Here is a 55,005-nt window from a genome sequence, read left to right as displayed (position 1 = left end):
TCGTTTTGGGTTAATTCGATCTGCATGATATAGTTTGGTATCTTTTCTAAAAGATCGCTCTTTTTTTTGTTAAGGCTGGCTAAATTTGAGTTATCAGCCTTTGAGTTATTTGCATCTTTTTGCTGCGCTTTTAAAATTTTTATCTGGCTGTTTAGGGTTTGAATTTGATTTGTTATGCTTATTATGTCTTCTTCTTGAGTTTTGTTGCTCTCAGCCGCAAAAGCAAAGGTGAAGCAAAACAGGATGATGGTTAGAAATTTACGCATTTTCGCCCTTTCTGTCCGCTAAAAGTTTAAATGTGCCTTCTTTTAAATCGTAGCTAAAAATTTCGCCAGTTTCTATGATGTAGTGCCAGCCATAAATTTGAAGCTTGCCGCTTTCATACTCTTCTTTTACATTTGGATAGGTCATTATATTTTCTATCGAATTTATCACGTTTAGCCTCTCGGTTAGCCACGCCATTTTGGCTGGATCATCGCTTGTAAATTTAAGCACTTCTCGCTTGATAGGCTCTATTAGCCTGATCCAGTTTCTAACATTTGGAGTGTTTTTTAGCTTCTTTTCATCAACATAAAGTGCCGCGCATCCGCCACAATCAGAGTGTCCGCAAATGATGATGTTTTTGATGTTTAAAACTTCAAGCGCGTATTCGATCGCCGAGGTGGTCGCCAAAAACTCTTCGCTCACCCTATAAGGTGGCACGATGTTTGCGATATTTCGCACCATAAAAAGCTCACCTGGCAGGCAGTTTGTTATCAAATTTGGCACGACCCTTGAATCCACGCAAGATATGAAAAGCGTGTGAGGATCTTGTTTGTGCTGCAAGCTTTTAAAGAGCTCTTCATGCTCTAAAAAGCCATCTTCCATAAATTTTACTGCACCCTCAAGTATTGAATCATCCATAAAATTTATCTCCCTTTTTTGTATTTTAATGCGATTATAGCAACTTTATATTTAATCAAAAAAAATGCCCTTTAAAACGGACTTTAAACTAATATTTTTTATTAAACTTTTTTTTATATATTGTTTAATTATTTTAGGCTAAACTCACCACAAAAATTCATAAGGAGAAAAAATGAGTTTGTATGATAGAAACTACGCTAAGCAAAATCAAGAAGAGCTTGCGTATTCTCAAAGCTCACTAAGCACTTTTATAAAACAAACTTATCAACTTTTTGCAGCATCACTACTTTCAGCTACTGCTGGCGCTTATGTAGGCATTAGTATCGCTGGCGTTTTTGCGGCAAATAGATTTTTGTTTTGGGGACTTGTGATACTTGGGTTTGTTCTACTTTTTGGGCTAATGGCGGCTAAACGCAAAGAGGGATTAAATTTAATACTTCTTTTCGCATTTACATTTGTAAGCGGTCTTACGCTAACTCCGCTACTTTCAGCGATCCTTGCTATGCCAAGTGGCGCTAGTATCGTGGCTCAAGCATTTGGCTTGACGACAGTTGCTTTTGGTGCGCTAAGCGTCTTTGCGATGAATACAAAACGTGACTTTACAACGATGGGTAAGATGCTATTTATAACTTTGATAGTTATCATTGTAGCAGCGATCATCAATATTTTCGTTAAAAGCACGATGTTTCAACTTGTAATCGCAAGTATTTCATCGATCTTATTTAGTGCCTATATACTTTATGACACACAAAATATTGTTCGTGGAAACTACGAGACACCAGTTGAGGGAGCGGTTGCTTTGTATCTTGATTTTGTAAATTTATTTACATCATTACTACAAATTTTAGGCATTTTTAACAGAAATGACTAATGACGAGCGCATCTACCGAGTGATAGATGCGAATTTAAATAGGCTAAAAGAAGGGCTTCGCGTCGTTGAAGATATAAAAAGATATGTCTTTGATGACGCTAAGCTCGCCTATAAGATAAAGTCCCTCCGCCACAAGGCAAAGATCCCACAAAAAGAATTTTTAAAATTTAGAAATTCACAAAATGATGTCTTAAAAACCAGCACAAAAAGTGAGCAAGAAAGATCAAATTTAGACGAGATCATCACTGCAAATTTCAAGCGTGCCCAGGAGAGCGCAAGAGTGCTTGAGGAGTGCTTTAAGCTTGTAAATTTAGAGCGAGCCGAGCTTTTTAAAAGCATAAGATACGAGCTTTATGAGCTTGAAAAAGAACTTTAACTAAAAATTTAAATCTTTTCTTGTATAATCGCAAACTATTATTTTTAAAAAATTTAAAGGAAATTTCGTGAGTTTAATATTTTTAATCTTGCAATTTGTTCTAGCTGTTGTTATCACGATCGCAGTTTTACTCCAAAAGAGCTCATCTATCGGTCTTGGAGCATACAGTGGAAGCAACGAGAGCCTTTTTGGAGCAAAAGGACCAGCTGGGTTTTTAGCTAAATTTACCTTTGTGGTAGGCGTTTTGTTTATCCTAAACACACTTGCACTTGGATATTTTTACAACAAAGATCTAAAACGCTCTATCGTTGATAGTGTCGATAGCAAATCTCTAGTCATACCAAAATCAAACGACGTGCCAGCAGCTCCTAGCGCACCGCAAAATCCAGTAAAATAACAATGATAAAAACGTTTTTAGCGTCACTTTTGACGCTAACGTTTGCTTTGGCAGACGCTCACATCTTAGTTTATCACCGCTTTGACGATCCAAGGCACGTTAGCACGGATATTTCTATTCAAAATTTAAGAGCTCAGTTTGAATACTTTAAAAACAATGGCTTCGAAGTTGTCAAGCTATCAAGACTTGTCGATGCTGTAAATGCTGGCGAACCGATCCCTGATAACTGGATCGTTATCACCGTTGATGATGGATACAAAAGCTTTTACAATAACGCTCTTGAGCTTTTTAAAGAGTATAACTACCCTTTTGCTTTGATGGTCTATGTAGAGGCAAGCGCGAACAAATATGGTGATTATCTAGACTTTGATCAGATCAAAGAGCTAGAAGCTTACGGAGAGATCGGCTATCACTCATACGCTCATCCAAGGATGACTAGACTTAGCGATGAGGCTTTAAGAGAGGACTTTGTAAAGGGTGTTGAGACCTTTGAAAAACATATGGGCTATAAGCCAAAATACTTTGCAGTGCCTTACGGTGAGATCGATAGTAGAGTTGTCTCTTTGGCAAAAGAATTTGGCTTTTTAGCACTTTTAAATCAAAACTCTGGCGCAGTTTCAGATAAAAGTGACGTTTATGATCTTTACAGAACGCCAGTGATGAATGGCACAAAGATAGCACTAACTTTTAATAGCAAATTTTTAAATGCCCAGTGGATATTTCCAGAGGGTTATCCGCAAAATAACGCTATCGATAAACTCATTATCAAGACCGATACAAACGCTAGCGAAGGCAATTTTTTTATGACTGGCTTTGACGGCTTTAGAAAAGTACCTATGACAAATGGCGTTTTTGAGTGTAAATTTAACCCACCACTTGATAAACGCAAAGTGTTAATGTCGTTAAAAGTAGATCATCACAGAAGCACAAAACTTCTAATAAAGGACACCAATGCTAAATAAAATTTATGATACCCAAAAAGAGGGCTGCGAAAAGGCGATCGCTTCTTTAAAACGCGATTTTACAACGCTTAGAACTGGCAAGGTAAATATCAACATCCTAGATAACGTCATGGTTGATTACTATGGCTCGCCGACTCCGCTTAATCAAGTAGCCACCGTGCTTACAAGTGACGCTTCAACTATCGCTATCACACCTTGGGAAAAGAGCATGATAAAAGCGATCTCATCAGCTATTCAAGCTGCAAACATCGGCGTCAATCCAAACAGCGATGGTGAGAGCGTTAAGCTATTTTTTCCACCGATGACCGTCGAGCAACGCCAAGAAAATGCAAAACACGCAAAAGCTATGGGCGAAAAGGCTAAAGTTAGCATAAGAAACGTGAGAAAAGACGCAAACGACGAGGTCAAAAAGCTTGAAAAAGATAAAGCTATAACCGAAGACGAGAGCAAAAAGGGACAAGATGAGGTTCAAAAGATAACCGACACCTACACCGCAAAGATCGACACTCTCGTAAAAGAGAAAGAAGCCGAGCTTTTAAAAATCTAAATTTAATTTAGAAATTTGCCCCTTTTGCAAATTTCTAAACCTCCATTTTAGCCATGCAAGTGGCTAAATTTTCACCCTTTAAAGGACGATCTTGCAAATTATTGCCGAGCTAAAAACTGCATTTGCTGATAAAAAAATTTTGCTTCTTACCATTTTGGCGTTTAGTCTGCCTACTATTTTTCTTAGTTCAAGCCAGATCATTGAGGATTACAGAGGATTTTGGCTGCTCGAGCCGCTACTTTTGGTCGCTATCTATCTAAACAAAAGGCAAATTTTACTCCCTTTATACTTTTTGATATTTGGCGCAACACTTTATTTTTTTGGCCTTAAGCTAAGCGGTCATGCCAGCGATCTTGTGGCACTTTATCTCATAGCTTTTGTGCTTTTATTTTCTTTAAATTTTGCCAAAGATAATGAGAAATTTATAAGCCAGAGCCTGGCAAGACTTTTAAATTTACTCATCTCATTTGCCATTTTTCACCTATTTTTTCTTGGCATTGTGGCTGTTTGTGCAGGGCTTAACTACCTTTTTGATTTAGAGCTTCTAACCAGTCACAGGACGCAAAGGCTCTACTTGACACTGGCCTCTTTTGGTCTGCCTTGTCTATTTATTTTTTTTGAGAACAAATTTAGCGAGTACAGGCTCTTAAATTTCATCAAGATCGCCATAAATTTCATCCTAAATCCCGTGCTTATCATCTACGTAGCGCTTTTAAATTTATACTGCATTTATAGGCTTGTTTTGCTTGAGCTGCCTCGCGGCGGTGTCGCATATATCGTGCTTGCCTGCTTGATCGCTGGCTTTGTTTTAAGAGGGCTAAATTTACTCATCAAAAGCAAAATTTATGATCAAATTTTCAGGCTCTTGCCTCTTTTTGTCATCTTACCTAGCGTTTTGCTTTGGTGGGGCGTCATGCACAGGGTCGGCGAGTACGGCCTAAGCGAGCCTAGGATCTATCTCATCGCCTGCGTGATATTTGCAAATTTGAGCTATTTTGTGATGATATTTCTTAGAAATTTCCCTTATAAATTTCTAGCGTTTTTTATGATATTTGGCATATTTTTCACACATTTTGTCCTTGATACAAAGCTGCTTACCATAAATTCTCAAAAAGAGCTTTTACTAAGAGAGCTAAGGTCGCTAAATTTGCTTGGTAGCGATGGCACGCTAAGTGGCGATGTGAGCAAGATCGGCGAAGAGAAGCTTTATTTTTTGCAAGATAAATTTGACTTTTTAGTAGAAAACGGCGATAAATTTGCACTAGAAAATAAAAAATTTATAGCGGGTCTTGAGGCTGCTGAGCAGAAAAAGTGGCAGATATTTAGCATTAACTCAGGTAATATCGGCATAAACGTCAAAGAGGCGACCATAAAAAGCGTAGTCACAAGCAGCGTAAATGGCGATGAGCTGGTTATGCAACTTGATGATGAGAGTGTAAGTATAAATTTACAAAAACACCTAGAAAAGGCGCTTGCGAGTTTAAATTTAAAGCCAGACGGCGACTTTGGCGCTGAGGTATTTGAGCGGTTAAAAGAGCAGCTTTTGTTCTTTGAAGTTGGCAAGCGAGCCTTTGTTTTGAGGTCTATGGATATCGTGCAAGAAAACGGAGTTTATAAATTTTACGACGCAAGCGTGCTTTTTTATATGGAGGATGCCAAGCTAAAATAGCGAGCCATGCGTGAGTTTTGGCTTTATGACAAAGCTTTTGCGGTGAAAGTCTGAGTAGCCAAATTTGGCTATGGCGTCTAGGTGCGACTTCGTGCCATAGCCCTTGTGCCCTGCAAAGCCGTATGCGGGGTAAAATTTATCCCAGCCGTTCATCAAGCGGTCACGGCTTACTTTTGCTAGGATGCTGGCTGCACTTACGCTAGCGACCTTGCCGTCGGCCTTTATCATCGTCGTGATGCCAACGCCGTAGTCTAAATTTCCGTCATAGATGATCTCAAAGCCCTCAAAATGCGCCTTGAAAAGCTTGAGCGCACGCCTTAGGCACTCACTTAGCCCCAGCTCGTCTATCTGGGCGTTTGAGAAGTAGGCAATGAGGAAATTTGAGCTTTTTGTGATCTTGCAAAATAGCTCCTCGCGCCTTTTTGCGGTTAGTTTTTTGGAGTCGTTTAGACCTGCTATCTCTTCATTTAGCACGCAAGCAGCCACGCTTAGTGGGCCAGCTAGCGCCCCACGTCCAGCCTCGTCGATACCACAAATTTTAGCCATTACAGCCCGACTTCATCGCTAAAGTAAGGTCTTAGCTCCTCAAGTGGCACGTTGATTTGCTCCTCGTTTAAAAATGTAAGCCCAAGCGGCGAAAGCACGAAGTTATCGCTCACGCCAGCAGTTGCTAGGACTGCTTTTAGATGTTCGTTATTCATATCTTTAAAAATTTGTTTTAGTTTTAGCTTTTTGTTGGTCGCAAGCAAGACCACCTCGCAGTTTGTCTTGGCGTTTTTGTAGGTGCAAACGCTTTTGATCTTATCATTTATATAGTAGATATTTTTTAGGTTCTCATACTGGCTGTTTGGCCACTTTTTGCGCTCGCTTTTTAGGTCATAAAGGAGCGAAAGTAGTTTATTTTTGTGCTTTTTGGCTAGCTCTGTTGAGAAGATGTCGCTGATGATCGCCTCATACTTTGTGCCGTTTGCCTCGCTCATTTGGATGCCGATATTTAGGATCTCATACTCTTTTTCTTCTTTTACGGTGGCGTTATAGGCTTTGTTTTTGACGATTATCTTGCCCTTTAGCTCGCCATTTTCGTTTTTAACGTCTAAATTTATCTTGTCAGAGACCGCATTTAGCGATGAAATTTCACTGCCATTTTGCTCAAAAGAGCCCTTCTCGTAGTCGTATTTGGCGCCGTCAAAAAAGATGTGGCCGCTTATCTTAGGCGGGACTTTAAAGCTCTTGGTTTGTTTGAAATTTTCAAATTCATCTTTGAAATAGTTTAGATAAATTTCAAATTTCACACCATTTGCATCACCGCTAAATTTATAAAATTTAGCCCAGTTTTCGTGGTTTATCTCGTAGCCAAAAAGGCTTGCAGCGATGAATAAGATACCAAAAAATGCTCTCATGTCCGTCCTTTATAGTTTTTTTGATTATAACTATTTTATCTCTAGACTTTTAAAATGATAATCAAACAAAGAGTTTAAATTTATAAACCTAGGCTCCACCTAGAAAATGGCAAGATCTCGCACTTTATCCCCTCTATGCTTAGCTCGGCTTGGTTTGCGACGCTGATGATTTGAAGCTTGCTAACGCCAAGCTCTTTTAAGCTTGCATGGAGTTTTTTAAATTTCAAAAAAATGATCTCAGGCGCAGAAAATGGGACACAGATGATCGCAAGCTTCCTTTTAGTAAGGAAAAAATCGATCTCTTTTGTGTAGTAAATTTCATCTTTAAATTTAAGCAGCTCGCAAAAAACGACATTTGCAAAGACGGCTAAAAAGTCCTTTTTTAGGCACAAAGCGTTGCGAAGTGCGAAATTTGTAAAGTAAATTTTCTTACTCGTGCTACTCTCATCTAAATTTGGCACAAACTCAACATATCCGCTCTCATTTAGCAAATTTATCGCGCCATAAACGCTATCTTTTGAAATTTTCATCTGCTCTTTTAGATTTTTATAAATCCCAAAGGTGCTTATGGTGTCGTGGCACTTTGTCGCACACTCTTTTAAGATGGCGATGCTTTGCTCGTTTAAATTTGCTCTTAAGAGCTGCTGCAAGTGAGCTGTGACCTCGCTGGAGTCCAAAAAGGCGCTTGCTATCTCGTTGCCGTGAGCCAAAAAGTAGCTAAAAAGCAGGTCTTGGTCTAAATTTTTCTTAAAAAATAGTATAAATTCCTCGTAGTCGAGATAGTTTAAATTTATGCGTGCAAAGCTCTCAAGCGAGAGCGAAAATTCCCTGCTTGTAAGGGCGATGTTTTCAAGTGTGAGCTCATTTAAAAAGTCTAAATTTACAAGATCAGCGTTTTGTAAATTTTCAACTGCGAGTACCTTTATCTGGCTATTTTTTTCTAAAAACTCTTTTAAATTTGTTAAAAGTAAGGCTCTATCTATCCTTAGATCGTCTAAATTTATATAAAGTCTCTCTTCGCTTTTGTAATGGCTCAAAAACTCATAAACAAGGGCTGTTTTGCCACTTGAAACAGCGCCAATGATAAGCGTCTTTGGCGAGATGATCTCATACTTTCTGGGGATAAATTTAGCATTTTTAACGGGTGCTTGATAGAGCGTTTCTAATGTTTTCAAATTTGACCTTTTTAAATTTTGGACATTATAACAGCTTCCTTTTAAAAAGGAAAATATCGCCTAAAATTTTAAAAATTTAGAAATAAAAAATAAAATTTTAGGCTAGAAATTTGTAAATTTTTTGAAAAATAAATTCTCCATTTCCAAGATACTTTCCTTATTAAAAGGAAATAATTAATCAAAATTCGACAAAAAATAGCGTTTTTCTTGACAACTATAATGGCTTTTTTGTAAAATCGCAGTCTCTTTACGAAAGACCTATGTCTTGCTCGTACGATCGCTTGATCCTATGCGGGTTATTTTGATGTAAAGAGGTCGCGAGTTTGCGACAAGTTCTTTTTAAAGGAAAACACATGGAAAGAATCAGGTTAAAGCTAAAAGCTTACGACCATAGAGTTCTAGACCGCACTGTTGCAGCAATCGTAGAAGCTGTCAAACGAACAGGTGCCGACGTTCGTGGCCCGGTACCAATGCCTACAAAGATCAAACGCTATACAGTCTTAAAATCTCCACACATCAACAAAGACTCACGTGAGCAGTTTGAGATGAGAATACACGCTCGTATGCTTGACATCGTAGCTGCTACTCCAGAAACTGTAGATAGCCTAACAAAACTCGACCTAGCTCCAGAAGTTAATGTCGAAGTTCGTGCGATGAAGTAAGCGGACAAAAGGATAAGAGTATGGAATATATTGTAGAAAAAATAGGCATGAGTAGAACGATTGCCACGAAGAGTACGCCAGTTACACTACTTAAGCTAGTTGAGGCTAAAGTATGTGAGATCGACGAAAACAAACGTGCTATCGTAGCGTATGCCCACACTAAAGCAAACAACAAAGCTATCGCTGGTCAGCAAAAGAAATACAATCTGACTGCAGAATTTAACAAATTTGCTACGCTTGAAGTAGCTAATAGCGAAGTTGGAAACCTAGACTTTACACCATTAAATGAGGCTAAAATTTTAAAAGTTAGCTTTAACTCAAAAGGTAGAGGCTACCAAGGTGTGGTAAAAAGACATGGTTTCGGTGGTGGTCCAAAAAGCCACGGCTCACGTTTCCACAGACGCCACGGTTCAATTGGTAACTGCGAATGGCCAGGTCGTGTTCAACCAGGTATGAAAATGGCAGGACATATGGGCAATGAGAAAGTTACTGTTAAAAACGAGCTAATAAGCTTTGACGCTCAAAATGGCATCGTAGTTGTAAAAGGTTGCGTTCCTGGTCACAATGGTGCAATGGGTAAAATAAGGATTGTAAAATGAGTAAAATTCACGTATTAAACGATAAATTTGAAAATTCAGGCGAGTTAGAGCTTCCTGCAAGCTACGCTGAAGTAAATCCGCACAACCTATATCTTTATGTAAAATCTTACCTTGCTGGTATAAGAGCAAATTCGGCTCATACTAAAAGCCGTGCTTTTGTAAGCGGTGGTGGTAAAAAACCATGGAGACAAAAAGGACGTGGTGGTGCAAGAGCAGGTTCAACTAGAACTAACGTTTGGGTAGGCGGTGCAGTTGCATTTGGTCCAACAAACGAGAAAAACTATTTTCAAAAAGTCAATAAAAAACAAAAAAGACTAGCTCTTGAGTACGCTTTGGCAGCAAAAACACAAGATGGTAAAATTTTCGCAGTAGATAGCATCTCAATCGAGTCTGGAAAGACAAAAGATGCAGCTAATATCATCAAAAATTTAAAAGTAAAAGACGCGCTTATCGTTAAAGATTTACTAGACGATAAAACACTACTTGCTTTTAGAAATTTAGCAAACTGCTATGTAGTAGATGCAAATGAGGTAAATGCTTATCTTGTCTCTACATTTAGTTCGGTTATTATTGAAAAAGCTGCACTAAAAACTATAACAAAAGAGGGCTAAAATGGCGGATATAACTGATATCAAAACAATTATTTATACAGAAAAAACTCTAGGCCTTCAAGAACAAGGCGTTGTAGTTATCCAAACTTCACCAAGAGTTACAAAAAACAGCTTAAAAGCGGTTTTACAAGAGTATTTTGGAGTAACGCCTGTTCGCGTAAATTCACTTAGAATTAGCGGCAAGGTTAAGCGTTTTAGAGGAAGAGCAGGTCAGCGTGACGAAATTAAGAAATTTTACGTTAAGTTGCCTGAAGGTGTAAGCCTAGAAAGTACGGAGGCGTAAGATGGCTATAAAATCATATAAACCATATACACCTAGTCGTAGATATATGACTGGACTAAGCTCTGAAGATATAACAGCTAAACCAAGCGTTAGAAGCTTGCTTGTTAAACTACCTGCATCTGGTGGTAGAAATAACAATGGTCGTATAACTTCAAGACACAAAGAAGCAGGTGCAAAAAAACTTTATCGTATCATCGACTTTAAACGTCGCAAATTTGGTATAGAAGGTAAAGTTGAAGCGATCGAGTACGATCCAAACAGAAACTGCCGTATCGCTCTTATAGCTTATAAAGATGGTGAAAAGCGCTATATCATTAGACCAAATGGCCTAAATGTTGGCGACGTTATCGCATCTATCGATGAGGGCTCACTAGATATTAAACCAGGCAACGCTATGAAATTAAGATTTATCCCAGTTGGTACTATCGTTCATAACGTTGAGCTAAAACCCGGTAAAGGCGCTCAGATAGCTCGTTCAGCTGGTGGTTATGCTCAGCTAATGGGCAAAGAAGAGAAGTATGTTATCTTAAGAATGCCAAGTGGCGAGATGAGACAAGTACTAGCTGAGTGTATGGCAAGTATCGGTGTAGTTGGCAACGAAGACTGGGCTAACATCACTATTGGTAAAGCTGGACGTAATCGCTACCGCGGTATCCGCCCACAAACACGTGGTTCTGCTATGAACCCAGTTGATCACCCACACGGTGGTGGTGAAGGTAAGAAAAATTCAGGCCGTCACCCAGTTACTCCATGGGGTAAACCAACTAAAGGTGCTAAGACTCGCCGTAAAAAAGCTAGCGATAAGCTTATAATTTCAAGAAGGAAAGGAAAATAGAGATGGCAAGATCACTCAAAAAAGGTCCTTTCGTAGATGATCATGTAATGAAAAAAGTTATTGCCGCAAAAAATGCAAACGATAACAAACCAATCAAGACTTGGTCAAGACGTAGCACGATTGTACCTGAAATGATTGGACTAACATTTAACGTTCATAATGGCAAGAGCTTTATTCCTGTATATGTTACAGAAAATCATATAGGCTATAAACTTGGCGAATTTGCTCCAACACGCACATTTAAGGGTCATAAAGGCTCAGTGCAAAAGAAAATCGGCAAGTAAGGGGAGATAATATGAGTAAAGCAATTATAAAATTCGTAAGACTTTCTCCTACAAAAGCAAGACTTATAGCAAGAGAAATTCAAGGTATGAATGCCGAGCTAGCACTTGCAAGCTTGCAGTTTATGCCAAATCGTGGTGCTAAATTTATAGCAAACGCTATTAGCTCAGCAGTAGCAAATGGCGGATTTGAACCAGAAGAGGTTGTAGTAACTAGTTGCCGCGTTGATGCTGGTCCTGTATTAAAGAGATTTAGACCAAGAGCAAGAGGAACAGCGAGCAAAATTCGCAAACCTACTTCTCATGTAATGGTAGAAGTATCTAAACCTGAAAAGAAGGAAGCATAATATGGGACAAAAAGTAAATCCAATAGGTCTTAGACTAGGAATTAACCGCAACTGGGAATCTAGATGGTTTCCAACCAAACAAAGTCTTCCTGAAAATATCGGTGAAGATTACAAAATTCGTGCATTTTTAAAGAAAAAACTTTACTATGCAGGAATCAGCCAAATTTTAATCGAAAGAACGGCTAAAAAACTTCGTGTAACCGTAGTTGCAGCTCGTCCTGGTATTATCATCGGCAAAAAAGGCCAAGATGTTGAAAACCTAAAGAACGAAGTTAGCAAACTTATCGGCAAAGAAGTAAATGTAAATATCAAAGAAGAAAGAAAAGCTCAAGCTTCAGCTCAACTTGCTGCTGAAAACGTAGCTATGCAACTTGAAAAGCGTGTCGCATTTAGACGTGCTATGAAAAAAGTTATCCAAGGTGCTCAAAAATCAGGCGCTAAAGGTATCAAAATTTCAGTTGCTGGTCGTTTAGGTGGCGCTGAGATGGCAAGAACCGAGTGGTATCTAGAAGGTCGCGTTCCGCTTCATACTCTTAGAGCAAAGATAGATTACGGTGTAGCTGAGGCTCATACAACTTATGGAAACATAGGTATTAAAGTATGGATTTTTAAAGGTGAGGTTCTTCAAAAAGGTGTTCAACCTGAGAAAACTGAAGAAGAAGCACCTAAGAAAACACGTAGAGCAAGAAGAGGTAAATAATTATGTTGATGCCTAAAAGAACGAAATTTCGTAAGCAAATGAAAGGTCGCAACCGTGGTTATGCGACTCGCGGAGCATCTTTAGCAACTGGCGAATTTGCACTTAAAGCTGTTGAGGCTGGTAGAGTAAATTCACGCCAAATAGAAGCTGCTCGTCAAGCTCTAACTCGTCACGTAAAGAGACAGGCTAAAATTTGGATTAGGGTTTTCCCTGACAAGCCACTTACTAAAAAACCTCTACAAACTCGTATGGGTAAAGGTAAGGCAGGAGTTGAAGAGTGGGTTATGAACATTAAACCTGGTCGTATAATATTTGAAATGGCTGGTGTTGACGAAGAGTTGGCTCGTGAAGCTTTAACTTTGGCTCTACACAAACTTCCATTCAAATCAAAATTTGTAACGCGAGAGAGTGAAAATGAAATATACTGAGTTAAAAGATAAGAGCGTTGCAGAATTAAACGCGTTGCTAAAAGAGAAAAAGGTGCTTTTATTTACTTTAAGACAAAAGCTAAAAACTATGCAGTTAAGCAACCCTAATGAGATTAGTGCTGTTCGCAAAGAGATAGCTCAGATCAACACTGCAATTAGTGCAACAAGACAAGGGGCGTAAAATGGCATTAAAAAGAGAAATTCAAGGTGTTGTTTTACAAAAAGCTGGAGATAAAACAGCTACTATTTTGGTAGAAAGACGCGTTATGCACCCAAGATACCATAAATTTGTAAAACGCTTTAAAAAGTATTTAGTTCATGATGAGAAAAATGAGACAAGAGCAGGCGATACAGTTGTTGCGGTTGAGTGCAGACCACTTTCAGCTCGCAAGAATTTTCGCTTAAAAGCTGTATTGGCAAAGGGAGTTGAGTAATGATTCAAAGTTTTACAAGACTTGCAGTTGCTGACAACAGCGGTGCAAAAGAGTTAATGTGTATAAAAGTTCTTGGCGGCAGCAAAAGAAGATACGCTACACTTGGCGATATCATAGTTTGCTCTGTTAAAAAAGCTCTTCCAAATGGTAAGATCAAAAAAGGACAGGTTGTAAAAGCTGTTGTTGTAAGAACTAAAAGAGAGGTTCAAAGAGATAATGGTTCGCTAATCCGCTTCGACGAGAACGCAGCTGTTATACTTGATAGCAAAAAAGAGCCAGTCGGCACTCGTATTTTTGGACCAGTTGGACGTGAAGTTAGATATGCTAACTTTATGAAGATTGTTTCGCTAGCTCCGGAGGTTTTATAATGGCTAATGTAAAATTTAAAGTCAAAAAAGGCGATACTGTAAAGATCATCGCTGGTGACGATAAAGGCAAAACTGGTAAAATTTTAGCAGTTCTTGCAAAAAAAGGTCAGGTTATAGTTGAGGGATGCAAAGTAGCTAAAAAAGCTATCAAACCAAGCGAAAAAACTCCAAATGGTGGTCACGTAAATAAAGAGATGCCAATTGATATATCAAACGTCGCGAAAGTTGAAGGATAAGAGATATGAGTAGATTAAAAGATAAATTTAACGAAACTATCAAGCCAGCTCTCGTAAAAGAATTTGATATCAAAAATCCAATGCTTATCCCTGCGCTCGAGAAGATCGTGATCAGTGTAGGTGCTGGAGACTCTGCGAAAGATCAGAAAGTGCTTCAAAATATGGCTGATACCATTTCACTTATCGCTGGACAAAAAGCGGTTATCACTGATGCTAAAAAATCAGTTGCTGGCTTTAAAGTTCGCGAGGGTTTCCCTGTTGGTATCAAAGTAACTTTGAGAAAAGAGCAAATGTATGCTTTCTTAGATAAGTTAATCAGCGTTGCACTTCCTAGAGTTAAAGACTTCCGTGGTCTTCCAAAAAATGGCTTTGATGGACGTGGAAACTATAACTTCGGTCTTAGCGAGCAGCTAATGTTTCCAGAGGTTGAGTATGATAAAATTTTACGAACTCATGGTATGAATATTACGATTGCTACTACGGCTAAAAATGATAAAGAGGCATTCAAATTGCTAGAGCTATTTGGTGTGCCGTTTGCAAAAGGAAAGTAAAATGGCAAAGAAATCAATGATAGCAAAAGCTGCACGCAAGCCAAAATTTGCGGTTCGCGGCTATACTAGATGCCAAATTTGCGGTCGTCCGCACTCTGTTTATAAAGATTTTGGAATTTGCCGTGTTTGCCTAAGAAAAATGGCTAACGAAGGCCTAATACCTGGTCTTAAAAAAGCAAGTTGGTAAGGAAGAGAAATGTTGAACGATTTAATATCAGATGGATTAACACGCATTAGAAATGCAAGTATGAGAAGACTTGAGACTGCGAAATTGCTTCATTCTAAGGTTGTTGAGGCTACTCTTTCTATCCTTGCAGCAAAAGGCTATGTAGAGAGCTACAACGTTATCGAAGAAGGTAACAAGAAATTTATAAACGTAGTTTTAAAGTATGATGAGTACGGCAGAAGCGTTATAAACGAGCTTAAAAGGGTTTCAAAACCTGGTCGCCGTGTTTATCAAGGCAAAGACGACATTAAGCGCTTTAAAAATGGTTACGGAACAGTTATCGTTAGCACAAGCAAAGGCGTTATGAGCGGTATCGAAGCAAGTAAAGCTGGCGTTGGCGGCGAGGTTCTTTGTACCGTTTGGTAATAGTAAAACAACGTTTTGGCGTTGTTTTAAATTTAGAAATTTAACTTTAGCTAGGTGAAATTTTATATTTCGCCAAAGCTAAATTTACAAACGAAGGTTTCGTCAAATTTGACGATCAAATTTACGGCATTGTGGTGTTTATTCGTAAATGTAGGAACACCCTAGACAAGTAAAGGAAAAAAATGTCACGTATTGGAAAACAGCCTATCGCTATCCCAAGTGGTGTAGACGTTAGCGTTGAAAATAATGTCCTAAAATTTAAAAAGGGCAATCACTTAAAAGAGCTTGACACAAAAGGTCACGTTGATGTCAAGATAGAAAATGGTCATATAGTTTTTGCTCCAAAGGGCGAAGATCGCCAAAGCAGAGCTTACTGGGGAACATATAGAGCACTTGCTAACAACATCGTAACTGGCATCACTCATGGCTTTACTCGCCAGCTTGAGATCAACGGCGTTGGTTACAAAGCAGCTGCAAAAGGTAAAATTTTAGAGCTTTCTCTTGGTTTTTCACACCTTATCAACTATGAGTTACCAGCAGGCGTTGAAGCTAGCGTTGATAAAAACGTTATTACTATCAAAGGTGACGACAAACAAGTAGTAGGTCAAGTGGCTGCTCAAGTTAGAGGATTTAGACCACCTGAGCCATACAAAGGCAAAGGCGTTAAATATCTAGAAGAACGTATCATCCGCAAAGCGGGCAAGACATCTAAGAAGTAAGGAGCGGTAAATGACAGCAAAAGTACTAAAAAGAAAAATCGCTCTTAGAATTAAGAGAAAAAGAAGAATCAGAGGTAAAATTTCTGGTGTTGCAACTTGCCCAAGAGTTTCTATTTTCAAATCAAACAGGACTCTTTATGTTCAAGCTATTGATGATGTTACAGCTACTACACTAGCTGCAGTTGATGGTAGAAAAATAGGCATAAAAGCAAATAAAGAAGGTGCGGTCACTTTAGCTAAAGAATTTGCTAAGGCTTTAAAAGCTAAGAAGATAGATGTTGCGATTTTTGATAGAAATGGTTATTTATACCATGGTGTTATTGCAGCATTTGCTGAAGCTTTAAGAGAAAATGGCATCAAGCTATAACCCAAAGGAAAATCGATGGAAAAATATAATAGAGAAGAATTTGAAGAAGTAATCGTCGATATCGGTCGGGTTACAAAGGTTGTTAAAGGTGGTCGTAGATTTAGATTTACAGCTTTAGTTGTTGTTGGTAATAGAAATGGTCTAGTTGGCTTTGGATATGGCAAAGCTAAAGAGGTGCCAGATGCGATGAGAAAAGCAATTGACGACGCATTTAAAAATATTATCCACGTTAAGATCAAGGGCACAACTATCCCTCACGATGTAGAGGTAAAATACAACGCAAGTAGAATGCTACTTCGCCCAGCTAGCGAAGGTACTGGTGTTATCGCTGGTGGTAGTGCACGTCCTATTATCGAGCTTGCAGGTATTAAGGATATCCTTACTAAATCACTTGGCTCAAACAACTCAGCAAACGTCGTTCGTGCTACTATAAAAGCACTTAGTTTGCTAAAAAGCTAAGAGAAAGGAGTTAAGATGGCATTAGAAAAATTAACACCTGCTGCAGGTTCAACTCACGCAACTAAGAGAATAGGTCGTGGTCAAGGCAGCGGCAATGGCAAAACTGCTGGCAAAGGTAATAAAGGTCAAAGAGCAAGAAAAGGCTACAATGAAAAAAGAGGTTTTGAGGGCGGACAACAACCACTTCAAAGACGTCTTCCAAAGGTAGGCTTTGCATCTAAATTTGAAAAACCTTATGTTATCAATGTTGAAAAGATAGCAGCTATAAAAGAGCTTGCAGAAATTTCAATAGCAACAATAGCTAGCGTTCATAAAATTTCAAAGAGCGTTACTAAGATAAAACTAATCGGTGCAAGCGCAAAAGCTCTTGCTTCAAAGATCAAAGACGAGAACGTTAGCGTTAGCGGAACAAAATAATGGATAAAACACTGACCAACAAGATTTTGATCACGTTGGCATTTTTGTTCGCATACAGGATACTGGCTTATGTGCCAGTTCCTGGTGTTAATGTCGACGTAATTAAAGAATTTTTCAATTCAAACAATAGCAACGCCTTGGGTCTATTTAATATGTTTAGTGGTAAAGCCGCTGAGCGTTTAAGTATCATATCTCTAGGCATCATGCCTTATATCACAGCTTCGATCATCATGGAGCTTCTAGCAGCGACATTTCCAAAGTTAGGTCAGATGAAAAAAGAGCGCGACGGTATGCAAAAATATATGCAAATCATACGTTATGCAACTATCGCTATCACTCTTGTACAATCAATCGGCGTTTCTATCGGACTTCAAAGCTTAAGCGGTCGTGGTGGCGAGCAGGCTATCATGATAGATATGAATTTATTTATCGCGATCTCTGCTGTATCTATGCTAACTGGCACTATGCTACTTATGTGGATAGGCGAGCAGATCACGCAGCGCGGTATAGGCAATGGTATAAGTCTTATCATCTTTGCGGGCATCGTCTCTGGCATACCTAGTGCGATCGGCGGAACTGTAAATTTGGTAAATACTTCTGAGATGAATTTCCTAACAGTCATCGCTATTTTGGTGATCATTTTGGCGACCATTGGTGCTATTATCTTTGTCGAGATGGGCGAAAGACGTATCCCTATTTCTTACTCAAGAAAAGTGATAATGGAAAATCAAAACAAACGTATAATGAACTATATACCGATCAAAGTAAATTTAAGTGGCGTTATCCCACCGATATTTGCTAGTGCGATTTTGATGTTTCCAAGCACTATTTTGCAGGCTAGCACAAATCCAGTAATCCAGGCTATCAACGACTTTTTAAGTCCAAATGGCTATATGTTTAATGTTTTAACATTTTTATTTATTATCTTCTTTGCGTTTTTCTACGCATCTATCGTCTTTAATACAAAAGATATAAGTGAAAATTTGAAAAAACAAGGCGGGTTTATCCCTGGTGTTAGACCAGGCGAAAGTACTGCTAGCTATCTAAACGAAGTAGCTGGCAGACTAACTTTAGGTGGAGCTTTATACTTAGGTATCATTTCAACACTACCTTGGGTACTTGTCAAGACTATGGGCGTACCATTTTATTTTGGTGGTACATCAGTGCTTATCGTGGTTTCAGTGGCACTTGATACGATGAGACGTATAGAAGCTCAGTCTTATACAAACAAATACCAAACTCTAAGTGCAGTAGGTCTATAAAATGGCTATCACGCTAAAAAGACCAGCTGAGATAGAGAAAATGAGAGCGGCGAATAAGATCGTCGCTCTAACACTTGATCATGTTTCTACGATCATAAAACCCGGAATTTCCCTTCTTGAGATAGATAAAATTTGCGAAGATATGATAAGAGCTGCTGGAGCAAAACCGGCCTTTAAAGGGCTTTACGGTTTTCCAAATGCAGCTTGCATAAGCGTCAATGAAGTGGTAATCCACGGAATTCCAAACGAATACAAACTAAAAGAGGGCGATATTGTTAGTGTTGATATTGGCTCAAATTTAGATGGTTATTTTGGCGATTCGGCTAGGACTTTTGGGGTTGGTAAAATTTCAAAAGAAGACGAAGCTTTGATCGCTTGCTCAAAAGACGCGCTATATTTTGCGATTGATTTCATAAGAGCTGGTATGCACTTTAAAGAGATTAGCTACGAGCTTGAGAAATTTATTCTTGGTAGAGGATATGTGCCTTTGCGAGGGTATTGCGGTCATGGCATAGGTAAAAGACCACACGAAGAGCCAGAAATTCCAAACTATCTTGAAGGAAACAACCCAAAAGCTGGCCCAAAGATAAAAGAGGGAATGGTTTTTTGTATAGAGCCGATGATCTGCCAAAAAGATGGCACGCCAGTTTTAGGAAGCGATAACTGGAAAGTAACCTCAAAAGATGGTTTTAGAACTAGCCATTATGAGCATTGTATGGCGATAGTTAATGGCAAAGCTGAAATTTTAAGTCAAGCGTGAAATTTAGAGAAAAATTTAAAGAAAGGAGAATTTGTGGCAAAAGACGATGTCATTGAGATTGATGGAAATGTTGTTGAAGCACTGCCAAATGCAACTTTTAAAGTTGAGCTCGACAACAAACATATAATTTTATGTCATATCGCCGGAAAGATGAGAATGCATTATATAAAGATAATGCCTGGCGACCGCGTAAAAGTAGAACTTACGCCATATAGCCTAGATAAGGGCAGGATCACTTATAGATATAAGTAAATTTGATTTTGTGGCAAATATGCTAAGTAAATTTAAAGCTGGTTTTGGATAAAATCCAAGCTTTGCGAAAAGCTGTATGAAGAATTATTTTCAAAGTTCCCCACTTATTTTGAAAATAGTTGGTTTAAATTATTTCTTTAGACCTGATGCAGCCCCTAAAAAAGTGGAATAAATTTTTAGGAGACTAAAATGAAAGTTCGTCCTTCTGTAAAGAAGATGTGTGACAAATGTAAAATTGTCAAACGTAGTGGCATAATTCGTGTTATCTGCGAAAATCCAAAACATAAACAAAGACAAGGATAAAGCATGGCACGTATTGCAGGTGTAGATTTACCAAACAAAAAGAGAATAGAGTATGGTTTGACTTATATCTATGGTATAGGTCTTTATAAATCTCGTCAAATTCTTGACGCAGCTGGAATTTCTTACGACAAGAGAGTTTATGAGCTTAGCGAAGACGAAGCAGCAGCTATCCGTAAAGAAATTCAAGAGCACCACGTCGTTGAGGGTGATTTGAGAAAACAAGTTGCTATGGATATCAAAGCTCTTATGGATCTTGGAAGTTATAGAGGTCTTCGCCACAGAAAAGGTCTTCCTGTTCGTGGTCAAAAGACTAAAACTAATGCTAGAACCAGAAAAGGCAGACGTAAAACTGTCGGCGCGGCTACTAAGTAAGGCAAGGGTTAAAGGATAATAAATGGCGAAAAGAAAAATTGTTAAGAAAAAAGTAGTTAGAAAAAGCATAGCCAAAGGTATCGTTTATATCAGTGCAACATTTAACAACACTATGGTAACTGTAACTGATGAAATGGGAAATGCTATCGCATGGAGTAGTGCAGGTGGCTTAGGCTTTAAAGGTAGTAAAAAATCAACTCCTTATGCAGCTCAACAAGCCGTAGAAGATGCCTTAAATAAAGCAAAAGAACACGGCATTAAAGAAGTTGGCATCAAGGTTCAAGGTCCAGGTAGCGGACGTGAAACGGCTGTTAAGAGTGTAGGTGGTGTAGAGGGTATAAAAGTAACTTTCTTCAAAGATATCACACCTTTACCACACAATGGTTGCAGACCGCCAAAACGCCGCCGCGTATAATTAGAGAAAATTAGGAGAAATTATTATGGCTAGATATACAGGACCTGTTGAAAAATTAGAAAGACGTCTTGGTGTGTCTCTTGCTTTAAAAGGCGAAAGAAGACTTGCTGGTAAAAGTGCTTTAGAAAAAAGACCTTATGCGCCAGGACAACACGGACAAAGAAGAGCAAAAATAAGCGAATATGGCTTACAACTTCGCGAGAAGCAAAAAGCCAAATTTATGTATGGCGTTTCAGAGAAACAATTTAGAAGATTGTTCCAAGAAGCAGCACGCCGCGAGGGCAACACTGGTGCTCTTTTGGTTCAACTACTAGAGCAGAGATTAGACAATGTTGTTTACAGAATGGGCTTTGCAACAACTCGTCGTTTTGCTCGCCAGCTTGTAACTCACGGACATATTTTAGTAAATGGCAAGAGAGTGGATATCCCATCTTACAGAGTAGAGCCAGGCTCTAAAGTAGAAGTTGCTGAGAAATCTAAAAACAATCCACAAATCGTTCGCGCGATCGATCTTACAGCTCAAACTGGCATCGTTGCTTGGGTAGATGTGGAAAAAGAGAAAAAATTTGGAATTTTCACTAGAAATCCAGAAAGAGAAGAGGTTATCATTCCTGTTGAGGAAAGATTTATAGTAGAGCTTTATTCGAAATAATAGAGGGTATAAAGATGAGAAAGATTACTACATCAGCTTATATGCCAACTGAAATTGAAGTTAAAAGTGTTAGCGAAAATGTAGCTAACATTACAGCATATCCTTTTGAAGCAGGTTATGCTGTTACTTTGGCTCACCCACTACGCCGTCTTCTTTACACAAGTACAGTAGGTTTTGCTCCTATTGGTGTAAAGATAAAAGGCGTTAGCCACGAATTTGATAGTATGCGCGGCATGCTTGAAGACGTAGCGTTTTTTATTATAAATTTGAAAAAGATCAGATTTAAGTTAAAAAGCGGCAGTGAGCGTGAAGTTATAGAGTATAGCTTTAAAGGACCAAAAGAGATAACTGGTGCTGACCTAAATAACGACTTGGTTGAGATCGTGAATCCAGACGCATATCTTGCTACCATCAACGAAGATGCTGAGCTAAATTTCTCAGTCATCATTCAAAAAGGTATCGGATATGTTCCTAGTGAAGAGGTCAGAGAAGAGATCGAAGACGACTTTATCGCACTTGATGCTTTCTTTACACCAGTTAAAAAGGCAGTTTACGATATACAAAACGTCTTGGTTGAAGATGACCCAGACTATGAGAAGATCGTATTTACGATAACAACTGATGGTCAAGTAGGTCCGATAGAGGCTTTTAAAAATTGTTTAGAAGCTATGTATCAACAAATGTCAGTATTTAAAGGAATTTTGGATATTGATGTTAGCGCACCAGTTGCTAGTTCAAGTGCAAGCGGCGAGTTTTCAAAGCTACTTTCTAGCGTAGAAGATCTAAATTTAAGCGCAAGAAGTTTTAACTGTCTTGATAAGGCTGAGATTAGATTTATCGGTGAGCTTGCGTTGATGGACGAAAACGAGCTTAAAGAGCTTAAAAATTTAGGTAAAAAATCTCTTGAAGAGATAAAAGCGGTTATGGAAGAGATAGGCTATCCAGTTGGTGTTGATGTGTTAAAAGATAGCAAAGAGCAACTCAGAAAGAAAATAACCGAGCTAAAATCACAAATGAGTGCAAAAGAATAAAAGGACAATAGATGAGACATAAACACGGATATCGCAAACTTGGTAGAACGTCATCTCATAGATCTGCATTGCTTAAGAATTTAGCGATAGCTATCATCAAAAGCGAAAAGATAGAGACAACTTTACCAAAAGCAAAAGAGCTTAGAAGCTATGTTGAAAAGCTTATCACAAGAGCTAGAAAGGGCGACTCTAACGCTCACAGAGCAGTATTTGCTTCTTTGCAAGACAAAGAGACTACAAATAAGCTAGTTACTGAAGTAGCTCCAAAATTTAAAGAGCGCAACGGCGGCTATACAAGGATCATCAAAACTCGCGTTCGCAGAGGCGACGCAGCAGAGATGGCTTATATAGAGCTAGTAGCTGAATAATCCCCAGAGAGCCTATCTGGCTCTCTTTTCTATCTAAAATTTATCTTCTCACGTTTATTTTCTTTGTTAAAAGTTTTGTTTTAAATTTATCCATCTTGGACTGTGGCAAATTTATAAGTCGGAACATTACAAATTTCATTTCGTGGCTTTTAAATGAGGTGCTTCGATAGGTTAAAATAGTTGGTGTAAGTAAATTTATAGCGGTTTTAAAGCACAAAAAGTGAGCAGACACTCTTTAATTTATGCCAAAAACTTTCAAAATAAGGTTTTAATTTTCTAGATCAAACTTATTTATTAAATTTCAAAGCTAATGCCATAAATTTCTAAATTTAGAGCCAGCTATTTTTAAATTTTACTTCGTTGATTTTTCGTGATATTTGCTTTAGTCGAGTTATTTGTATTTTGAGGGGTTATGGGTTAAATTTATAAGCTGATTTGTGAAGTTTATTTATGATGCAAAAGCAGGGCAAATTATCCAGATAAACTACCTCAAATTTAAATTATTCAAAAAACAAATTTCAAATTTACAATCCAAAAAGCTGCAAAACTCTCACTTTGATAGGTTGCAGAAGGGCTTGGTAATGTGGCTGCGAGGGCAGAGATGGTGTAAATTTGCTCTAAATATATGACTTACAGCCAAAACCAAATATATTGGTCAAATGCAATAAAAATGGCGCAGGTAAATTTCAAAAAATAGCAAAATAATAAAATATCTAAAAATTAGCCAGCTTCAAATAGCCTAAATTTAAAAGCAAAAAGCTCCATAAATTTCTAAATTTGCTTTTGTATCAAACATTATTTTAAAAAGACGATATTTGTTTTGACTATTTTACAAAGGATTTGAGATGATAGGTGGCGTAAATGGAGCTAATGTAAATTTATATAGTGGCTTTCAAAACATTAGAGAGCAAAGCGCTAGCCATATCAGGCCTAGCACAGACGAAAATTCCTTAAATTTATCATCTCAAAAATTAGTTCAAAACGCCAACCAAAATAGCGAACAGATAAATTTAAACCAGACAAATGAGAGTAAATTTAACAAAGATGATGAGCCACTAAAATTTGCTAAAGACAACTCGCTCACAGGCATAGCCGCCAATGGCAAGATAAGCATCTGGGGCAAGCTCATGGGATACGACAAGCAAATGAGCCAAGACGAGATAGATGAGCTTAAGAGCTTTGTTAGTCAGACTGGAGCGCTTGGCTTTGGAAGACTTTACGAATCGATCATCGGATACTATCCAACAAACGTCGATCTCTTCGCAAAAGAGTACACGTCAAAAGATGATAGCGGCACCTTGCTCGGACTTGGCCGCAAAAGCCATGTGGAGGGCTTTGAGATACTTGACAAGGACTTAAGCGCTGAGGAGTTTAAAGATAGGTGGCTGGACTATGCGCTGAGGCAGTACCTTGGCGAGAGGGTCGGCGTGGAGAGCATAGTGGTAGGCAAAAAGGGCATTTCCATGCTCACTAGCACGAACAAGCCACCGATCGAATATGAGACAATGCAAAGTATAAATTTCACTGACGATGAGAGCAGGCAGAGATTTTTCACGCTGATGAAGGCTGGCATGAAGAGTGGGGCGAAATTTAAAGAGGTGATAGAGGGCGTGCTGTCGCTTTACAATGTGCAAAACACCGATAAGCTTGACGGCAATAAGGTCTATGCCTCGGTGATCGGCCGAAGCGAAAAGCTAGCGACATATGATATAAATAAAGATGAGAAATTTGCCTATCTTAAGAAGCTAATGCGCCTTGAAAAAAGCGGCATAGATATACTAAAACTGATGGAGAAAAGCCAGAAAAAGCGAAATTTAGACGTAAAAGTCTAGCTGTTTATAAATTTAACCCCCAAAGCCATCTTTTTACTTTCAAGTGATACAATTTTGATTTTAATTATTACATTTTGCTTTAAATTTGACGGGAGCTCTTATGAAAAAAGTGGTTTGGTTAAATCCTGTTGTAAAAAACATCTACGACTTTGCAGCGCTTAAAGAAATTTTGCAGAACAAAGGTTTTAGCGTAGTAGAATGTGAAAAAGACCACGTTAATAGCGTAAAAAACGCGTACAAAAACGCTCTTGCACAAAGTGAGCTTATTTACGATAGTCGCTGTCCGAGGGCTGTAAATTTCATCAGGTCAAATTTCAAAGAGCAGGCCGATCTCATCTCAAATTTAAACCCCATTTTAATAGAAAGTGCGCTTGAGATTAGCGCAAAGCTAAAAGAGGACGAGTGGCTTTACGTGACCACACCTTGCGAGGACTTGGCAGAGCTTGGCAGAGGGCTAAATTTAGCGCGAACCACCTTTTTGACGTGGAAGAGTTTTAAAGAACAAAACGCTATAAATTTAAAGATGAAAAGGCTAGGGGCAAGCCCTATACCACCGGGCTTTTTTACAAATTTGGGCGTAAAAACTCTAAGCCTTGGTAGCAAAGAGAAGATAGAAAATGCCCTTTCATATAAATTTAGCGAGCTTAAAAACTACCAGATCATCGAGCTTTTATACTGCGAAAACGGCTGTCACAACGGAGATGGACTGTGAGGGAAATTTTTAAAAAGAGCATTTTGATCCTAACGATCTTTGCCATCTGGCAGGTCGTTTGCGAGCTAGAAATTTTCACGCCATATATCTTGCCAAGCCCAGTGACTACTTTTAAGACGATGCTAGCCATGATACAAAGCGGCGAGCTTGCCACGCATACTATCATCAGCTTTAAGCGCATATTTGCAGGCTACGCACTCTCCTTTGCCCTAGCGCTCGTACTTGGCGGTATAGCGGCACTTTTGCCAAAGATTAGTGTTTATTACGAGTGGATACTGGAGTTTTTTAGAAATATCCCGCCACTTAGCCTGATCGCCATTTTGGTGCTTTGGTTTGGTATAAACGAGACGCCAAAGATCATCATTATCATCCTAGCCTCGTTTTTTCCGATGTTTCTTAGCATTTCAAAGGGGCTAACGAGCTGTGATATAAAGCTCATCGAGGTTGGTAAAATTTTTGGCTTTAGTAAATTTGAAATTTTTTACAAGATCATCTTAAAAAGCGCGCTAAAAGATATCTTTGTCGGCATGCGAATAGGCTTTGGCTACGCCATGCGCGCGATCATCGGAGCTGAGATGATAGCGGCTTCAAGCGGGCTGGGATATCTCATACTTGACGCAGAGGAGCTCTCACGCGCAGATAGGATATTTGTCGGCATTTTTACGATCGGCATTTGCGGTGTGCTCATAGATAGGATATTTTTACTTTTGATAGCGAAATTTAGCCTTTTGCGAGGTGAGAAATGATAGAAATTTCAAATTTATCCAAGCATTTTTTTATAGGCGAAAAACGTATCGACGTTTTGAGAGAGCTAAATTTAAGCATAAAAAAAGATAAGATCACCGTCATACTTGGCAGGAGCGGATGTGGTAAAACGACGCTTTTACGCCTTATAGCTGGGCTTGAGAGCATAAGTCTTGGCGAGATAAAATTTAAAGAGCAAACAAAGATCGGCTTTGTCTTTCAAGAGCCCCGCCTCATGCCCTTTTTAAACGTCTATGAGAACATCGTATTTGCGCTTAAAAAGCAGGAGATCGAGCCTGCAAAGATAGAGGCTCTCATATCGATGATAGGGCTTAGTGACTTTAAATTTGCCGCCGTTTCGCAGCTCTCTGGCGGTATGAGCTCGCGTGTTTCGCTTGCTAGAGTGCTTGCATATGAGGCAAATTTGATCCTTATGGACGAGCCCTTTGCCGCACTTGATGCCTTTACTAGAGCTAGCATGCAGGCTGAAATTTTAAAAATACAAGCTGGCAAAACCATCATTTTCGTCACGCACAATATCGATGAGGCGCTATTTTTGGCTGATGAGATCATCTTGCTTGAAAAGGGCGGGATAAAGTCAAACTACGAGCTATCAAATTTAGCAAGGTCAAGAGATCTGTTAAGCGAGGAGCTAATAGCGATAAAACGCAAAATTTTAAGTGAAATTTAGGCAAATAAAATGATAATTAAAACCAAAATGAAGCAAAAAAATATATAATCTTGAAAATTTTTAAAAGGAGTAAGTATGAGAAAGTTTTTTAAAGTTTTGTGTGCGGCCTCTTTGCTTTGCCTCGTCGCAAACGCAAGTGAGGGGCTAGATAAGATCGGTATGACCTACGTCAAATCGCCGCTAAACGTCCCATCGATCGTCGATAAATTTAAAGGCTTTTACGCGAAGTCTTTTGGCGTGCCAGTTGAGTACTCTGAGATCACCTCAGGTGCGAAGCAGACGCAAGCGCTCGCTTCAAATTCGCTTCAGTTTCTAAACTGCGTGGGCGGCACTTCGGTCATACTTGCAGCTGCAAATAAGGCTGATATAAAGATCATAAGCGCTTATTCAAGGGCACCTGAAGCCTTTGTTATATTTTCAAAAGATCAAAACATCAAGTCGCCAAAAGATCTAAAAGGCAAAAAAGTAGCAGGCCCAAAAGGCACGATCCTAAACGAGCTTTTGGTGAGATACCTAGCTCTTGGCGGTCTAGGCATAAACGACGTAGAGTTCATCTCTATGGGTATCCCAGCTGCGCAAGCCGCACTTGAAAACGGCAGTGTCGATGCAGCGCTTCTTGCAGGACCAGCGGCCTACAACGCTCAAAAATCAGGCCTAAATGTAGTGACAACTGGCAAAGGCGTCATCACTCCAGTCATCGTCACGGCAACAAGCGGAGAGTTTTATAAAAAGCATAAAGATGTGGTTGAGAAATTTAAAAAGGCTCAGGATGAAATTTTAGACTACATAAAGGCAAACGAGGACGAGGCGCTTAAATTTACGGCTGAAGAGACTGGGCTTAGCATAGAGGCGGTAAAGAGCATGTATCCTCAGTATGATTTTAGTTCAAAGATCACGGCTGAAGATATAAAAGCTCTTGAAGCTACGCAAGAATTTATGCTTGAAAGTAAGATGATAGAGCATAAAATCGATATAAAATCACTTCTACTAAACTAAATTTAAAGGGCAAATTTGCCCTTTTTTCTCACAAAAAACAACTAAAATTTAAAGCCAAAACGCCCCCAGCAAAAGCCTAGAAAACGTTTGTTTGCACTTTATCTGCTATAATAGCTAAAAAAATTAAGGAAAAAATATGATCCCATTTAGTGATGAAGAGCTTTTAAAGCCAGTGACTGCGAGTTTGCAAAAAGTGCTACCTATGCTTGAAAATGACGGCGGTGGGATGGAGCTACTTGGTATAAAAAACGGCAAAATTTACGTAAGACTCACAGGGCATTGTCACGGATGTGCAGCCAGCACTACCACGCTAAAATACGGCATCGAAAGGCAACTTCGCATAGACATTCACCCAGAGCTTGAGGTCATAAATGTCCCAATAGGCGAGGAATTTAACATTGATGGATTATAAAAAAGTAGGCATAAAGCACTTTAAACGATCTAAATTTAAAGATGCGATCTTTTATTTTTCGCTAGCCTACGAGAAGACACGCGAGAAGGATCTGCTATTTTTGATACAAATTTGCTCTCTTGGCGAGGAAAATGCCGAGGAGGCAAAGCTCTTGTTTGACTACTACATGGCGAAGGTAAGAGCCGGCGAGGACGACGAGGGCGTGGAGGAAATTTTAAAAATTTTAGAGTCCAGAGACGAGGAGAGCGAGTATTTTGAAGAGCAAGACGCGATTAGTTACGAGGACTTTAAAAGGGCTGTTTATAAGGACGGCAGCTTTAAAAAGGTCTTTGAAAACATCATGTTCTCGACTAAAGTGATGATCTCAAACAAAGACGATTTTTTGGAATTTTTAGGAAATTTGATAAAAAATGACTTTATAGATATGAGCATGAACTACCTTGAGAGTGCGGCGGTGATGTTTGGCGGCGACGAGCGTATAGATCAGCTTTTTAAAGAGATACAAAAAAGACAAAACGATGAAAATATCAGTAGAAAATAGCTTCATAACAGATGACTCAAACGAGTGCGAACAGGGTGCATACTTTGTGCAAACCACTGCAAATGCGAAATTTGCAGAGGCTGCTGTAAAAAATGGCGCTAAGATAATCACCCTTGAAGAGTGCAAAAAGCTTTTAAAAATAGATGAAAGCTTAAAGATAGTTGGCATCACTGGCACAAATGGCAAGACCACAACGGCTGCGGCTATCTATGAGACCCTGCGAAATTTAGGTAAAAAATGCGGCCTAAGTGGCACTAGAGGAGCTTTTATAGAGGGCGAGCAGATAGATGATAAGGCGCTTACGACAAGTGCCATTTTAAAGACGCTCTCATACCTCAAAGCAGCCAGCGAGCAGGGCTGTGAGTACTTCGTGATGGAGGTTAGCTCACACGCGATCGCTCAAAAACGTATAGAGAGCTTAAATTTTGCTCTTAAAATTTTTACAAACCTAACCCAAGATCACCTAGACTACCACAAGAGCATGGAGGAGTACGCTAGGGTAAAGTCAAGCTTTTTTGATGATGATTGCACGAAGCTTATAAATACTGATGATAATGGCATTAAATTTAACCCAAAAAACGCCTATACATACGCACTCAAAAAGCCAGCCAGCTTTGCGCCGATAGTTTATGGGCTAAAGGACGGCATAGACGCAGTTATCAAGACGCCAAATGGCGACGTGGAGATAGATTCAAGTCTTCAAGGCGAGTTTAATCTTTACAACCTAATCGCAGCCCTTGGTGCCGTTTGCCTGCTAGAGCACCCAGACGCAGCCGCACTTTCAAAGGCGATAAGTAAATTTAAAGGCGTGAGCGGCAGGATGGAGGTCGTTAGCAGTGATCCGCTAGTCATCGTGGACTTTGCGCACACGCCAGATGGCATCGAAAAGGTGCTAAACTCGCTTAGACATCTAAATTTGATCGCAGTCTTTGGCGCAGGTGGCGACAGAGATAGGACAAAGCGCCCTAAAATGGGAGCGATAGCCCAAAAATACGCAAGAATTTGTATAGTCACAAGCGACAATCCAAGAAGCGAAGAGCCAGAGAGCATAATAGACGAAATTTGCGCTGGCATGAGCCAAAATGAAAATTTGATACGAAACGCCAACCGCAAAGAGGCGATCGCTCTAGCCATTAGCAAGCTAGAGCCCGGCTGGGCGCTTGTCATACTTGGCAAAGGCGACGAGCCATATCAGGAGATAAAGGGCGTCAAGCACCCATTTAGCGACAAGGAAGTAGTAAAAGAGCTTTTAAAGAGGTAAAAATGAATATAGAAATTTTAGCTAGCAAGATCCACAGAGCCGTTGTAACAGACGCAAATTTAAACTATGTTGGCTCGATTAGTATCGGCGAGGAGCTTATAAAGGCTGCAAATTTGATAGAAAATCAAAAGGTGGAAATTTTAGACGTAAATAACGGCGAGAGATTTGCCACCTACGTGATAAAGGGCAAAAAAGGCGAAATTTGCCTAAACGGCGCAGCTGCTAGAAAGGTCTGCGTGGGTGACGTGGTCATCATCGTGGCGTATGCTAGTATGAAATTTAAAAAGGCTAAGAAATTTAAGCCAACCATCGTGCACGTAAATAACAAAAACGAGATCATAAAGGAGTAGGCGATGTTTGAGGGATTTGACTTTTCAAAGATGGGGCAGATGCTTGAGGATGTGCAAAAGCAAGCCAAGCAGATGGAAGAAGAGAGCAAAAATAAAGAATTTGGAGCAAAAAGTGGCGGCGGGCTAGTGAGCGTTAGAGCAAACGGCAGCGGCGAGATACTTGATATCAGCATAGATGATAGCCTGCTTGAAGATAAAGAGAGCATGCAAATTTTGCTAATAAGCGCCGTAAATGACGTGCTAAAATCAGTTGAGGCCGATAAGAAAAACACCGCTTCAAGGATGCTTGGCGGGCTTGCTTCGATGGGGATAAAATGAGACTAAAATATAAATTTGCCCTTGCTTTTTTGCTATCAGCGCTTTGCCTAAATGCCGACCCTAGGCCTACGCAAGAGGACTTTAACGCCTGCTTTGAAAAGAACAAAAACTCAATCGTCTCAGTTAATAAACACTTTGGCGTGGCTATCACTAAAAATTTGATCGCAGTGCCAAAAAGCGATGGAGCTCCGCTTGGCGAATATGTCAAATTTGACCCATATTTGCAGCTCTTTTTGGTCCGCTCTAGCAAGGAGCTAAGCCCTGTCGTGATGGCTGATGAGACCAACGAGGAGCGCATCAAAAAGAGTACTTGGGTTGGAATTTTAAATGACGCAAACAACACCGTCATGGGTCACATCAAGTCTTTGGGGCAAAATTTAGGCGACTTTGACACGCTAAGCTTCGAGTATAACGCGACTGGCGAGATAAACACGCCTTGTTGTAAGATGATAGGCATAGCTGTTGGGGCTGATAAATTTATACCAAACCGCTATTTAAAGCACTTTGTATCTTACGATGACGTTTACTACGGCGATATCGGCGTGAAATTCTTGCAAAAAGAGGATAAATTTTTTGTTGGCCTTGTTGATCCACTGGGTCGCGGCAAGATGATGATGGTTGATGATGAGCTTGTTACTATAAATGGCATCAAGCCAAAGAGCCTAAGAGAGCTAAATGAGATGGTGCTTTTTGCTCCAAAGGGTGCAAAGCTCGACATCGTCGTAAAACGTGACAGAGAGCAGCTACTCTTTCAAGTGCCAGTAAGCGGGGATGTGAAATTTAACCAAAGTCTTGAGATAAACGCTCCTTCAAACCTTGATCTGCCAAATTTAAACGTCATGCCAAAGTCGCCTGAGAGCTTGCTAGATGATAAAGTTTTGGTTGATTATGGCATCATGGTTGATAAAAATTTAGTCGTTACTAAGGTCGAGCCAAAGTCAAATGCCGACATCTTTGGCATAAAGATCGGCGATAAAATTTTAGGCTACAACAAAGAGAGTGTGAGTAACCGTGAGGAGCTTTTAGAAAAGATCGGCGATCTGCAAAATTTCGTGCTTTTATTTACCAGAAATGACTTTCAGTTTTTTGCAAGAGTGCCAAAATGAGCCTACTTGAGGACTTTATAAAATTTCTAAATGCAAATTTACCAAAGGCGTCTGGCTTTCACCCTTACTACGAGGAGGCGCTTGGCGTTATGCTAAAGGCTGGAGGCAAGCACTTTAGGGCGCTTTTGCTTCTTGGCGTGGTCGAAAGCGTGGATAAAAGCCTCACACAAAAGGCGATGAGAGTAGCTTTGGGGCTTGAGATGATGCATACATACTCGCTCATCCACGATGATCTGCCTTCGATGGATAACGCAAGCCTAAGACGCGGCACGCCAACGCTTCACGTAACATACGACGAGACTACCGCGATACTTGCAGGAGATGCGCTAAATACGCATGCTTTTTATGAAATTTCACGTGCTGATCTGCCAGCTCAAACACGCATAAAATGCGTGGAAATTTTAAGCGAAAATGCTGGCGTTAGCGGCATGGTGCTAGGTCAGGCGCTTGATTGTTTTTTTGAAAATACAAACAAAGAGGATATCAAAAGAGCAAAGGCTCAATTTGGTCTCTCTGGCAAGATGCTAAGCCTTGATGAGCTAGTATTTTTGCACATCCACAAGACCGCAAAGCTCATCGCTGCTAGCCTAAAAATGGGCGCTGTGATAGTAAATTTAGACGAAACAGAGTGCGAGAAAATTTATGATATCGGCCTAAAGCTTGGGCTTGCTTTTCAGATACAAGACGATATCATCGATCTTACAAGCGACGAAGCGGCCGCTGGAAAGCCCGTGCATAACGACCTAGCTAAAAACTCATTTACAAATTTACTTGGTCTATCTGGTGCAAAAAAGAAAAAAGATGAGCTTATTTGCGAGATAGAAGAGGCGCTAAAACAGGTAGATGCAAATATCGCAAAAATGATCTTAGAGCTTACAGACAAGCACCTAAGATAGTGCGTAAATTTCGTAAATTTATATCACTTTTTAGACATTTTGAGCAAAAATGCAAGGCAAGTTTTAATCACTTTTTTGTATAATCTAACGCAATAAAAGGAGATCATATGCTAAAAAAACAAGCCGATACTATAAGATTTTTGTGCGCTGATATGGTGCAAAACGCTAACAGCGGACACCCAGGTGCTCCTATGGGCCTAGCCGATATCATGGTGGTTTTAAGCAACTTTTTAAAACACAACCCTAAAAATCCAAAATGGCTAAACAGAGATAGGCTCGTTTTTAGCGGTGGTCACGCATCAAGCTTGGTTTATAGCTTCTTGCACCTAAGCGGCTACGATCTAAGCCTAGATGAGCTTAAGAAATTTCGCCAACTTGGCTCAAACACTCCAGGACACCCAGAAATTCACACTCCAGGCGTTGAGATGGCTACTGGACCACTCGGTCAAGGCGTAGCAAATGCAGTTGGTCTAGCCATGGCAGAAAAATACGCTGCAAACGTGCTAAATGAGCCAGATAATAAAATAATCGATCATAAAATTTACTGCCTTTGCGGCGATGGCGATCTAGAAGAGGGCATAAGCTACGAGGCATGTTCAATCGCAGGAAATTTAAGACTAGACAACCTTGTGCTCATCTACGACTCAAACAACATCACGATCGAGGGCGACACAGCGATAGCATTTAGCGAGGACGTCAAGGCTAGGTTTGAGGCGCAGGGTTGGGAGGTCGCACGCATCGACGGACACGACTATGACCAGATCGAATTTGCGCTTGAGCAAGCTAGCGAGAAAGAGTCGCCATATCTCATCATCGCAAACACACACATAGCACGCGGCGCAATGGAGCTTGAGGGCTCACATCACAGCCACGGCGCGCCACTTGGCGAGGAGATCATCAAAAAGGCAAAGGCTGCAGCTGGTTTTGACCCTGAGAAGAAATTTGCTATCGACGAGGACGTGCTTTTAAGATTTAGAGGTGCGGTAGAAAAGGGCGATCTTGAAGAGGCTATGTGGAACAAAAAGGTTGAGGCGTTAAGTATTGAGGGTAAAAATTTACTAAACTCACTTCTAAATCCAGACTTTAGCAAGCTCGAATTTCCAGATTTTAGCGATAAAAAACTAGCCACAAGAGATACAAACCACGTTATTTTAAATGAGATAGCTAAAAAACTCCCTGGCTTTATCGGCGGTAGTGCAGATCTTGCTCCATCAAACAAGACCGAGCTAAAGGGTATGGGCGACTTCCCAAATGGCAAAAACATCCACTACGGCATCAGAGAGCACGCCATGGCAGCTATCAACAATGGCATCGCCAGATACGGTCTTTTCTTGCCATTTTCAGCGACATTTTTTATTTTCAGCGACTATCTAAAGCCAAGTGCGAGGATAGCAGCGCTAATGGGCATCAAGCACTTTTTTGTCTTCACGCACGATAGCATCGGCGTTGGCGAAGATGGTCCGACGCACCAGCCTATCGAGCAACTTAGCACATTTAGAGCTATGCCAAATTTCTACACTTTCCGCCCAGCTGACGGCAACGAAAACGCAGCTAGCTGGCATGCAGCGTTAAATTTAAACGCTCCAAGCGCATTTGTGCTTAGCCGCCAAGGGCTTGACCCACTTGCAAAAGGCGAATTTGGCGATATTAGCAACGGCGCATATCTGCTAAGCTCGGCAAAAGATGCAAAGATAACATTTATAGCAAGCGGCAGCGAGGTCTCACTCTGCGTAAAAGCAGCTGCACTTCTAGCTGAGCAAGGTATCGGTGCAAACGTCGTATCAGCGCCTTGTTTTGACTTGCTTTGCGAGCAGCCAGATGAGTATGTGGCTAGAATTTTAGATAAAAATACGACGATCATTGCAGTTGAGGCTGCAACTGGCTATGAGTGGTATAAATTTGCCGACGCAGTTTATGGCATGAACGGCTTTGGCGCCAGCGGCAAGGCGAACGAGCTATTTGATCACTTTGGCTTTACGCCACAAAAACTTGCAAATTTTGCTAGTGAACTTATATAAAATTTAACTTTGGGGAGTAAAATCCCCAACTGCAATCTACAATCAAAAAAGGCATTTTATGGAAATTTCTCACGTTATCGTTTTGGCCTTGGTGCAAGGCATAAGCGAATTTCTGCCTATTTCAAGCTCAGCTCACCTTATCTTGGTGCCAAAGCTACTTGGCTGGCCAGATCAAGGACTTGCTTTTGACGTGGCAGTGCATGTTGGTACGCTAAGTGCGATACTTTTTTATTTTAAAGATACGATTTTTAAGCTACTTCGCGACTTTTTTGCCTCGATCGCGCAAAGAAAGATGGTGGGCGATAGCTTGCTTGTCTGGTGCGTTGGATTTGCCACTATTCCAGTTGGTATTTTTGGACTTTTGTTTAACAATGTGATCGAAGAGTACGCAAGAAGTGGCGTTGTGATCGCGGTAACTACGATCATCTTTGGTATAGCACTTTATTTTGCCGACCTTCGCTCGACAAATAAGAGCGAATATGAAATGACTATAAAATTTGCTCTTATCATAGGTTTAGCGCAGGCTGTGGCTTTGATCCCTGGCGTCTCAAGATCAGGTATAACGATGACAGCGGCCTTATTTTTGGGCTTTAGCCACAAGGGCAGTGCAAATTTCTCATTTTTGCTTTCGATCCCAGTGATCATTTTAGCTGGCGGACTTGAGAGCATCAAGCTCATAAAAGATCCAAATGCTCTGCCATGGAGCGACATCGCCCTTGGCGTCATCATAAGTGCAGTTAGTGCTTATATTTGCGTGAAGCTATTTATGGGGATCATCTCAAGGATTAGGATGCTACCTTTTGTCATCTACCGCTTGATCTTGGGTGCGTTTTTGCTCTATCTATTTTTATAAATTTAAGTTGTAAAAGGGCTAGGTTAGATAGACCTAGCCAAAATGTTAAATTTGCCAAAAAGCTTGGCAAATTTACTCCTCTTTTTTATCTTTTTTTATGACGTTTATGAAGTCTTTTGCGGCTTGATAGGCTCTATCGCCAAATTTCTTAGCCTCTGATTTTATATCCATTTGTTTGATATCTTCAAGCTTGTCGTTCGCCTTTTTCTCAAACTCTGCGATATCTTGTTTGATGCCTTCAAGTTTGTCGTTAGCATCAAAATTTAGCTTTAGCTTTTTGCTCTTGTCGTTTAGCTCTTGCTTTAGGGCTTCAAATTTATTATTTGCCTCGCTCACAAGCTTAGCAACGCCGTTTGATTTTAGCTCTTCAAGCCTTGAGCTGATCTGCTCTATCGCTTGATCGCTTATGCGTTTAAATTTCGCTAGATTTGTGTCAAGCTCGCTATTTATCACGCTTTCGATCTCGCTTTTAGCTACGCCATCAAATTCGTTTTCAAGCTCTTTAAGAAGCGCTATAAACTCTTCGTCCACATTTTTTAAATTTAAAAGTTGTGAGTTTAGCCTTAGCTCGTCTGGGGCAAATTTTGCCTCGTCTTTTAGCTTTTCAATAGCTCTTAAAATGCCATCTCTTGTGCCATTTATCGCGCCTTTTATGAGCTCTTTTGCAAAGATGTGCCCCTCATTTGCTAAATTCCCCGCTGCACTGATGATATTTTTTGAAATTTCAAACATTCGCTCTTTGCTAAACTCCCCGCCTCTTATCGCAGAATAGGTCATATTTTTAGCTATCGCACCAGCGGTCTCTTCTACGTCCTTTGCGCCCTCAAGGGTCGTTAAAAAGGCGATTTGAGCGCTCTCTTTTAAGATGCCAAGCATTCTCGTTTCTCTAATGATCGCATTGTTTAAAAGCTCTAAAATTTCCTCTTTTTCGCCAAAATTTCTATCTTTTACGACCTCTTCAGCCGCTTCAAATGAAATTTTTAGCCTATTTTTTATCTCTTCACGCTTTGCCTCGATGGCTCTATTTATCTCATCTTTTTTATCGATCAGATCGTAAAGCGCCTTCTCTTCGCCGCTAACTAGAGCCTGGTTTATCCCCTCCATCGCGCTTTTTAGATTTTTGGCATTGATGAGGCTCTCTTTATCCATCTTGTCGTAAAGCTCGTTCATCTTTTGCTTCAAAAGATCAGGCAGTGTGTTTTCATCTTTGTCTGAGACGTCCTTAAAAAAGTCGTTGCAAAGAGCTTTTATGCTAGTTAGCAGCCCCTTGCTATCTTTATAATCACGTAAATTTTGCTCAAGTTTATCCATATTTTTACCTTATAAAACGTATTTTGCTTCGTGTTTTAGCGCTGAAAATATCTCCAGCCTCTCCTCTTCGCTTAAAACTAATACGGCTAGATCGTAGCTAGCGTATTTTTTATCCTTGCTAAATTTAGAAAAAACTAGCTTAAACTCTCTATCTTTTACTATCTCTTTTACTTTCTCTTCGGCATTTACGCCAGCGTCAAATATCACTTTATACTCCCAGTGTGTTGGGTAGTCGATTTTTGCCTTTTTATTGTTTAGATCGCATATACTCGCCACTTTTGCCTCCTGTTTTGCTCTCTAGCACGATGTTATCTATCTGCATGCTCTTATCTATGGCTTTTACCATGTCATAAATGGTAAGAAGCCCCACGCTTACACCTGTTAGCGCCTCCATCTCAACGCCTGTTTTACCCTCTATTTTGACGCTTACAAAAAGCTTAAAAGCGCAAATTTCAGGCAGCTCCTCGATGTCACAATCCACGCCCAAAATGGCTAGCGGATGGCACATAGGTATTAGCTCGCTTGTCTTTTTAGCACCCATTATCGCAGCGACAACGGCTGTTTGGATGACTGGACCTTTTTTGCCGGTGTTTTCTTTGATCGCTTTAAAAGCATCTTTGCTCATTTTGATGATCCCACTAGCAGTTGCTACTCTTTTAGTTGGATCTTTTGGACTTACATCGACCATTTTTGGGCGATCTTTTTCATCTAAATGCGTTAGCATTATCTCTCCTTTTTTTGGGGATTATAGCCTATTTAAGCAAATTTAAGTTATCAGCAAATTTAAGCAAAAAAATATCAAAAAGCTAAAATTTAAGCTTCGCTCAAAACGCAAGAGCGATTTTTCATTTCTTAATATAATTATCTAATTTAAATAATTTTTTTAAAAAAATATTTATAATTTAAATTTTAATGCAGAATATACCTAAAATACGAATTTTTATAGATAATAAATTTTATCAAAAGTATATTTCTATCCATTAAATTCCAAAGTCTATTTATTGTAAATGGCAAAATTTAAAAAAAATTATTGATATTTTTCTTTAAATGCTTAAAAAAGTAAATTAATCGCTAATTTGCTTTTAAGAGTTATGCTTGTATAGTTTTTACAAATTTTAAATTTACGATGAAAGCAACCTAGATAATGAAATTTCTGCTATGTCTTAGCTTGTCTTTGATAGCGCTTTTTGCCGAGGGTAAGGGCTGTTTCGTCGATGAAAATAGTCAAAACATCATCTTTGTAAAAGATGGCGAGACAAAAAGCCTAGGCTTAAAGGAGAAAATTTACAAAGATCAAAGATGTGCTTTTGATGAGAGCTCTTTTTACGTTGCAAATTTAAACAACGAGATCGTAAAGGTAGCTAGCGAGAAGGAATTTTTATTTGCTCTGCCAAATGTTGGCTGTAAGGTTTCAAATATCTTGCTAGAAAAAGAGAAAATTTACGTCGCTTGCGATATGGCAAATATCGTAACGATCGCTATTTTTGACAAGAGTTCTAAAAAATTTATATCAAAAAATTTTAACAATATTTATAAAATTTCTAGCTTTTTACCGCTTGGTGAGGGAGTGTTTTTTACTAGCTTTAATGGCAAGGCGTTTTTGCTTGATAGCAAGCTTAACGCAAAAGAGCAAAAAAGCATTGGCTTTGCGCCAGTGAGCGCTTGTAAATTTAGCGATGATGAAATTTTCATAGGCTTTAAAAACGGAGAAATTTTAGATCTTAAAAGTGGAGCTAAAAAGCAAGTTTTAAGATCTAAAATTTCAGCTCTTGCTTGCGCGGGAGATGAGGTTTTGGTAGCTAGCGAGGACGGAGTGATCTATAAATTTGACAAAAGCTTTAAGCTAAAGGGCAAAAAAGAGCTTTTTAGTGGCGAGATAAAAGAAATTTTTATAGATAAAAATGTGCTTGTTGGTGTGGATCTAGGCAATAAGACAAAGAGTTTAGAGATAAATTCATTTTAAAAAGGAGAGTAAATGCAAAAGTTATTTTGTGTCGCAAGTGCTGCACTGCTTGGGCTATCTTTAACTGCTGCTTGTGCTGCTAGTAGTGACCTTGAAAAAGTCATGAAAGAGCGCGGGCTAAGCGAAAAAGATGTCCTTGCAGCTGCTAAGACTTACCAGCCAAGCGGTAAAAAAGATGATTTCATCGTCTTTTCATCTGGCGGGCAGAGTGGTCAAGTGTTAGTTTATGGCGTTCCGTCGATGAGAATTTACAAATACATCGGCGTTTTCACCCCAGAGCCTTGGCAAGGATATGGCTATGACGATGAGTCAAAAGCTGTTTTAAAACAAGGCAACATCAGGGGCAAAGAGATAACTTGGGGCGATACGCACCACCCAAATTTCACTGAGAAAAATGGTGAGTATGTTGGTGATTATCTATTTATCAACGACAAAGCAAACCCAAGGATTGCTGTTATAAATTTAAAAGACTTTGAGACAACTCAAATGGTCGTAAACCCTATCATGAAGAGTGAGCACGGCGGTAGCTTCATCACTCCAAACAGCGAGTATGTCATCGAAGCTAGCCAGTACGCAGCTCCACTTGATGATAACTATCACTCAATGGACGACTACGAAGCTGTCTATAGAGGCGCTGTGACATTTTGGAAATTTGACTATCCAAAAGGCAAGATTGACGAGAAAGCATCTTTCTCACTTGAGCTTCCTCCATACTGGCAAGACCTAAGCGACGCTGGTAAGGGTGAGAGCTACGGCTGGGGCTTTACAAACTCAATAAATAGCGAGATGTATACAGGTGGTATCGAAAAAGGTCTTCCTCCATTTGAGGCAGGTGCTAGTAGAAATGATACTGACTTCTTACATGTTTATAACTGGCAAATTTTAGAAAAACTTGCACAGGATAAGAAAAACTACAAAGTTGTAAATGGTCACAGAGTGATCACGATAGAGGCTGCTGTTAAAGCTGGAGCACTATTTTTAATCCCAGAGTCAAAGAGCCCACACGGTTGTGACGTAACACCAGATGGCAGATACATCATCGTTGGTGGTAAGCTTGATACTCACGCATCAGTTTATGACTTTAAAAAGATCAAAGAGCTAATCGACAAAAAAGAGTACGCTGGCACTGACCCATACGGCATACCTATCTTAGATAGAGAAAAGACAATGCATGGACAAGTCGAACTTGGCCTTGGACCACTGCATACATCATTTGACTCACAAGATGGTGTAGTCTATACTTCACTTTACGTTGATAGTCAAATCGTAAAATGGGACTACAAAAATTTAAAAGTGCTTGATAAAGTAAATGTTCATTACAACATCGGTCACCTTGACACAATGGAGGGCAAATCAGCAAAACCAGTTGGCAAATATGCAATCGCACTTGATAAACTTTCAATCGATCGCTTCAACCCAGTTGGCCCACTCCATCCACAAAACCACCAGTTAATAGACATCAATGGTCCAAAAATGGAGCTAATCTACGATATGCCAATCCCACTTGGTGAGCCACACGATGTTGTTTCAATAGCTGCTAGCAAGCTAACTCCAGCGCTTACTTACAACATGGGTACAAACTCAAGAACAGGCGAGGCTAGCCCATTTGCAACTCTAGCTGGTCAAGAAAGAGTTGAGAGAAACGGCAAAAACGTAACTGTCTATGCAACAATGATCAGAAGTCACATCAACCCAGAACACATCGAGGTAAATAAAGGCGATAATGTAACTATCCACCTAACAAACCTAGAGCGCGCGCAAGATGAGACTCACGGCTTTGGCATCGACCTTTACAACATCCACGCTTCACTAGAGCCTGGCAAAACTGCTTCAGTAAATTTCGTAGCTGATATGGAAGGCGTCTTCCCATACTACTGCACCGAGTTTTGTTCAGCACTTCACCTTGAGATGATGGGTTATTTGCTTGTTAAAGATCCAAATAAAAAATATGAATCTGCAAAAAATAGCAAGCTAAAAACTCTAAGTCCAGAGGCTCTAAAAGCTGAGTACGACAAAGTAATCGCAACTAACAAAGCAACTGATGATGTTATCCAAGAGGTTGTTAAATATCTAAAAGAGAAACATTATGAGAAATATCCAAAAGTAAAAGCTTTGGTTGATGACGCACTTGATCAATACGGCCACATCAAAGAGGTAAAAGCTAAAGCTGACGAAGCTTACAAAAAAGGCGACGTAAATGGCGCTATCCTTTGGGAGTACCAAGTATGGCAATACATGGTAAAAACTGCTGACGTTGGTCTAAGAGCTAAAAACAACCTAGCAAAAGAGATCGCAACTCCGATGAGCCCAGCTGCTGCAAAAGGTGAAGAGGCTTATCTAAAAGGCGGTTGTAATGGCTGCCACGTCATCGGTCAAGTAAGCTCAGGTCCAGACCTAACTGGCGTCTTACTAAGACATGAAAATGGCGAAAAATGGGTAGCAGACTTCATCAAAGATCCTGCTAAATTCTATAACGATGACTATGTTAAAGCGATGATCGACTTCTTTAAACTTAGAATGCCAAATCAGCATATGAGTGACGAAGAGATCAAAAATATCATCCAGTATCTAAAATGGATAGACGAAAACGCAGGTATGTAGTTTTAAGGGGCATTTTTGCCCCTTTTAAATTTTAAAATTTAACTTTTGCTAGGCTAAATTTTAAAATTTAAAGGAGAGATTATGAGTAAATATAAAATTTATACCATTGTTGCACTAATCATTATGAGCGTTTGTTTTACTCTACCAGTTCTTGGCTGGCATGGAGCTAAAGAGCGTATAGCCAACGGCGACGAGCTACCATCTTATAGCTACACTATCTACGATCTTTATAGCTCTTTTCAGTATAAAAACCACCTTTTGCCAAAAGAGGTGGCAAGTGATCTTCATAAGATGATCGAGCAAAAAGCAGAGATTGGCACGCCATCTTTTCCTATCTGGTACGTATCTCTTGAAGCGCCAAACTATCCAAAGGCAGCCTTTCCAGATGGCATCCCAGTATATTTTCACGTAGATGGATATAGTGGCGACGTGCACGAGATGAATACGATAAACCACTACATCGGCATGTATCCTATGGAGCATGGCGGCAATGTAGAGCGAGCTATCGCGCCTTATTATCTACTTATCGCCACACTTTGCATGCTTGCATTTTTATACTATGACGGTAAATTTAACTCGCTTCTCATGGTGCCAACCATCATAGCACCTGTGCTATTTATGAGTGCATTTGTGGGCTGGCTATACTGGTACGGACACAATATGCAAGAGTGGGGTGCATTTAAGATTAAGCCATTTATGCCAACAGTCTTAGGCGATGGTAGCGTGGCGCACTTTACAACACACTCATATCCAACTATCGGCTTTTGGATGATGATAGTCATGAGCGTGCTTTGCATACTTGCGGTCTTTTCAAAGAAAAAAGAGCTAAATGCGTAAAATTTGTAAATTTGCCCTTGCTTTTTTGCCACTTTTTGGCTTTGCAAACGTCCTTCAAGATGCGATAAATAACGCTAGTCCTGGCGATGTGATAAAGCTAGGGGACGCTGTTTATGAAGGCGGTATAACGATAAATAAGCCTCTTAGCATAATCGGTGAGGGCAAAAATGCCCATATAAAAGGGAGCGGCAAAGGCAGCGTTATAAAGATCATAGCTTCAAATGTGACACTTAAAAATTTAAAGATAAGTGGCAGTGGCAACGACCTTGGCGAGCTTGACGCTGGCATAGGCTGTGACAAGGCAAATAACGTAGAAATTTCTAAAAACGACATAAGCGACGTGCTTTTTGGGATTGATTTTAAAGAGTGCAGTAGCTCAAAGATCACTGAAAACAACATCACCTCAAAAAAGGGCGCTAGCCTTGGCTTTAGAGGCGATGCGGTGAGACTTTGGTATAGCCATGAAAATTTGATCGAGCACAACAATATCCGTGACAGCCGTGACATGGTCGCATGGTACGCAAGTCACAATAAATTTCTAAGCAACAAGGCAGTTGGCAGCAGATATTCACTGCATTTTATGTATGCTAATCAAAATTTAGTCGAAAATAACGAATTTATAGGCAACGCTGTCGGTATGTTTTTTATGTATTCGGCTGGCTCAAATATAAAAAACAACCTAGTTATGGATAGTGATGGCGCTTTTGGCATCGGCATCGGACTAAAGGACGTGTCTGACTTTACGATAGAAAACAACACCCTTGTCTATAACGCGCGTGGCATCTTGCTTGATAACTCGCCGTTTCAGCCAGGCTCAACTATAAATTTTATAGGCAATAAAATTTTGCACAACGTGGTTGGCGTCTATTTTCACGCTACGCAAGGCACAAGCATCTTTGAAAACAACGACTTCATCGGCAACATGGACATCGTCGTAAATGACACTCCAGGCGAAAAGATGCTTTTAAATAGGTGGAGCAAGAATTATTATGATGAGTATGAGAGCTTTGATAGAGATAAAGATGGCTACGGCGATACGCCATTTTTGTATCTCTCATATATCGATCAGCTTTGGCAATACTATCCAAATTTGCAGTTTTTCTACGGCTCAAGCGTCTTTAGCATCTTAAATTTCTTAGCCAAACTCGCTCCATTTTCTGAGCCGATAAAGCTACTTGAAGATAATTCGCCTAGGATAAAACCGCTCGATGCTTCAAATTTCAACGCATTAAAGGCGAAACGTGGATAGAAGAAATTTTATGATAATTGGCTCAGCCGCAGCAGTGGCTGGATACGCTATAGGCAAGTTTTTGCCAAAAAGTAGTGGCGACAAGCTCTATCTTAGACCACCAGGTGCTGTTGATGACTTTGATGATCTTTGCGTAAAATGCGGTCAGTGCGTGCAAGTCTGCCCTTATCACAGTATAAATTTACTTGATATAGAAGATGGCTACTCAAGTGGCTCAGCTCACATCGATGCCAAAGAGCGAGGCTGCTACTTGTGTGATCTTTTCCCATGCGTGCTAGCCTGTCCTAGCGGTGCGCTCGATCACGCCACAAAGGTCGTGGGTGATGTCAAAATGGGCGTTGCAGTTTTAAGTGACACGGCGGCCTGTTTGAGCTTGAAAAGAGAAAATTTAAGTGAAGCTAGCGTTAAGCATCTACTTGATCGCAAAGCCTATAACGACAGAGAAGAGGCGCTAAAAGATAAAGAAAAAGGCAAGATCGGTCAAATTTGCGATCTTTGCGTCACGCTTTGTCCAGTTGGCGATAGCGCGATAGTGATGAGCCAGACAAATTTACCACTAATAAAGAATGGCTGTGTTGGTTGTGGGGTTTGCGCTGAGGTCTGCCCAGTAAAGATAATAAATATCGCCCCAAAGATGAGTTATGATGAAATTTACAAGGAGAAAAAATGAGAGCAATAATACCTTTAATAGCTGCTGCGTTGTTATTTGTCGGCTGTGAAAAGAGTGAGGACAAAGCGCAAAAGGCTGCCAGTGAGCAAGGCGCAAAGGTAGCGACAAGTGCTAGCATAAAGGTCGAAAAAAATGAAAACAACGAGAGCGCAAATAAGCAAAATGAATTTATAAAATACGATATGCACGGCGAAAAAAGCGTCAAATTTGGTCTTGAAGACAACAACGTAAGCCGCCAGATCGGAGCGCTTGCCATGGTAAAAAGCCCGCTTCAAACTATAAATTTAAGGCTTATAAAGGGCAGACTTAGCAAAGACTTCATCACTAAGTGCTCGGCCTGCCACGACGACTATGCAAATGGCATCATCGGACCATCTCTTCTAACAAAGAGCGAGGATGAAATTTATAAGATGATAAACGCTTATAAAAACAAAGAGAAGGTAAATGTGCTAATGCGTGATCTTGTTAAAAAGATGGATGAGAGTGAGATTAGAAAATTAGCAAAAGAGATAAGCGATTTTAATGCGCAGTTTAGGAGCAAACAATGAAAATCGGAAAAATCATAACGATCATTTTAGCGGTGCTGATATGTGGCATCATGGTGTTTATGCTAAGCCAAACTCCGCCTAAAAAGGAGAAAGTAGAAGCTAGCGTTCAGCCAAAAGTGGAGCAAAATTTCACAAAGCAGCAGTCAAAATCTAGCGAGGAATTTGCCAGCGAAGATGAGCTAAAAAAGGTAAAAGAGCTAAGCCTAAGCGTGGCTAAGACGCAAAATGAGGGCGTTAGCAAGCAATACCTAACCTCTTGTGCACCATGTCACGGCGCAAATGGCAAGGGCGTCGTAGCGCCTGATATCACTCATCTAAGCAAAGAGGATCTGCTTAAAAAACTGGCTGATTACAAGGCTGGCAAGGTGCAAAACACGCTTATGAAGGGACTGCTTACAAACGTTAGCGACAGCGATCTAAACAGCCTTGCTGATGAAATTTCTAAATTTAAAAAGTAAAAATGGATAAATATAACGTTCGTGCGACCGTTAGAAACGTAAGCTTTCTAAGCACGCTAATAACGACTACAAAAGATGGCAAAAAGCGCCCTAGCATACGTTTTTGGCGCATTTTCACCATCGTTTTAGTTCATCTTTTGTTTGTGCTCTCTTACAGGGTCGATGTGCAAATTTTAGAGGGCGACATCAGCGCCTCAAGGATACTTGGCTTTCACCTAGCAGATGCTTTTATGAGCTTGCAAGTCTTTTTGGCAACGCATGAAATTCATGTAAATTTACTAATAGGCTCGCTTAGTATCTTAGCTTTTTACATCATTTTTGGTGGCAGGGGCTTTTGCTCGTGGGTTTGCCCATACTCACTTATAAGCGAGATAGCTGAGAAAATTCATGAAAATTTGCGTGCCAAAAAGATAGTAAAACCGCGAGTTTTTGACACAAAATGGCGATACGCTTTTACCATTTTATTTTTGGCTCTTAGCTTTGCTAGCTCAAGTCTTGTCTTTGAAATTTTTAACGTCGTTGGGATATTTTCAAGATTTATCATCTATGGCTACTTTCACGCTATCTGGCTAGTTGTAGCCATGCTTGTGGTTGAAATTTTCTTTTCACGCAGGGCATGGTGCAGGTATGTATGCCCTGTTGGAGCGACCTATTCGCTACTGGCTAAACCAAATGCGATAAAGGTCAGCTGGGATAAAGAAAAGTGCGATCACTGCTTAGTTTGCACCGATGTTTGCCTAGTGCCACACGTGCTTTTTATGACAAAAAAGGGGGCGAAAACTGATGATAGTAAAAACCTCTTTAGGATAGCTGGGGCTGACTGCACGCTTTGTGGTAGGTGTATCGACGTGTGCCACCAAGATGCGCTTAAATTTGACAACGGCTTTAAGAAACTCATATAAGGAAATTTTTTGATAGATATAAAAGAAGTAACGAAAATTTTTGGCTCACAAAAGATACTTGATGGCGTCAGTCTAAATGTAAAAGCTGGCGAAAAGATAGCGATACTTGGGCAAAACGGAGCTGGCAAAAGCTCGCTCATGCGTATCATCTTGGGCGAGTTTGTGCCAAATAGCGGAAGTGTCGCGATAAATGGCGTAAATACTCTAAAAGATAGAAAAGAGGCACTGAAATTTATCTCATTTGTGCCCCAAACCCCGCCACCGCTTAAATTTAGCCTGCGTGAGCTTTGCGAGTTTGTCTGCAAAAGCTCAAATGTCAAATTTGAAGAGATAGAGAAATTTAGCAAGCTTTTAGAGCTTGATCTGCACGCAAATTTAAACAAGTCGTTTTACAAGCTCTCTGGCGGTATGAAGCAAAAGATGCTAATAGCCATCGCATTTGCCAAAGATAGTGAAATTTTGATGTTTGACGAGCCAACGGCAAATTTAGATGTGAAAGCAAGGGAGTCTTTTAAAAATTTGCTCGATAACTTCACGCAAAAAAAGACACTAGTTTTTATCTCACACCGCATAGATGAGATCGCTCATTTGCTTGATAGATGCGTCTATATGGACCTTGGCAAGATCATCAAAGAAGAAAATTTAAGGAGCAAGAGTGAATAACCTTTTTTTAATAGCAAAGCTAGACGTCAAAGAGTCGTTTCGCTCAAGGTGGTTTGCGATCTATGCGCTTCTTTTTTCTGCTTTGATGATAGGATTTTTATTTAGCGGAGTGACCGACTCGCGCGTGCTTGGCTTTTCTGGGCTAACAAGGGCGCTACTTTTGTTTATACAAATTTGCGTCATCATCGTGCCGATATTTATCCTTATTTCAACCGTTAGAAGTATAAATCAAGACAGAGATACAAACCTGCTTGAATACGTACTAAGCTTCCCGCTAAGCCTTAAAGAGTACTACTTTGGCAAGGCACTTGGGCGGACATTTGTCGTTTTTGTGCCGCTTTTGTTCTCGCTTTTGCTTTGCGTGGTGGTTGGCTTTATAAAGGGCGTGTCGATACCTTGGGGCGTGCTAGTGCTTTACTTTGGGCTGCTTTTTAGCCTAAGTATCGTCTTTTTATCGCTTGGCTTTTTCATCTCAAGCCTTATCAAAAACCAAGAAACAGGCCAAGGCGTGGCGTTTTTGCTCTGGCTTATCATGCTAGCTTTTATCGACCTAGCGCTTATTGGGCTGCTTATGCGAAGCTCAGTTGATGAGTATGTCATATACTCTATCGCGATGTTAAATCCGATCGAGCTTTTTAGGATAGCTGCCCTTAGCCTATTTGATCCAAATTTAGCAGTCATAGGCACTGCGTCTTACTTTATCTTAGGCACATTTTCTAAAGCGACCTTCGTAGCTTATGCGATCATCTATCCTTTGGTGCTTGGTGCGATCTTGCTAGTTTGCGGCTATTTGGGCTTTAGCAAGAGAGATCTTGTTTGATTGTTTTTTGTTAAATAAGAGTTGGTTTTAAATTTAGACGAGGCTTGTATTATTCCACTTGTCCAACAAGAAACCTCCTTTTTGTAATGACCCCCTTTCCCCCAAGGGGGTTTATCTTCTTAAGGAAATTTATAAAAAAATCCATTTTATTTTTAGCCTTTGCTGCTTTATCTCTAAGCGCAAACTGGGATGAAAATATGCAAAACTGCATCAACAAAAGTGACGCAAAAGCTTGCGAAAGCTTTACTAAAAAGCTTTCAAGCGAGTGCGAAAACAAAGATAAAACTTCTTGCTTTTTATATGCTGACATGCTAGGGCGAGGTCTTGGCGTTGAAAAAGATCTGGTTAAATCTTACGAAGTCTTTAAGTCGCTTTGTGAAAATGGTAGCAGTGAAGCTTGCTACGAGCTAGCTACAAAATATCTGCAAGGAAACGGCGTATAGCAGAGCTTTGATCTATCTGCAAATGCCCTTGATAAAGCTTGCAAGATGGGCAGCAAACGAGCTTGCAATGTCTTAGAGCTCGTGCCTAAGAATTAGAATTTATAAATTTAATTGAGCTTTTTTGCAAATTTTAAAATTTGTCTGAAATTTAAATTTATATGTATAACGAAGCAATTTCTCAAATTTTAAAATTTCATGAACGAGTAATTTCGGCTCTAAAATTTGAGCTAAGCGGTAAGCGAAGCCAAATTTTAGTAGTCAATTCTTGCGAGTGAGTGAAAATTTAAAATTTGCAAAGCAATCTAAACAAATTTAAATGTTTGTTTTTCTTGTTAAGGGGAAAGAGGCTTGAATTACGCTCTGCTTGCAGTTGCTAGCTTGCAAAGCAAAAGAGCTCCCTTCCCCCTTAACAATCCCCTAACCCCGACAACGTTAGAAGTGGCATGCAATGGTGCTTGCGCACTGCATGCGTTTTGGTTAGAAAATTATGACAAATTTTAAAATCTTACTCACCCGCCTTAACATGCTACTAAATTTAGAGCCGTGTATGCTCGCTTGTAAATTTTAAAATTTGATAGAACTTTTGAATAAAACACGTTTAAACATAATAAAATTTAAAATGTTAATTTTAATTTTATACAAAGCATATATTTTGACATTTTAAAAAGAGGAATTTTATTCGCAAATGCCTAAATGTAGTAATTAGCTATAGTATTACGTAGAATTTCTTTTTTATTAACTAAAGATTTCATTAAAATTTATATTTAAATAATAACATTTCAATGTCCTAAACGGACCCTCCTTTTTGTAGCGGTTAAGACTTTGCTTCCCCCTTTTCTGGCTTTTCCGCTTACACAAAGAGGAGTTGTCTATCTTTTTAAATCAAATTTTTTACCATCCTAAGCTCAAATTTTACAAACTTCACTTTCTTTTTAAAATTATATTTTGATAATAGTTTTAAAAATTATAAAAGCAAAAATCTTATAAAATTGCGAGCTGTTATCAAGACTAACTTTTAAAAGGTGGCTAGAGAGGTGAAATTTTTAAATTTAAAGCTTTTTTACAAGATGCACGCATATTTGTCGCTTCTCTTTTTTATCCCGCTTGTTGTAGTTTGTTTTAGCGGTGCGATCCTCGTTTATAAAGACGAGCTAAACAACCTTCTTATCCCAAATATCGTAAACGCAAATTTAAACAAAGAAAATTTAAACAAAAGGATTAGCTTTGATGAGATAAGAGATATCATCACGGGTGAGCTCGGCGGCTACGAGATGGTTGGTATAAATATCGATGCAGACCCTAAAAAGTGTGACAAAATTTGGCTAATCGAGCATAACGACAGCAAAAAAGAGTGGAAATTTATCTATTTTGATGCTTTTAGTGGCAAGATAAAGAGCGAGCCACTTGCTCATGATGAGGGATTTTTCGGAGTTTTGACGCATATCCATGAGGAGCTTCTTCTTGAAAAAAGTGGAAACATTATCCTCTTTTTAACAGCTATTTTTACATTTTTTATCTGCATTAGCGGCTTTGTGATTTACCGTAAATTTTGGCTAACTCTGCTTAGACTGCGCGTAAATGGGCTAAATGTTTTCATGAACGACATTCACAAGATAATAGGAATTTTTTGCACGCCAGTTTTACTGCTCATTTGCATAAGTGGCGCTTGGTGGGAATTCCAGATGGCACGCACACCAGAGTTTAAAAATGACTTTGTGATAGATGCAAAAATTTACAACAAAAGTTTATCCCTTGATGAGCTGGTGGCTCGTTCAAAAAAGGACATCAAAGGCTTCGAGCCACACTTCATCTCGCTGCCTTTCATGCAAGGGGCAAATATCCGCATCTTTGGCTACGTGATATGGCAAAGTTTCGTGCATAACGAATACTCAAGCGTGATCACATACGACAAAGATAGTGGCAAGCTAGTTAGCGTCCTAGACATAAAAAATGCAAATTTAAGCGAGAAAATCCTCTCGGCCTTTAGAAGATCGCACTTTGGAAACTACAACCAAACTACAAAATTTATCTGGTTTATAGTAGGTATCTCGCCGTTAGTTTTGAGTATCTCAGGGCTTTATCTGTGGTTTAGAAAATTTAAAAGGAGAAAAAATGAAAAAAATTTTACTTAGCTTAGTTGCTTTAAATTTGGCGTTGCCTCAAATTTATGCTAGTGAAAATGAGAAGGTTTTAGAAGCGGTCGATGTCGTGGAGAGCGAGCGAAGAGACGACGCAAACTACTTTGCAAAAGAGCTTGTAAAAAGCACAACTAGACTAAATTTAACCTCTCGTCAAACGCCCCAATCACTAACAGTGCTAACAGAGGCTAGACTAAAAGATCAAGGCATCAAAGACTATCAGGTACTTCTTAGAAATGTCCCTGGCATTACGCTAAATAAATGGGACGAGCGCGTATATCCGACGGCTCGTGGCTTTGCGATAGATTATTACTTACTTGATTCGATGCCTAGCTTTGGCGGCTTTAGCCTTGGTGCAAATGATATGAGCTTGCTGCCTTATGAGAGAGTTGAGGTGGTAAAAGGGGCAAACGGCCTACTTGCAGGCGCCGGTAACCCAGCTGCAAGCTTAAATTTCATAAGAAAAAGGGCAGACTCAAAGGAGCTAAAAGGCAGCTTTGGTGTAAGTGCTGGCTCATACGATAGATACGGCGTAAATGGCGATGTGCAAACGCCTGTAAATGAGAGTGGAAGCGTCAGAGCGAGGCTTTCATTTATGCATGAGAAGTCGCACTCTTATATGGATTATTACAACCGCAAAAATAGCGCAATTTATGGCGTCGTAGATAGCGACATAGGCGATAGCTCATGGCTTAGTCTTGGTGCGTTTTATCAAGAGCTAAAACGCCACGGCATTAGATGGGGCGGTATGCCGGCATTTTATACAGATGGCTCTAGGACAAATTTTGGCAAAAGTGAAATTTTCTCTCAGCCTTGGACGAGATGGGATATAAAAACACTTGATTTTTACGCTGATTTTAAGCACTACTTTGAAAATGAAGCGAGCTTAAATTTAAGCTACTCATTTAGACGAGCAAACACTGACTCAAATCTACTCTACTACGGCGGAGCGGTAAATTTAGATGACACCGGCAACATAGGTGATCTTAGCGTTTATGCAAACAAAAGAGAGGAGAATATCCACAACGTAGATGCATACGCAAATATCCCATACGAGCTAGCAAATTTATCTCATGAGTTTGTCTTTGGCGCGATGTATAACAACTATCAAAAAAGTAGCGATAAGGTAAGTAGCTACTGGCTACAAAAGACCACACCAGCTGGGCTTGCTTATACGGCAAGAAGTAGGATAGACTTTAAAAATTTACACCTTGATGATCCAAAGCTACCTTACGAAGATCAAAACAATAAAGACAAAACGATACAAAAGGCATTTTACGCGGCAAATAAACTATCAATCACCGATGAGCTTAAATTTTTGCTAGGTGCTAGGGTGAGCTACTACAAATACGAGGTAGAGGGCGGCAAAGGCAATAGAAATTTCACAAATGAGATCACACCATATCTTGGCGTCACTTACGACATCGGAGCAAACCACACTCTATATGCTAGCTACACGAGTATATTTAAACCCCAAACCGTAAAAGATGCAAATGATAAATACCTAGATCCGATCCAAGGCAAGGACTATGAAGTGGGCATAAAAGGCGAGTATTTTGACGGGGCGCTTCAAGCAAGTCTTGGCGTCTTTAAGATCGTGCAAGACAAGCTTGGCATAAAGACTGGCAAGAAAAATCCAGCGACAAATGCCGACATATATGAAGCTGGCAAGGACGTGACAAGTAAGGGTGTCGAGCTAGATCTAAACGGCGAGATCACTAAAGGCTTAAGCCTAAGCTTTGGTGCAACGCACTTTAACGCAAAAGATGCTAAAGGTGAGAAGTATGCCACCGACTCATCAAGAAGCACGGCAAATTTATTTGCAAAGTATGAATTTAGGGACTTTAGAGTAGGAGCCGGGGCTATGTATAAGAGTAAAATTTACACCGGCAAAGGCGCAAGAGAGATCACGCAAAAGGGCTACACCTTGGCAAATTTGATGTTTGGATATAAATTTGCTAAAAACTTTGACGTGCAGCTAAATATCGACAATCTCTTTAATAAAAAATACTATGAGGGCATTGGTGCAAACAAGATGGTTTATGGTGACCCACGCACCTTTAATCTTAGCTTTAACTATAAGTTTTAGCTAAATTTACTCTAATGCGCCAGCTAAATTTATAGTTGGCGCCATTCATTTTTTGCATAGTAGGTGTATAATTTCAAAAAACTAAGGAATTTGCATTGCTAAAAGTGGAAGTGATATATAAATTTTGTATCGTCTGTGCTCTTGCCTGTGGGATCTGCCTGCTTGCATTTACTGGGCTAAATTTCGCCATGGGTGATTATAGTGAGTGGATGATGAGCGCGCACAAATTTGCAGGAGCTTTGATCGTTTTCGCAGCGATCTTGCACCTTTTTAACCGCAGAAGAAAGCTAGTAAAGCTCATAAATGAGATGATCGATGTCACCACGCACCGCAAAAATCCAACGATCTGCAACATGGACCGCATCATCGCCTCGCTTGAGCCTTACAGCATCAGTGAAATTTCACGCATGCTTGGCTTTGATGAGGCCCTGTTTTGTAAGAGTTTGCGCGAAAATGATGTTAAATTTAATGACGCTAGCCAGACTTTGCGTCAGATCGCGCGTATGAACGATGAGAAGATATTTTTCGTGCTCGTGCTCATCGTCGAGGCCAAATTTGGCAAGAGATTTTGCGGTGCGGTAAGTTGCAATGTCGGAAGAAAATTTTAGTGCTCGCTATGCGCACGCCACCTCTGCTCCTCAAGGTCGATGTGATATAAAATGTCCTAATGACCTCTTCGTCGATCTTTGGGTCTTTGTTGAGCTCACAAAGCGCCTTTCTTTGCTCCTCTAAAATTTTAAAATACCTCTGTCTTTTCTCGTCGCTGATCTCAAAATTTTCACTCTCAAGCTCGAAATTCCAAACCTCTTCAAGCTTTTGAAATAAGAAATGCTCATCGCCCACAAATTTCTCTTTTTTAAATTTAAGCGAAGCCTCGGCGATTGCCTTTTTGATCTTGATCCTTGCAAGCTCATTTGGCATATGGTCGTTAAAGTCTGGAAATTTCACACTTTTGATGAGCAGTGGCAAGCTTAAGCCCTGAACTACGAGCGTTAGCAAAGATCACAACAAAGGTGATAAACAAGATGAGGTCTCTATGCGGAAATGGCTCGCTACCAGCCATAGCGGGGATAGAAAGTGCTGCAGCCAGTGAGACTACGCCCCTCATGCCAGCCTAGCCAACGATAAACGGCGTTGCTTTACCAGGGTTGCGATCGTCCGCCACGCTGATATAGCGCTTCATAAACATCGTGATATAAACGGCTCCATAAGATGCCATGAGGCGGATAACGATGAGCACGGCAGTGACCAAAACGCCGTAAGAGACCGCCTCAAAGAGCGAGACGCCGCTGCGCTTTAGCCATGCTAAAATTTCAGGCAGATCAAGGCCGATCATGGTAAAGGCAAGGCCGTTTAGCAAGAAAATAAAGTTGTTCCAAACTGGCACCGCGTGGATCCTTGTTGAAGCGGTGAAAATTTCATTTCTTTTAGTAGAGAGATAAAGTCCGCCACAAACCACTGCTAAAACGCCGCTAGCTCCAAGCTCCTCAGCTAAAATATACATGATATAAGGCGTAGTGATCGTCATTATCGTGTCGCTGTTTTCATCAGTCGGTAAAATTTTATGTAAAAAATATGCCGCAAGCGCCACCACAAGACCCGCTAAAACGCCACCAGCCACCATCCATAAAAAGGTCGTTGTGGCCTTGTACCAGACAAACTGCCCAGTCGTCACTGCAACTGCGGCGAAGCGAAAGATGATGAGCGAGGAGGCGTCATTTAAAAGGCTCTCACCCTCCAAAATAGCGCTGATCCTGCGCGGGGCTTTGACAAATTTAAGGATAGCTGCCGTGCTCACCGCGTCTGGTGGCGAGACGATAGCTCCTAGCATGAAGCCTAGGGCGAGCGAGAAGCCAGGGATCACTAAATTTGCTATCAAAGCAACAGCTGCTGCGCTTATGAAAACCACAATAAAGGCGAAACTGCCGATCATACGGCGCCATTTAAAGAGCTCTTTTAGCGAGTTTGCCCACGCAGCCTCATAAAGAAGTGGCGGCAAAAATATGATGAAAATAAGCTCGGGATCGATCTTGATACTTGGTAAATTTGGCACAAAGCTAATGGCAAGACCGCCAAAAACTAAAAGCACGGGATAGGCGATCTTTAGGCGGTTTGAGACCATCACCAAAGCGATGATGATAGCTAGCAGTGCAAAAAATAGCAGTAAATGTTCGATCATTTTTGTCCTTTAAATTTCTTTTTTATTGATGCCTAGGCTATCTTTTATGCCAAAGCTATCAACTAGGCATCCTTTGACCAAATTTGCGATAGATTTTCTTGAAATTTGGGCATTTTCGTTTTTAAATTTCTCACCTTTTGCCAAGCTCGTGACCTCGTAGTCTATCTCATCGGCTTTGCTAAACCATTGCGGACGTATCAGCGTGTAGTCAAGGCCGGAGTTTTCTATGATCTTGGCTGAGTTTATGTATGAGCTTGGAGCGCGCGCGCCGCTAGGGACTTCACCAGCGTAAATGCCATAAGAGGTGATCCAAACCACCCTTTTGACCCCAGACTTTTTCATGGCGCTAACTAGCGTGCTAGCCATCATCTCAAGGGAGCCAGCAAGCCCTGCATATACGGCATTTACGCCACTTAAAGCCTCTACTAGCCTAGCCTCATCCTCGGCATCACCTTGTATTAGCTCGGTGCTGTCACTTTTAAATTTTTCTAACTTTTTGATATCTCTGGCATATAGACGTAAATTTACGCCATCTACGCGCAAGAGCTCCTCTATGACGTAGCCACCGAGGCTTCCGCTAGCGCCCAATAGTAAAATTTTCATACCTCTCCATCAAAACTAAGTAAATTTGATAGGTTTAAAAAATGGCGGGTAGAGAGAGATTCGAAAAATCAACTATTGCTACGTATTATACGCTATTTTAAAAATATTAGTCAGCCAAAAGGTCAGCAAAAAAGATATTTTGTTTTAAAATTTGGTGTATTTTTAAAGAATTATACCATTTTATTTTCGTCCATTTT

75 protein-coding genes (2 of these 75 cut by a window edge) are annotated in these 55,005 nt (G+C 40.0%); 63 read left to right on the top strand and 12 right to left on the bottom strand.

What is annotated here, in order from left to right; all coding sequences use genetic code 11:
- Positions 1-266: the beginning of a mechanosensitive ion channel family protein gene (locus G6W42_RS03615; RefSeq protein WP_194172978.1), read on the bottom strand. 1,579 nt of this gene lie to the left of the window's left edge; 266 of the gene's 1,845 nt are visible here — the first part of the coding sequence; the start codon lies at positions 264-266; its stop codon lies off the left edge, out of view.
- Positions 259-903, bottom strand: coding sequence for a carbonic anhydrase (locus tag G6W42_RS03610; protein ID WP_194172977.1), 645 nt, complete (start codon positions 901-903; stop codon positions 259-261). The genes G6W42_RS03615 and G6W42_RS03610 overlap by 8 nt, the downstream gene beginning before the upstream one ends.
- 172 nt (positions 904-1,075) lie before the next feature.
- Here G6W42_RS03610 and G6W42_RS03605 point away from each other — a divergent pair, with 172 nt between their 5' ends.
- From G6W42_RS03605 to G6W42_RS03580, 6 genes are all read left to right on the top strand, one after another.
- The gene (locus tag G6W42_RS03605; protein WP_194172976.1) at positions 1,076-1,774 is read left to right on the top strand and encodes a Bax inhibitor-1/YccA family protein; all 699 of its coding nucleotides are present in this window, start codon (positions 1,076-1,078) and stop codon (positions 1,772-1,774) included.
- Entirely contained in the window at positions 1,767-2,150 is a 384-nt protein-coding gene (locus G6W42_RS03600; RefSeq protein WP_021089275.1) for a hypothetical protein, read from the top strand. The genes G6W42_RS03605 and G6W42_RS03600 overlap by 8 nt, the downstream gene beginning before the upstream one ends.
- 67 nt (positions 2,151-2,217) lie before the next feature.
- Positions 2,218-2,547 carry a preprotein translocase subunit SecG gene (secG, locus tag G6W42_RS03595; RefSeq protein WP_021087232.1) on the top strand — a complete coding sequence of 110 codons (330 nt, stop codon included), beginning with the start codon at positions 2,218-2,220 and terminating at the stop codon, positions 2,545-2,547.
- 2 nt (positions 2,548-2,549) lie between these two features.
- The gene (locus G6W42_RS03590) at positions 2,550-3,509 is read left to right on the top strand and encodes a polysaccharide deacetylase family protein (RefSeq protein ID WP_194172975.1); all 960 of its coding nucleotides are present in this window, start codon (positions 2,550-2,552) and stop codon (positions 3,507-3,509) included.
- Complete coding sequence (gene frr / locus G6W42_RS03585) at positions 3,499-4,056, top strand: ribosome recycling factor (protein WP_002941557.1); 558 nt, start codon at positions 3,499-3,501, stop codon at positions 4,054-4,056. The genes G6W42_RS03590 and frr overlap by 11 nt, the downstream gene beginning before the upstream one ends.
- Before the next feature lie 91 nt (positions 4,057-4,147).
- Complete coding sequence (locus G6W42_RS03580; protein WP_194172974.1) at positions 4,148-5,725, top strand: DUF4153 domain-containing protein; 1,578 nt, start codon at positions 4,148-4,150, stop codon at positions 5,723-5,725.
- Here G6W42_RS03580 and G6W42_RS03575 read toward each other — a convergent pair.
- The 3 genes from G6W42_RS03575 to G6W42_RS03565 all read right to left on the bottom strand — a co-directional run bounded on the left by G6W42_RS03575 (position 5,717) and on the right by G6W42_RS03565 (position 8,300).
- The gene (locus G6W42_RS03575; RefSeq protein ID WP_194172973.1) at positions 5,717-6,271 is read right to left on the bottom strand and encodes a ribonuclease HII; all 555 of its coding nucleotides are present in this window, start codon (positions 6,269-6,271) and stop codon (positions 5,717-5,719) included. The two genes, G6W42_RS03580 and G6W42_RS03575, sit on opposite strands and share 9 nt — an antisense overlap.
- Entirely contained in the window at positions 6,271-7,125 is an 855-nt protein-coding gene (locus tag G6W42_RS03570) for a hypothetical protein (RefSeq protein ID WP_194172972.1), read from the bottom strand. Before G6W42_RS03570 ends, G6W42_RS03575 begins: the two co-directional genes overlap by 1 nt.
- A gap of 80 nt (positions 7,126-7,205) precedes the next feature.
- Positions 7,206-8,300: an ATP-binding protein gene (locus G6W42_RS03565; RefSeq protein ID WP_194172971.1), complete on the bottom strand. Its 1,095-nt coding sequence runs from the start codon at positions 8,298-8,300 to the stop codon at positions 7,206-7,208.
- Between the two features lie 353 nt (positions 8,301-8,653).
- On the opposite strand from G6W42_RS03565, the gene rpsJ reads away from it, so the two are divergent.
- The 43 genes from rpsJ (at position 8,654) to G6W42_RS03350 (ending at position 35,334) form a co-directional block, all read left to right on the top strand.
- Positions 8,654-8,962 (top strand): 30S ribosomal protein S10, encoded by a 309-nt coding sequence (gene rpsJ / locus G6W42_RS03560; RefSeq protein ID WP_009295257.1) that lies wholly within the window; start codon positions 8,654-8,656, stop codon positions 8,960-8,962.
- A gap of 20 nt (positions 8,963-8,982) precedes the next feature.
- The gene (gene rplC, locus G6W42_RS03555; protein WP_002941563.1) at positions 8,983-9,561 is read left to right on the top strand and encodes a 50S ribosomal protein L3; all 579 of its coding nucleotides are present in this window, start codon (positions 8,983-8,985) and stop codon (positions 9,559-9,561) included.
- Positions 9,558-10,172 carry a 50S ribosomal protein L4 gene (rplD, locus tag G6W42_RS03550; protein ID WP_194172970.1) on the top strand — a complete coding sequence of 205 codons (615 nt, stop codon included), beginning with the start codon at positions 9,558-9,560 and terminating at the stop codon, positions 10,170-10,172. Before rplC ends, rplD begins: the two co-directional genes overlap by 4 nt.
- A gap of 1 nt (position 10,173) precedes the next feature.
- Entirely contained in the window at positions 10,174-10,455 is a 282-nt protein-coding gene (locus G6W42_RS03545) for a 50S ribosomal protein L23 (protein ID WP_103637727.1), read from the top strand.
- Between the two features lies 1 nt (position 10,456).
- Positions 10,457-11,290, top strand: a complete 834-nt coding sequence (gene rplB, locus G6W42_RS03540) for a 50S ribosomal protein L2 (protein ID WP_103567076.1) — start codon at positions 10,457-10,459, stop codon at positions 11,288-11,290.
- A 2-nt stretch (positions 11,291-11,292) separates the two neighbouring features.
- Positions 11,293-11,574: a 30S ribosomal protein S19 gene (rpsS, locus tag G6W42_RS03535; RefSeq protein WP_002941639.1), complete on the top strand. Its 282-nt coding sequence runs from the start codon at positions 11,293-11,295 to the stop codon at positions 11,572-11,574.
- An 11-nt stretch (positions 11,575-11,585) separates the two neighbouring features.
- Positions 11,586-11,918, top strand: coding sequence for a 50S ribosomal protein L22 (rplV, locus tag G6W42_RS03530; protein WP_194172969.1), 333 nt, complete (start codon positions 11,586-11,588; stop codon positions 11,916-11,918).
- A gap of 1 nt (position 11,919) precedes the next feature.
- Entirely contained in the window at positions 11,920-12,618 is a 699-nt protein-coding gene (rpsC, locus tag G6W42_RS03525) for a 30S ribosomal protein S3 (RefSeq protein WP_002941650.1), read from the top strand.
- A 2-nt stretch (positions 12,619-12,620) separates the two neighbouring features.
- Entirely contained in the window at positions 12,621-13,046 is a 426-nt protein-coding gene (gene rplP / locus G6W42_RS03520; RefSeq protein WP_002941572.1) for a 50S ribosomal protein L16, read from the top strand.
- Complete coding sequence (rpmC, locus tag G6W42_RS03515) at positions 13,033-13,227, top strand: 50S ribosomal protein L29 (protein WP_002941625.1); 195 nt, start codon at positions 13,033-13,035, stop codon at positions 13,225-13,227. Before rplP ends, rpmC begins: the two co-directional genes overlap by 14 nt.
- 1 nt (position 13,228) lies before the next feature.
- On the top strand, positions 13,229-13,480 hold the full coding sequence (gene rpsQ, locus G6W42_RS03510) for a 30S ribosomal protein S17 (RefSeq protein WP_002941511.1): 252 nt from the start codon (positions 13,229-13,231) through the stop codon (positions 13,478-13,480).
- Positions 13,480-13,848: a 50S ribosomal protein L14 gene (rplN, locus tag G6W42_RS03505; protein ID WP_002941516.1), complete on the top strand. Its 369-nt coding sequence runs from the start codon at positions 13,480-13,482 to the stop codon at positions 13,846-13,848. The genes rpsQ and rplN overlap by 1 nt, the downstream gene beginning before the upstream one ends.
- On the top strand, positions 13,848-14,084 hold the full coding sequence (rplX, locus tag G6W42_RS03500; protein ID WP_009295260.1) for a 50S ribosomal protein L24: 237 nt from the start codon (positions 13,848-13,850) through the stop codon (positions 14,082-14,084). The genes rplN and rplX overlap by 1 nt, the downstream gene beginning before the upstream one ends.
- 5 nt (positions 14,085-14,089) lie before the next feature.
- Complete coding sequence (gene rplE, locus G6W42_RS03495) at positions 14,090-14,635, top strand: 50S ribosomal protein L5 (RefSeq protein ID WP_002941643.1); 546 nt, start codon at positions 14,090-14,092, stop codon at positions 14,633-14,635.
- A 1-nt stretch (position 14,636) separates the two neighbouring features.
- Entirely contained in the window at positions 14,637-14,822 is a 186-nt protein-coding gene (locus G6W42_RS03490) for a type Z 30S ribosomal protein S14 (protein WP_002941532.1), read from the top strand.
- Between the two features lie 9 nt (positions 14,823-14,831).
- Positions 14,832-15,227 carry a 30S ribosomal protein S8 gene (gene rpsH, locus G6W42_RS03485; protein WP_009295261.1) on the top strand — a complete coding sequence of 132 codons (396 nt, stop codon included), beginning with the start codon at positions 14,832-14,834 and terminating at the stop codon, positions 15,225-15,227.
- Between the two features lie 182 nt (positions 15,228-15,409).
- The gene (gene rplF / locus G6W42_RS03480; protein ID WP_002941606.1) at positions 15,410-15,946 is read left to right on the top strand and encodes a 50S ribosomal protein L6; all 537 of its coding nucleotides are present in this window, start codon (positions 15,410-15,412) and stop codon (positions 15,944-15,946) included.
- Positions 15,947-15,956: 10 nt separating this feature from the next.
- Positions 15,957-16,313: a 50S ribosomal protein L18 gene (gene rplR, locus G6W42_RS03475; protein ID WP_002941658.1), complete on the top strand. Its 357-nt coding sequence runs from the start codon at positions 15,957-15,959 to the stop codon at positions 16,311-16,313.
- Between the two features lie 15 nt (positions 16,314-16,328).
- Positions 16,329-16,772, top strand: coding sequence for a 30S ribosomal protein S5 (gene rpsE / locus G6W42_RS03470; RefSeq protein ID WP_002941646.1), 444 nt, complete (start codon positions 16,329-16,331; stop codon positions 16,770-16,772).
- A 15-nt stretch (positions 16,773-16,787) separates the two neighbouring features.
- Positions 16,788-17,189, top strand: coding sequence for a 50S ribosomal protein L15 (rplO, locus tag G6W42_RS03465; RefSeq protein WP_002941506.1), 402 nt, complete (start codon positions 16,788-16,790; stop codon positions 17,187-17,189).
- Positions 17,189-18,451: a preprotein translocase subunit SecY gene (secY, locus tag G6W42_RS03460; RefSeq protein ID WP_194172968.1), complete on the top strand. Its 1,263-nt coding sequence runs from the start codon at positions 17,189-17,191 to the stop codon at positions 18,449-18,451. Before rplO ends, secY begins: the two co-directional genes overlap by 1 nt.
- A gap of 1 nt (position 18,452) precedes the next feature.
- Positions 18,453-19,211, top strand: coding sequence for a type I methionyl aminopeptidase (map, locus tag G6W42_RS03455; protein ID WP_194172967.1), 759 nt, complete (start codon positions 18,453-18,455; stop codon positions 19,209-19,211).
- A gap of 33 nt (positions 19,212-19,244) precedes the next feature.
- Complete coding sequence (gene infA / locus G6W42_RS03450) at positions 19,245-19,463, top strand: translation initiation factor IF-1 (protein WP_002848031.1); 219 nt, start codon at positions 19,245-19,247, stop codon at positions 19,461-19,463.
- 189 nt (positions 19,464-19,652) lie between these two features.
- On the top strand, positions 19,653-19,766 hold the full coding sequence (gene rpmJ, locus G6W42_RS03445) for a 50S ribosomal protein L36 (RefSeq protein WP_002941545.1): 114 nt from the start codon (positions 19,653-19,655) through the stop codon (positions 19,764-19,766).
- Positions 19,767-19,769: 3 nt separating this feature from the next.
- Positions 19,770-20,138, top strand: a complete 369-nt coding sequence (gene rpsM / locus G6W42_RS03440; protein ID WP_012140556.1) for a 30S ribosomal protein S13 — start codon at positions 19,770-19,772, stop codon at positions 20,136-20,138.
- A 22-nt stretch (positions 20,139-20,160) separates the two neighbouring features.
- On the top strand, positions 20,161-20,553 hold the full coding sequence (gene rpsK / locus G6W42_RS03435; protein WP_002941551.1) for a 30S ribosomal protein S11: 393 nt from the start codon (positions 20,161-20,163) through the stop codon (positions 20,551-20,553).
- A 25-nt stretch (positions 20,554-20,578) separates the two neighbouring features.
- Positions 20,579-21,205 (top strand): 30S ribosomal protein S4, encoded by a 627-nt coding sequence (rpsD, locus tag G6W42_RS03430; RefSeq protein WP_002941501.1) that lies wholly within the window; start codon positions 20,579-20,581, stop codon positions 21,203-21,205.
- Between the two features lie 14 nt (positions 21,206-21,219).
- Positions 21,220-22,236: a DNA-directed RNA polymerase subunit alpha gene (locus tag G6W42_RS03425; protein WP_194172966.1), complete on the top strand. Its 1,017-nt coding sequence runs from the start codon at positions 21,220-21,222 to the stop codon at positions 22,234-22,236.
- An 11-nt stretch (positions 22,237-22,247) separates the two neighbouring features.
- On the top strand, positions 22,248-22,604 hold the full coding sequence (rplQ, locus tag G6W42_RS03420; protein WP_002941584.1) for a 50S ribosomal protein L17: 357 nt from the start codon (positions 22,248-22,250) through the stop codon (positions 22,602-22,604).
- Positions 22,605-23,449: 845 nt separating this feature from the next.
- A complete protein-coding gene (locus tag G6W42_RS03415; protein WP_194172965.1) occupies positions 23,450-24,436 on the top strand; it encodes a hypothetical protein in 987 nt (328 codons plus the stop codon).
- Positions 24,437-24,536: 100 nt separating this feature from the next.
- On the top strand, positions 24,537-25,148 hold the full coding sequence (locus tag G6W42_RS03410) for a hypothetical protein (protein ID WP_194172964.1): 612 nt from the start codon (positions 24,537-24,539) through the stop codon (positions 25,146-25,148).
- Entirely contained in the window at positions 25,145-25,894 is a 750-nt protein-coding gene (locus G6W42_RS03405) for an ABC transporter permease subunit (RefSeq protein WP_194172963.1), read from the top strand. The genes G6W42_RS03410 and G6W42_RS03405 overlap by 4 nt, the downstream gene beginning before the upstream one ends.
- Positions 25,891-26,583, top strand: coding sequence for an ABC transporter ATP-binding protein (locus tag G6W42_RS03400; RefSeq protein WP_194172962.1), 693 nt, complete (start codon positions 25,891-25,893; stop codon positions 26,581-26,583). Before G6W42_RS03405 ends, G6W42_RS03400 begins: the two co-directional genes overlap by 4 nt.
- A 75-nt stretch (positions 26,584-26,658) precedes the next feature.
- Positions 26,659-27,579 carry an ABC transporter substrate-binding protein gene (locus tag G6W42_RS03395; protein ID WP_194172961.1) on the top strand — a complete coding sequence of 307 codons (921 nt, stop codon included), beginning with the start codon at positions 26,659-26,661 and terminating at the stop codon, positions 27,577-27,579.
- 136 nt (positions 27,580-27,715) lie between these two features.
- Complete coding sequence (locus tag G6W42_RS03390; protein ID WP_002941565.1) at positions 27,716-27,991, top strand: NifU family protein; 276 nt, start codon at positions 27,716-27,718, stop codon at positions 27,989-27,991.
- On the top strand, positions 27,978-28,532 hold the full coding sequence (locus G6W42_RS03385) for a histidine kinase (protein ID WP_103557797.1): 555 nt from the start codon (positions 27,978-27,980) through the stop codon (positions 28,530-28,532). Before G6W42_RS03390 ends, G6W42_RS03385 begins: the two co-directional genes overlap by 14 nt.
- Positions 28,510-29,793 carry a UDP-N-acetylmuramoyl-L-alanyl-D-glutamate--2,6-diaminopimelate ligase gene (locus tag G6W42_RS03380; protein WP_194172960.1) on the top strand — a complete coding sequence of 428 codons (1,284 nt, stop codon included), beginning with the start codon at positions 28,510-28,512 and terminating at the stop codon, positions 29,791-29,793. The genes G6W42_RS03385 and G6W42_RS03380 overlap by 23 nt, the downstream gene beginning before the upstream one ends.
- 2 nt (positions 29,794-29,795) lie before the next feature.
- The gene (gene panD / locus G6W42_RS03375; RefSeq protein ID WP_002941539.1) at positions 29,796-30,143 is read left to right on the top strand and encodes an aspartate 1-decarboxylase; all 348 of its coding nucleotides are present in this window, start codon (positions 29,796-29,798) and stop codon (positions 30,141-30,143) included.
- Between the two features lie 3 nt (positions 30,144-30,146).
- A complete protein-coding gene (locus tag G6W42_RS03370) occupies positions 30,147-30,461 on the top strand; it encodes a YbaB/EbfC family nucleoid-associated protein (RefSeq protein WP_002941513.1) in 315 nt (104 codons plus the stop codon).
- Positions 30,458-31,567, top strand: a complete 1,110-nt coding sequence (locus G6W42_RS03365; RefSeq protein WP_194172959.1) for a DUF7488 domain-containing protein — start codon at positions 30,458-30,460, stop codon at positions 31,565-31,567. Before G6W42_RS03370 ends, G6W42_RS03365 begins: the two co-directional genes overlap by 4 nt.
- Positions 31,564-32,463, top strand: a complete 900-nt coding sequence (locus G6W42_RS03360; protein WP_194172958.1) for a polyprenyl synthetase family protein — start codon at positions 31,564-31,566, stop codon at positions 32,461-32,463. Before G6W42_RS03365 ends, G6W42_RS03360 begins: the two co-directional genes overlap by 4 nt.
- A gap of 107 nt (positions 32,464-32,570) precedes the next feature.
- A complete protein-coding gene (tkt, locus tag G6W42_RS03355) occupies positions 32,571-34,481 on the top strand; it encodes a transketolase (protein WP_194172957.1) in 1,911 nt (636 codons plus the stop codon).
- 58 nt (positions 34,482-34,539) lie between these two features.
- A complete protein-coding gene (locus G6W42_RS03350; RefSeq protein WP_002941660.1) occupies positions 34,540-35,334 on the top strand; it encodes an undecaprenyl-diphosphate phosphatase in 795 nt (264 codons plus the stop codon).
- 72 nt (positions 35,335-35,406) lie between these two features.
- On the opposite strand, the gene G6W42_RS03345 is transcribed toward G6W42_RS03350, so the two are convergent.
- The 3 genes from G6W42_RS03345 to moaC are packed head-to-tail and all read right to left on the bottom strand — an operon-like array spanning position 35,407 to position 37,372.
- Positions 35,407-36,645, bottom strand: a complete 1,239-nt coding sequence (locus G6W42_RS03345) for a hypothetical protein (protein ID WP_194172956.1) — start codon at positions 36,643-36,645, stop codon at positions 35,407-35,409.
- Positions 36,646-36,654: 9 nt separating this feature from the next.
- The gene (locus G6W42_RS03340) at positions 36,655-36,921 is read right to left on the bottom strand and encodes an HP0495 family protein (RefSeq protein ID WP_103651616.1); all 267 of its coding nucleotides are present in this window, start codon (positions 36,919-36,921) and stop codon (positions 36,655-36,657) included.
- Entirely contained in the window at positions 36,893-37,372 is a 480-nt protein-coding gene (moaC, locus tag G6W42_RS03335; protein WP_194172997.1) for a cyclic pyranopterin monophosphate synthase MoaC, read from the bottom strand. The genes G6W42_RS03340 and moaC overlap by 29 nt, the downstream gene beginning before the upstream one ends.
- A gap of 417 nt (positions 37,373-37,789) precedes the next feature.
- Between moaC and G6W42_RS03330 the strand changes: the two genes are divergently transcribed.
- The 14 genes from G6W42_RS03330 (at position 37,790) to G6W42_RS03265 (ending at position 52,634) form a co-directional block, all read left to right on the top strand.
- The gene (locus G6W42_RS03330) at positions 37,790-38,608 is read left to right on the top strand and encodes a hypothetical protein (protein ID WP_194172955.1); all 819 of its coding nucleotides are present in this window, start codon (positions 37,790-37,792) and stop codon (positions 38,606-38,608) included.
- A gap of 12 nt (positions 38,609-38,620) precedes the next feature.
- Positions 38,621-41,209, top strand: a complete 2,589-nt coding sequence (gene nosZ, locus G6W42_RS03325; RefSeq protein ID WP_103608150.1) for a Sec-dependent nitrous-oxide reductase — start codon at positions 38,621-38,623, stop codon at positions 41,207-41,209.
- Between the two features lie 81 nt (positions 41,210-41,290).
- Entirely contained in the window at positions 41,291-42,046 is a 756-nt protein-coding gene (locus G6W42_RS03320) for a cytochrome C (RefSeq protein WP_194172954.1), read from the top strand.
- Positions 42,039-43,295 (top strand): nitrous oxide reductase family maturation protein NosD, encoded by a 1,257-nt coding sequence (nosD, locus tag G6W42_RS03315; protein ID WP_194172953.1) that lies wholly within the window; start codon positions 42,039-42,041, stop codon positions 43,293-43,295. The genes G6W42_RS03320 and nosD overlap by 8 nt, the downstream gene beginning before the upstream one ends.
- Positions 43,288-43,965 (top strand): 4Fe-4S dicluster domain-containing protein, encoded by a 678-nt coding sequence (locus G6W42_RS03310; RefSeq protein ID WP_194172952.1) that lies wholly within the window; start codon positions 43,288-43,290, stop codon positions 43,963-43,965. Before nosD ends, G6W42_RS03310 begins: the two co-directional genes overlap by 8 nt.
- Positions 43,962-44,513, top strand: coding sequence for a c-type cytochrome (locus G6W42_RS03305; protein WP_194172951.1), 552 nt, complete (start codon positions 43,962-43,964; stop codon positions 44,511-44,513). Before G6W42_RS03310 ends, G6W42_RS03305 begins: the two co-directional genes overlap by 4 nt.
- Complete coding sequence (locus G6W42_RS03300) at positions 44,510-44,971, top strand: c-type cytochrome (RefSeq protein ID WP_194172950.1); 462 nt, start codon at positions 44,510-44,512, stop codon at positions 44,969-44,971. The genes G6W42_RS03305 and G6W42_RS03300 overlap by 4 nt, the downstream gene beginning before the upstream one ends.
- 2 nt (positions 44,972-44,973) lie before the next feature.
- The gene (locus G6W42_RS03295) at positions 44,974-45,873 is read left to right on the top strand and encodes a NapH/MauN family ferredoxin-type protein (RefSeq protein ID WP_103594759.1); all 900 of its coding nucleotides are present in this window, start codon (positions 44,974-44,976) and stop codon (positions 45,871-45,873) included.
- Between the two features lie 9 nt (positions 45,874-45,882).
- The gene (locus G6W42_RS03290) at positions 45,883-46,536 is read left to right on the top strand and encodes an ABC transporter ATP-binding protein (RefSeq protein ID WP_194172949.1); all 654 of its coding nucleotides are present in this window, start codon (positions 45,883-45,885) and stop codon (positions 46,534-46,536) included.
- The gene (locus G6W42_RS03285; RefSeq protein WP_009295293.1) at positions 46,529-47,356 is read left to right on the top strand and encodes an ABC transporter permease; all 828 of its coding nucleotides are present in this window, start codon (positions 46,529-46,531) and stop codon (positions 47,354-47,356) included. Before G6W42_RS03290 ends, G6W42_RS03285 begins: the two co-directional genes overlap by 8 nt.
- A 197-nt stretch (positions 47,357-47,553) precedes the next feature.
- A complete protein-coding gene (locus G6W42_RS10475) occupies positions 47,554-47,799 on the top strand; it encodes a tetratricopeptide repeat protein (protein ID WP_242042688.1) in 246 nt (81 codons plus the stop codon).
- Between the two features lie 1,034 nt (positions 47,800-48,833).
- Positions 48,834-49,931, top strand: a complete 1,098-nt coding sequence (locus G6W42_RS03275; protein ID WP_194172948.1) for a PepSY domain-containing protein — start codon at positions 48,834-48,836, stop codon at positions 49,929-49,931.
- Complete coding sequence (locus G6W42_RS03270; RefSeq protein ID WP_194172947.1) at positions 49,912-52,026, top strand: TonB-dependent siderophore receptor; 2,115 nt, start codon at positions 49,912-49,914, stop codon at positions 52,024-52,026. The genes G6W42_RS03275 and G6W42_RS03270 overlap by 20 nt, the downstream gene beginning before the upstream one ends.
- Before the next feature lie 95 nt (positions 52,027-52,121).
- Positions 52,122-52,634: a chemotaxis protein gene (locus G6W42_RS03265; protein ID WP_194172946.1), complete on the top strand. Its 513-nt coding sequence runs from the start codon at positions 52,122-52,124 to the stop codon at positions 52,632-52,634.
- On the opposite strand, the gene G6W42_RS10470 is transcribed toward G6W42_RS03265, so the two are convergent.
- From G6W42_RS10470 to G6W42_RS03250, 4 genes are all read right to left on the bottom strand, one after another.
- Positions 52,564-52,995, bottom strand: coding sequence for a hypothetical protein (locus G6W42_RS10470; protein ID WP_242042687.1), 432 nt, complete (start codon positions 52,993-52,995; stop codon positions 52,564-52,566). The two genes, G6W42_RS03265 and G6W42_RS10470, sit on opposite strands and share 71 nt — an antisense overlap.
- A 145-nt stretch (positions 52,996-53,140) precedes the next feature.
- Positions 53,141-54,205 (bottom strand): cation:proton antiporter, encoded by a 1,065-nt coding sequence (locus G6W42_RS03260; protein ID WP_242042686.1) that lies wholly within the window; start codon positions 54,203-54,205, stop codon positions 53,141-53,143.
- A 9-nt stretch (positions 54,206-54,214) separates the two neighbouring features.
- A complete protein-coding gene (locus G6W42_RS03255; protein WP_194172945.1) occupies positions 54,215-54,808 on the bottom strand; it encodes an NAD(P)H-binding protein in 594 nt (197 codons plus the stop codon).
- A gap of 180 nt (positions 54,809-54,988) precedes the next feature.
- Positions 54,989-55,005, bottom strand: the end of a protein-coding gene (locus G6W42_RS03250) for a hypothetical protein (RefSeq protein ID WP_194172944.1). It continues 1,876 nt past the right edge of the window; the window shows 17 of its 1,893 coding nt (coding positions 1,877-1,893); its start codon lies off the right edge, out of view; its stop codon occupies positions 54,989-54,991.

This window comes from Campylobacter concisus (assembly GCF_015230015.1).
In the GTDB taxonomy this organism is placed as follows: Bacteria; Campylobacterota; Campylobacteria; order Campylobacterales; family Campylobacteraceae; genus Campylobacter_A; species Campylobacter_A concisus_AF.
Note: the sequence above shows the minus strand (reverse complement) of the source record. Positions and strands in the feature narration are given on the sequence as shown.

Coding starts and splice junctions, on each gene's coding strand:
- rpsE (WP_002941646.1), top strand. CDS start 16,329: ATGGAAAAATATAATAGAGAAGAATTTGAAGAAGTAATCGTCGATATC.
- G6W42_RS03330 (WP_194172955.1), top strand. CDS start 37,790: ATGAAATTTCTGCTATGTCTTAGCTTGTCTTTGATAGCGCTTTTTGCC.
- rpmJ (WP_002941545.1), top strand. CDS start 19,653: ATGAAAGTTCGTCCTTCTGTAAAGAAGATGTGTGACAAATGTAAAATT.
- G6W42_RS03390 (WP_002941565.1), top strand. CDS start 27,716: ATGATCCCATTTAGTGATGAAGAGCTTTTAAAGCCAGTGACTGCGAGT.
- tkt (WP_194172957.1), top strand. CDS start 32,571: ATGCTAAAAAAACAAGCCGATACTATAAGATTTTTGTGCGCTGATATG.
- rpsC (WP_002941650.1), top strand. CDS start 11,920: ATGGGACAAAAAGTAAATCCAATAGGTCTTAGACTAGGAATTAACCGC.
- G6W42_RS03365 (WP_194172959.1), top strand. CDS start 30,458: ATGAGACTAAAATATAAATTTGCCCTTGCTTTTTTGCTATCAGCGCTT.
- G6W42_RS03300 (WP_194172950.1), top strand. CDS start 44,510: ATGAAAATCGGAAAAATCATAACGATCATTTTAGCGGTGCTGATATGT.
- G6W42_RS03600 (WP_021089275.1), top strand. CDS start 1,767: ATGACTAATGACGAGCGCATCTACCGAGTGATAGATGCGAATTTAAAT.
- G6W42_RS03255 (WP_194172945.1), bottom strand. CDS start 54,808: ATGAAAATTTTACTATTGGGCGCTAGCGGAAGCCTCGGTGGCTACGTC.
- rplC (WP_002941563.1), top strand. CDS start 8,983: ATGGAATATATTGTAGAAAAAATAGGCATGAGTAGAACGATTGCCACG.
- G6W42_RS03320 (WP_194172954.1), top strand. CDS start 41,291: ATGAGTAAATATAAAATTTATACCATTGTTGCACTAATCATTATGAGC.
- panD (WP_002941539.1), top strand. CDS start 29,796: ATGAATATAGAAATTTTAGCTAGCAAGATCCACAGAGCCGTTGTAACA.
- G6W42_RS03305 (WP_194172951.1), top strand. CDS start 43,962: ATGAGAGCAATAATACCTTTAATAGCTGCTGCGTTGTTATTTGTCGGC.
- G6W42_RS03360 (WP_194172958.1), top strand. CDS start 31,564: ATGAGCCTACTTGAGGACTTTATAAAATTTCTAAATGCAAATTTACCA.
- G6W42_RS03415 (WP_194172965.1), top strand. CDS start 23,450: ATGATAGGTGGCGTAAATGGAGCTAATGTAAATTTATATAGTGGCTTT.
- rpsJ (WP_009295257.1), top strand. CDS start 8,654: ATGGAAAGAATCAGGTTAAAGCTAAAAGCTTACGACCATAGAGTTCTA.
- rplN (WP_002941516.1), top strand. CDS start 13,480: ATGATTCAAAGTTTTACAAGACTTGCAGTTGCTGACAACAGCGGTGCA.
- G6W42_RS03400 (WP_194172962.1), top strand. CDS start 25,891: ATGATAGAAATTTCAAATTTATCCAAGCATTTTTTTATAGGCGAAAAA.
- G6W42_RS10475 (WP_242042688.1), top strand. CDS start 47,554: ATGCAAAACTGCATCAACAAAAGTGACGCAAAAGCTTGCGAAAGCTTT.
- G6W42_RS03295 (WP_103594759.1), top strand. CDS start 44,974: ATGGATAAATATAACGTTCGTGCGACCGTTAGAAACGTAAGCTTTCTA.
- rplD (WP_194172970.1), top strand. CDS start 9,558: ATGAGTAAAATTCACGTATTAAACGATAAATTTGAAAATTCAGGCGAG.
- rpsQ (WP_002941511.1), top strand. CDS start 13,229: ATGGCATTAAAAAGAGAAATTCAAGGTGTTGTTTTACAAAAAGCTGGA.
- G6W42_RS03570 (WP_194172972.1), bottom strand. CDS start 7,125: ATGAGAGCATTTTTTGGTATCTTATTCATCGCTGCAAGCCTTTTTGGC.
- rplQ (WP_002941584.1), top strand. CDS start 22,248: ATGAGACATAAACACGGATATCGCAAACTTGGTAGAACGTCATCTCAT.
- rplR (WP_002941658.1), top strand. CDS start 15,957: ATGACAGCAAAAGTACTAAAAAGAAAAATCGCTCTTAGAATTAAGAGA.
- rpsD (WP_002941501.1), top strand. CDS start 20,579: ATGGCTAGATATACAGGACCTGTTGAAAAATTAGAAAGACGTCTTGGT.
- rplV (WP_194172969.1), top strand. CDS start 11,586: ATGAGTAAAGCAATTATAAAATTCGTAAGACTTTCTCCTACAAAAGCA.
- nosD (WP_194172953.1), top strand. CDS start 42,039: ATGCGTAAAATTTGTAAATTTGCCCTTGCTTTTTTGCCACTTTTTGGC.
- map (WP_194172967.1), top strand. CDS start 18,453: ATGGCTATCACGCTAAAAAGACCAGCTGAGATAGAGAAAATGAGAGCG.
- rpsM (WP_012140556.1), top strand. CDS start 19,770: ATGGCACGTATTGCAGGTGTAGATTTACCAAACAAAAAGAGAATAGAG.
- rplE (WP_002941643.1), top strand. CDS start 14,090: ATGAGTAGATTAAAAGATAAATTTAACGAAACTATCAAGCCAGCTCTC.
- rpsH (WP_009295261.1), top strand. CDS start 14,832: ATGTTGAACGATTTAATATCAGATGGATTAACACGCATTAGAAATGCA.
- secY (WP_194172968.1), top strand. CDS start 17,189: ATGGATAAAACACTGACCAACAAGATTTTGATCACGTTGGCATTTTTG.
- G6W42_RS03610 (WP_194172977.1), bottom strand. CDS start 903: ATGGATGATTCAATACTTGAGGGTGCAGTAAAATTTATGGAAGATGGC.
- rplO (WP_002941506.1), top strand. CDS start 16,788: ATGGCATTAGAAAAATTAACACCTGCTGCAGGTTCAACTCACGCAACT.
- rplX (WP_009295260.1), top strand. CDS start 13,848: ATGGCTAATGTAAAATTTAAAGTCAAAAAAGGCGATACTGTAAAGATC.
- G6W42_RS03425 (WP_194172966.1), top strand. CDS start 21,220: ATGAGAAAGATTACTACATCAGCTTATATGCCAACTGAAATTGAAGTT.
- G6W42_RS03590 (WP_194172975.1), top strand. CDS start 2,550: ATGATAAAAACGTTTTTAGCGTCACTTTTGACGCTAACGTTTGCTTTG.
- G6W42_RS03345 (WP_194172956.1), bottom strand. CDS start 36,645: ATGGATAAACTTGAGCAAAATTTACGTGATTATAAAGATAGCAAGGGG.
- G6W42_RS03395 (WP_194172961.1), top strand. CDS start 26,659: ATGAGAAAGTTTTTTAAAGTTTTGTGTGCGGCCTCTTTGCTTTGCCTC.
- nosZ (WP_103608150.1), top strand. CDS start 38,621: ATGCAAAAGTTATTTTGTGTCGCAAGTGCTGCACTGCTTGGGCTATCT.
- frr (WP_002941557.1), top strand. CDS start 3,499: ATGCTAAATAAAATTTATGATACCCAAAAAGAGGGCTGCGAAAAGGCG.
- rpsK (WP_002941551.1), top strand. CDS start 20,161: ATGGCGAAAAGAAAAATTGTTAAGAAAAAAGTAGTTAGAAAAAGCATA.
- G6W42_RS03380 (WP_194172960.1), top strand. CDS start 28,510: ATGAAAATATCAGTAGAAAATAGCTTCATAACAGATGACTCAAACGAG.
- G6W42_RS03370 (WP_002941513.1), top strand. CDS start 30,147: ATGTTTGAGGGATTTGACTTTTCAAAGATGGGGCAGATGCTTGAGGAT.
- G6W42_RS03545 (WP_103637727.1), top strand. CDS start 10,174: ATGGCGGATATAACTGATATCAAAACAATTATTTATACAGAAAAAACT.
- G6W42_RS03575 (WP_194172973.1), bottom strand. CDS start 6,271: ATGGCTAAAATTTGTGGTATCGACGAGGCTGGACGTGGGGCGCTAGCT.
- rplP (WP_002941572.1), top strand. CDS start 12,621: ATGTTGATGCCTAAAAGAACGAAATTTCGTAAGCAAATGAAAGGTCGC.
- G6W42_RS03350 (WP_002941660.1), top strand. CDS start 34,540: ATGGAAATTTCTCACGTTATCGTTTTGGCCTTGGTGCAAGGCATAAGC.
- G6W42_RS03270 (WP_194172947.1), top strand. CDS start 49,912: ATGAAAAAAATTTTACTTAGCTTAGTTGCTTTAAATTTGGCGTTGCCT.
- rplB (WP_103567076.1), top strand. CDS start 10,457: ATGGCTATAAAATCATATAAACCATATACACCTAGTCGTAGATATATG.
- G6W42_RS03410 (WP_194172964.1), top strand. CDS start 24,537: ATGAAAAAAGTGGTTTGGTTAAATCCTGTTGTAAAAAACATCTACGAC.
- G6W42_RS03490 (WP_002941532.1), top strand. CDS start 14,637: ATGGCAAAGAAATCAATGATAGCAAAAGCTGCACGCAAGCCAAAATTT.
- rplF (WP_002941606.1), top strand. CDS start 15,410: ATGTCACGTATTGGAAAACAGCCTATCGCTATCCCAAGTGGTGTAGAC.
- rpsS (WP_002941639.1), top strand. CDS start 11,293: ATGGCAAGATCACTCAAAAAAGGTCCTTTCGTAGATGATCATGTAATG.
- G6W42_RS03260 (WP_242042686.1), bottom strand. CDS start 54,205: ATGATCGAACATTTACTGCTATTTTTTGCACTGCTAGCTATCATCATC.
- rpmC (WP_002941625.1), top strand. CDS start 13,033: ATGAAATATACTGAGTTAAAAGATAAGAGCGTTGCAGAATTAAACGCG.
- G6W42_RS03605 (WP_194172976.1), top strand. CDS start 1,076: ATGAGTTTGTATGATAGAAACTACGCTAAGCAAAATCAAGAAGAGCTT.